The sequence below is a fragment of the Campylobacter sp. RKI_CA19_01128 genome (assembly GCF_025771175.1).
Classification (GTDB): Bacteria; Campylobacterota; Campylobacteria; order Campylobacterales; family Campylobacteraceae; genus Campylobacter_D.
Window position 1 is genome coordinate 113,008 of record NZ_JAKMPU010000001.1, and the last position, 57,671, is coordinate 170,678.

At 29.7% G+C, this 57,671-nt stretch carries 56 protein-coding genes, 1 tRNA gene and 2 pseudogenes (2 of these 59 only partly in view); 50 read left to right on the forward strand and 9 right to left on the reverse strand.

Annotated features, from left to right (window positions below; all coding sequences use genetic code 11):
* Together murD and mraY are read right to left on the reverse strand one after the other, a co-directional pair.
* Positions 1–173 carry the 5' end (the start) of a UDP-N-acetylmuramoyl-L-alanine--D-glutamate ligase gene (murD, locus tag L8U98_RS00650; protein WP_263724678.1) on the reverse strand. It extends 1,027 nt beyond the left edge of the window, so only the first 173 of its 1,200 coding nucleotides appear in the window; the start codon lies at positions 171–173; its stop codon lies off the left edge, out of view.
* Entirely contained in the window at positions 173–1,231 is a 1,059-nt protein-coding gene (gene mraY / locus L8U98_RS00655; protein ID WP_133319598.1) for a phospho-N-acetylmuramoyl-pentapeptide-transferase, read from the reverse strand. The genes murD and mraY overlap by 1 nt, the downstream gene beginning before the upstream one ends.
* Positions 1,232–1,309: 78 nt before the next feature.
* Here mraY and gpmI point away from each other — a divergent pair, with 78 nt between their 5' ends.
* Together gpmI and fabG are read left to right on the forward strand one after the other, a co-directional pair.
* The gene (gene gpmI / locus L8U98_RS00660; protein WP_263724677.1) at positions 1,310–2,788 is read left to right on the forward strand and encodes a 2,3-bisphosphoglycerate-independent phosphoglycerate mutase; all 1,479 of its coding nucleotides are present in this window, start codon (positions 1,310–1,312) and stop codon (positions 2,786–2,788) included.
* A gap of 14 nt (positions 2,789–2,802) precedes the next feature.
* Positions 2,803–3,546, forward strand: coding sequence for a 3-oxoacyl-ACP reductase FabG (gene fabG, locus L8U98_RS00665; protein ID WP_257941857.1), 744 nt, complete (start codon positions 2,803–2,805; stop codon positions 3,544–3,546).
* 8 nt (positions 3,547–3,554) lie between these two features.
* Here the strand turns inward: fabG and acpS are convergent, their stop codons facing one another.
* The 3 genes from acpS to L8U98_RS00680 form a co-directional block, all read right to left on the reverse strand.
* Positions 3,555–3,911 (reverse strand): holo-ACP synthase, encoded by a 357-nt coding sequence (gene acpS, locus L8U98_RS00670; RefSeq protein WP_263724675.1) that lies wholly within the window; start codon positions 3,909–3,911, stop codon positions 3,555–3,557.
* A complete protein-coding gene (fliL, locus tag L8U98_RS00675) occupies positions 3,911–4,456 on the reverse strand; it encodes a flagellar basal body-associated protein FliL (RefSeq protein ID WP_404842191.1) in 546 nt (181 codons plus the stop codon). The genes acpS and fliL overlap by 1 nt, the downstream gene beginning before the upstream one ends.
* Before the next feature lie 64 nt (positions 4,457–4,520).
* Positions 4,521–5,159, reverse strand: a complete 639-nt coding sequence (locus L8U98_RS00680; RefSeq protein ID WP_257403836.1) for a transcriptional regulator — start codon at positions 5,157–5,159, stop codon at positions 4,521–4,523.
* A gap of 245 nt (positions 5,160–5,404) precedes the next feature.
* Here L8U98_RS00680 and L8U98_RS00685 point away from each other — a divergent pair, with 245 nt between their 5' ends.
* From L8U98_RS00685 to L8U98_RS00700, 4 genes are read left to right on the forward strand one after another with little or no spacing between them, the layout of a single operon-like run.
* Positions 5,405–6,829: a catalase gene (locus L8U98_RS00685; RefSeq protein ID WP_263724674.1), complete on the forward strand. Its 1,425-nt coding sequence runs from the start codon at positions 5,405–5,407 to the stop codon at positions 6,827–6,829.
* Between the two features lie 52 nt (positions 6,830–6,881).
* Positions 6,882–7,352: an ankyrin repeat domain-containing protein gene (locus L8U98_RS00690; protein ID WP_263658635.1), complete on the forward strand. Its 471-nt coding sequence runs from the start codon at positions 6,882–6,884 to the stop codon at positions 7,350–7,352.
* Positions 7,353–7,412: 60 nt separating this feature from the next.
* Complete coding sequence (gene argH / locus L8U98_RS00695; protein ID WP_263724673.1) at positions 7,413–8,816, forward strand: argininosuccinate lyase; 1,404 nt, start codon at positions 7,413–7,415, stop codon at positions 8,814–8,816.
* A complete protein-coding gene (locus L8U98_RS00700; RefSeq protein ID WP_263724672.1) occupies positions 8,816–10,147 on the forward strand; it encodes an anaerobic C4-dicarboxylate transporter family protein in 1,332 nt (443 codons plus the stop codon). Before argH ends, L8U98_RS00700 begins: the two co-directional genes overlap by 1 nt.
* Position 10,148: 1 nt before the next feature.
* Here L8U98_RS00700 and L8U98_RS00705 read toward each other — a convergent pair whose 3' ends face one another.
* Positions 10,149–10,823 (reverse strand): YheO-like PAS sensor domain-containing protein, encoded by a 675-nt coding sequence (locus tag L8U98_RS00705; RefSeq protein ID WP_039617503.1) that lies wholly within the window; start codon positions 10,821–10,823, stop codon positions 10,149–10,151.
* A 137-nt stretch (positions 10,824–10,960) separates the two neighbouring features.
* Between L8U98_RS00705 and L8U98_RS00710 the strand changes: the two genes are divergently transcribed.
* The 7 genes from L8U98_RS00710 to feoB all read left to right on the forward strand — a co-directional run bounded on the left by L8U98_RS00710 (position 10,961) and on the right by feoB (position 19,009).
* Entirely contained in the window at positions 10,961–11,323 is a 363-nt protein-coding gene (locus L8U98_RS00710; protein ID WP_044598311.1) for a Rid family detoxifying hydrolase, read from the forward strand.
* Between the two features lie 3 nt (positions 11,324–11,326).
* Complete coding sequence (dcuC, locus tag L8U98_RS00715; RefSeq protein ID WP_263724671.1) at positions 11,327–12,766, forward strand: C4-dicarboxylate transporter DcuC; 1,440 nt, start codon at positions 11,327–11,329, stop codon at positions 12,764–12,766.
* 13 nt (positions 12,767–12,779) lie between these two features.
* Entirely contained in the window at positions 12,780–13,949 is a 1,170-nt protein-coding gene (locus tag L8U98_RS00720) for a trans-sulfuration enzyme family protein (protein WP_263724670.1), read from the forward strand.
* A 3-nt stretch (positions 13,950–13,952) separates the two neighbouring features.
* Positions 13,953–15,317: an adenylosuccinate lyase gene (gene purB / locus L8U98_RS00725; protein ID WP_263724669.1), complete on the forward strand. Its 1,365-nt coding sequence runs from the start codon at positions 13,953–13,955 to the stop codon at positions 15,315–15,317.
* A 6-nt stretch (positions 15,318–15,323) separates the two neighbouring features.
* On the forward strand, positions 15,324–16,664 hold the full coding sequence (locus tag L8U98_RS00730; RefSeq protein WP_263724668.1) for an MmgE/PrpD family protein: 1,341 nt from the start codon (positions 15,324–15,326) through the stop codon (positions 16,662–16,664).
* Positions 16,665–16,757: 93 nt separating this feature from the next.
* Positions 16,758–16,985 carry a FeoA family protein gene (locus L8U98_RS00735; protein WP_039625344.1) on the forward strand — a complete coding sequence of 76 codons (228 nt, stop codon included), beginning with the start codon at positions 16,758–16,760 and terminating at the stop codon, positions 16,983–16,985.
* Positions 16,985–19,009 carry a ferrous iron transport protein B gene (gene feoB, locus L8U98_RS00740; RefSeq protein WP_263724667.1) on the forward strand — a complete coding sequence of 675 codons (2,025 nt, stop codon included), beginning with the start codon at positions 16,985–16,987 and terminating at the stop codon, positions 19,007–19,009. The genes L8U98_RS00735 and feoB overlap by 1 nt, the downstream gene beginning before the upstream one ends.
* A 15-nt stretch (positions 19,010–19,024) precedes the next feature.
* Here the strand turns inward: feoB and tenA are convergent, their stop codons facing one another.
* The gene (gene tenA / locus L8U98_RS00745; protein ID WP_263724666.1) at positions 19,025–19,690 is read right to left on the reverse strand and encodes a thiaminase II; all 666 of its coding nucleotides are present in this window, start codon (positions 19,688–19,690) and stop codon (positions 19,025–19,027) included.
* A gap of 145 nt (positions 19,691–19,835) precedes the next feature.
* On the opposite strand from tenA, the gene acpP reads away from it, so the two are divergent.
* The 4 genes from acpP to L8U98_RS00765 all read left to right on the forward strand — a co-directional run bounded on the left by acpP (position 19,836) and on the right by L8U98_RS00765 (position 22,391).
* A complete protein-coding gene (gene acpP / locus L8U98_RS00750; RefSeq protein WP_039617517.1) occupies positions 19,836–20,069 on the forward strand; it encodes an acyl carrier protein in 234 nt (77 codons plus the stop codon).
* Between the two features lie 26 nt (positions 20,070–20,095).
* Positions 20,096–21,310, forward strand: coding sequence for a beta-ketoacyl-ACP synthase II (locus tag L8U98_RS00755; protein ID WP_263724665.1), 1,215 nt, complete (start codon positions 20,096–20,098; stop codon positions 21,308–21,310).
* A gap of 1 nt (position 21,311) precedes the next feature.
* On the forward strand, positions 21,312–22,247 hold the full coding sequence (locus L8U98_RS00760; protein ID WP_173787044.1) for an acetyl-CoA carboxylase carboxyltransferase subunit alpha: 936 nt from the start codon (positions 21,312–21,314) through the stop codon (positions 22,245–22,247).
* A 68-nt stretch (positions 22,248–22,315) separates the two neighbouring features.
* Positions 22,316–22,391, forward strand: a tRNA-Phe gene (locus L8U98_RS00765).
* Between the two features lie 2 nt (positions 22,392–22,393).
* On the opposite strand, the gene L8U98_RS00770 is transcribed toward L8U98_RS00765, so the two are convergent.
* On the reverse strand, positions 22,394–23,191 hold the full coding sequence (locus L8U98_RS00770) for a ferritin-like domain-containing protein (protein ID WP_263724664.1): 798 nt from the start codon (positions 23,189–23,191) through the stop codon (positions 22,394–22,396).
* A gap of 82 nt (positions 23,192–23,273) precedes the next feature.
* Between L8U98_RS00770 and L8U98_RS00775 the strand changes: the two genes are divergently transcribed.
* The 33 genes and pseudogenes from L8U98_RS00775 (at position 23,274) to L8U98_RS00935 (ending at position 56,961) form a co-directional block, all read left to right on the forward strand.
* Entirely contained in the window at positions 23,274–24,050 is a 777-nt protein-coding gene (locus tag L8U98_RS00775) for an ABC transporter permease (protein WP_263724663.1), read from the forward strand.
* Complete coding sequence (locus L8U98_RS00780) at positions 24,047–24,718, forward strand: ABC transporter ATP-binding protein (protein WP_257938575.1); 672 nt, start codon at positions 24,047–24,049, stop codon at positions 24,716–24,718. Before L8U98_RS00775 ends, L8U98_RS00780 begins: the two co-directional genes overlap by 4 nt.
* Positions 24,708–25,823: a capsule biosynthesis protein gene (locus L8U98_RS00785; RefSeq protein WP_263724662.1), complete on the forward strand. Its 1,116-nt coding sequence runs from the start codon at positions 24,708–24,710 to the stop codon at positions 25,821–25,823. Before L8U98_RS00780 ends, L8U98_RS00785 begins: the two co-directional genes overlap by 11 nt.
* Positions 25,823–27,481: a polysaccharide biosynthesis/export family protein gene (locus tag L8U98_RS00790; RefSeq protein ID WP_263724661.1), complete on the forward strand. Its 1,659-nt coding sequence runs from the start codon at positions 25,823–25,825 to the stop codon at positions 27,479–27,481. The genes L8U98_RS00785 and L8U98_RS00790 overlap by 1 nt, the downstream gene beginning before the upstream one ends.
* Before the next feature lie 17 nt (positions 27,482–27,498).
* Positions 27,499–28,446 carry a KpsF/GutQ family sugar-phosphate isomerase gene (locus tag L8U98_RS00795; RefSeq protein WP_263724742.1) on the forward strand — a complete coding sequence of 316 codons (948 nt, stop codon included), beginning with the start codon at positions 27,499–27,501 and terminating at the stop codon, positions 28,444–28,446.
* A gap of 24 nt (positions 28,447–28,470) precedes the next feature.
* The gene (gene rfbA / locus L8U98_RS00800) at positions 28,471–29,358 is read left to right on the forward strand and encodes a glucose-1-phosphate thymidylyltransferase RfbA (protein WP_263724660.1); all 888 of its coding nucleotides are present in this window, start codon (positions 28,471–28,473) and stop codon (positions 29,356–29,358) included.
* Between the two features lie 6 nt (positions 29,359–29,364).
* A complete protein-coding gene (gene rfbC / locus L8U98_RS00805; RefSeq protein ID WP_263724659.1) occupies positions 29,365–29,940 on the forward strand; it encodes a dTDP-4-dehydrorhamnose 3,5-epimerase in 576 nt (191 codons plus the stop codon).
* A 141-nt stretch (positions 29,941–30,081) separates the two neighbouring features.
* Positions 30,082–30,813 carry a dTDP-4-dehydrorhamnose reductase gene (rfbD, locus tag L8U98_RS00810; RefSeq protein ID WP_263737838.1) on the forward strand — a complete coding sequence of 244 codons (732 nt, stop codon included), beginning with the start codon at positions 30,082–30,084 and terminating at the stop codon, positions 30,811–30,813.
* The gene (gene rfbB / locus L8U98_RS00815; RefSeq protein ID WP_263724657.1) at positions 30,810–31,817 is read left to right on the forward strand and encodes a dTDP-glucose 4,6-dehydratase; all 1,008 of its coding nucleotides are present in this window, start codon (positions 30,810–30,812) and stop codon (positions 31,815–31,817) included. The genes rfbD and rfbB overlap by 4 nt, the downstream gene beginning before the upstream one ends.
* Positions 31,810–32,736 carry a glycosyltransferase family 2 protein gene (locus L8U98_RS00820; protein ID WP_263724656.1) on the forward strand — a complete coding sequence of 309 codons (927 nt, stop codon included), beginning with the start codon at positions 31,810–31,812 and terminating at the stop codon, positions 32,734–32,736. Before rfbB ends, L8U98_RS00820 begins: the two co-directional genes overlap by 8 nt.
* Positions 32,729–33,175 (forward strand): sugar 3,4-ketoisomerase, encoded by a 447-nt coding sequence (locus tag L8U98_RS00825; RefSeq protein ID WP_263724655.1) that lies wholly within the window; start codon positions 32,729–32,731, stop codon positions 33,173–33,175. The genes L8U98_RS00820 and L8U98_RS00825 overlap by 8 nt, the downstream gene beginning before the upstream one ends.
* Positions 33,141–33,497, forward strand: a complete 357-nt coding sequence (locus L8U98_RS00830) for a sugar 3,4-ketoisomerase (protein WP_263724654.1) — start codon at positions 33,141–33,143, stop codon at positions 33,495–33,497. The genes L8U98_RS00825 and L8U98_RS00830 overlap by 35 nt, the downstream gene beginning before the upstream one ends.
* Positions 33,484–35,067, forward strand: coding sequence for an HAD-IIIC family phosphatase (locus L8U98_RS00835; RefSeq protein ID WP_263724653.1), 1,584 nt, complete (start codon positions 33,484–33,486; stop codon positions 35,065–35,067). Before L8U98_RS00830 ends, L8U98_RS00835 begins: the two co-directional genes overlap by 14 nt.
* 1 nt (position 35,068) lies before the next feature.
* The gene (locus L8U98_RS00840; protein WP_263724652.1) at positions 35,069–35,290 is read left to right on the forward strand and encodes an acyl carrier protein; all 222 of its coding nucleotides are present in this window, start codon (positions 35,069–35,071) and stop codon (positions 35,288–35,290) included.
* Positions 35,287–36,267: a GNAT family N-acetyltransferase gene (locus L8U98_RS00845; RefSeq protein WP_263724651.1), complete on the forward strand. Its 981-nt coding sequence runs from the start codon at positions 35,287–35,289 to the stop codon at positions 36,265–36,267. The genes L8U98_RS00840 and L8U98_RS00845 overlap by 4 nt, the downstream gene beginning before the upstream one ends.
* Complete coding sequence (locus tag L8U98_RS00850; RefSeq protein ID WP_263724650.1) at positions 36,264–37,628, forward strand: hypothetical protein; 1,365 nt, start codon at positions 36,264–36,266, stop codon at positions 37,626–37,628. The genes L8U98_RS00845 and L8U98_RS00850 overlap by 4 nt, the downstream gene beginning before the upstream one ends.
* Positions 37,625–38,716, forward strand: a complete 1,092-nt coding sequence (locus L8U98_RS00855; protein ID WP_263724649.1) for a DegT/DnrJ/EryC1/StrS family aminotransferase — start codon at positions 37,625–37,627, stop codon at positions 38,714–38,716. The genes L8U98_RS00850 and L8U98_RS00855 overlap by 4 nt, the downstream gene beginning before the upstream one ends.
* Positions 38,709–39,509, forward strand: coding sequence for a glycosyltransferase (locus tag L8U98_RS00860; protein WP_263724648.1), 801 nt, complete (start codon positions 38,709–38,711; stop codon positions 39,507–39,509). Before L8U98_RS00855 ends, L8U98_RS00860 begins: the two co-directional genes overlap by 8 nt.
* A gap of 15 nt (positions 39,510–39,524) precedes the next feature.
* Complete coding sequence (locus L8U98_RS00865) at positions 39,525–41,096, forward strand: hypothetical protein (protein WP_263724647.1); 1,572 nt, start codon at positions 39,525–39,527, stop codon at positions 41,094–41,096.
* A pseudogene (cysQ, locus tag L8U98_RS00870) lies at positions 41,089–41,831 on the forward strand (3'(2'),5'-bisphosphate nucleotidase CysQ). Before L8U98_RS00865 ends, cysQ begins: the two are co-directional and overlap by 8 nt.
* A gap of 2 nt (positions 41,832–41,833) precedes the next feature.
* Positions 41,834–42,727, forward strand: coding sequence for a sulfate adenylyltransferase subunit CysD (gene cysD, locus L8U98_RS00875; RefSeq protein ID WP_263724646.1), 894 nt, complete (start codon positions 41,834–41,836; stop codon positions 42,725–42,727).
* Entirely contained in the window at positions 42,727–44,151 is a 1,425-nt protein-coding gene (cysN, locus tag L8U98_RS00880) for a sulfate adenylyltransferase subunit CysN (protein WP_263724645.1), read from the forward strand. The genes cysD and cysN overlap by 1 nt, the downstream gene beginning before the upstream one ends.
* Positions 44,148–45,863, forward strand: a complete 1,716-nt coding sequence (locus tag L8U98_RS00885) for an SLC13 family permease (protein WP_263724644.1) — start codon at positions 44,148–44,150, stop codon at positions 45,861–45,863. The genes cysN and L8U98_RS00885 overlap by 4 nt, the downstream gene beginning before the upstream one ends.
* 8 nt (positions 45,864–45,871) lie before the next feature.
* Positions 45,872–46,453: an adenylyl-sulfate kinase gene (cysC, locus tag L8U98_RS00890; RefSeq protein WP_263724643.1), complete on the forward strand. Its 582-nt coding sequence runs from the start codon at positions 45,872–45,874 to the stop codon at positions 46,451–46,453.
* Between the two features lie 20 nt (positions 46,454–46,473).
* Complete coding sequence (locus L8U98_RS00895; protein WP_263737835.1) at positions 46,474–48,231, forward strand: DUF2972 domain-containing protein; 1,758 nt, start codon at positions 46,474–46,476, stop codon at positions 48,229–48,231.
* A 53-nt stretch (positions 48,232–48,284) separates the two neighbouring features.
* Positions 48,285–49,052 carry a class I SAM-dependent methyltransferase gene (locus L8U98_RS00900; protein ID WP_263724641.1) on the forward strand — a complete coding sequence of 256 codons (768 nt, stop codon included), beginning with the start codon at positions 48,285–48,287 and terminating at the stop codon, positions 49,050–49,052.
* A gap of 55 nt (positions 49,053–49,107) precedes the next feature.
* Positions 49,108–49,635: pseudogene (locus L8U98_RS00905) on the forward strand (hypothetical protein).
* 27 nt (positions 49,636–49,662) lie between these two features.
* Positions 49,663–50,190: an adenylyl-sulfate kinase gene (locus tag L8U98_RS00910; protein ID WP_263724640.1), complete on the forward strand. Its 528-nt coding sequence runs from the start codon at positions 49,663–49,665 to the stop codon at positions 50,188–50,190.
* Between the two features lie 9 nt (positions 50,191–50,199).
* Complete coding sequence (aepX, locus tag L8U98_RS00915; protein WP_263724639.1) at positions 50,200–51,522, forward strand: phosphoenolpyruvate mutase; 1,323 nt, start codon at positions 50,200–50,202, stop codon at positions 51,520–51,522.
* The gene (aepY, locus tag L8U98_RS00920) at positions 51,522–52,700 is read left to right on the forward strand and encodes a phosphonopyruvate decarboxylase (protein WP_263724638.1); all 1,179 of its coding nucleotides are present in this window, start codon (positions 51,522–51,524) and stop codon (positions 52,698–52,700) included. Before aepX ends, aepY begins: the two co-directional genes overlap by 1 nt.
* 9 nt (positions 52,701–52,709) lie before the next feature.
* The gene (locus tag L8U98_RS00925; RefSeq protein ID WP_263724637.1) at positions 52,710–53,756 is read left to right on the forward strand and encodes a phosphonoacetaldehyde reductase; all 1,047 of its coding nucleotides are present in this window, start codon (positions 52,710–52,712) and stop codon (positions 53,754–53,756) included.
* Positions 53,757–53,758: 2 nt separating this feature from the next.
* A complete protein-coding gene (locus tag L8U98_RS00930; RefSeq protein WP_263724636.1) occupies positions 53,759–55,786 on the forward strand; it encodes a capsular polysaccharide biosynthesis protein in 2,028 nt (675 codons plus the stop codon).
* A complete protein-coding gene (locus tag L8U98_RS00935; protein ID WP_263724635.1) occupies positions 55,783–56,961 on the forward strand; it encodes a capsule biosynthesis protein in 1,179 nt (392 codons plus the stop codon). The genes L8U98_RS00930 and L8U98_RS00935 overlap by 4 nt, the downstream gene beginning before the upstream one ends.
* On the opposite strand, the gene L8U98_RS00940 is transcribed toward L8U98_RS00935, so the two are convergent.
* Positions 56,958–57,671, reverse strand: partial view of an SGNH/GDSL hydrolase family protein gene (locus L8U98_RS00940; RefSeq protein WP_263724634.1) — the 3' portion only. Its footprint extends 795 nt past the window's final position; only the last 714 of its 1,509 coding nucleotides appear in the window; the start codon falls outside the window, past its right edge; its stop codon occupies positions 56,958–56,960. The genes L8U98_RS00935 and L8U98_RS00940 overlap by 4 nt on opposite strands.

A 57,671-nucleotide genomic window follows, 5' to 3' on the forward strand; every position in this document is an offset into this window, starting at 1 on the left:
CTTGGAATTTCTAAGTCACTTTTTAAAGGATCAAATTCACAAGGTGGTAAAAGTGTATTGTTAAATTCATCCTTACTTATACTTGTAAAATGATCATCATAAATATCGCAATTTCCAAAACGCTGTGCAAAAGCTTTAGTTGTTTTTCCGTATCCAAAAAGTGAAATTTTCATTATCTTAACTTTATACTAATTAATGCAATAATATTTGCAAGTAAGGCTATCATCCAAAAACGCACAATGATTTTATTTTCCACCCAACCTATTTTTTCAAAATGATGATGAATGGGTGCCATTTTAAAAACTCTTTTGTTAAAAATTTTAAAACTTCCTACTTGTAAAATCACTGAAATAGTTTCTAAAACAAATACAAAACCTATAAGCAAAAGCAAAATTTCATTTTTACTTACTATACCAAGATAGCCTAAAAATGCCCCTATGCTTAAACTCCCACTATCTCCCATAAAAACTTGTGCAGGATAGCAGTTATACCACAAAAATCCCATAAGCGCACCAACTAAAGCCGCGCTTATTACCACAAGTTCTCCTAGGCCTTGAATTTTAGGTAAAAATAAATAAGAGCTATAAATAGCATTTCCGCTTAAATACAAAAAAGCACCAAGGCTTAAAAGAGAAAATATAGAAGGCACAGTTGCAAGCCCATCAAGTCCATCGGTTAAATTCACAGCATTAGAACTTGATACAATGACTAAAATCCATAAAAACAACATAAACATACCACCATCAAAAATAGCATGTTTGTAAAAAGGTAAATAAAATTCAGTATTTATATCAAATAAATATAATAATCCAACACAAATAAAAGCAGCACTAAATTGTCCTAGAAGCTTCATTTTTGGGCTTAGCCCTGCGTGATTGTCTTTTTTTAAAATCTTACCCAAATCATCTACTAAGCCTATAGTGCAAAATAATACCAAACATAATAATCCAACAATTACAAAACTATTATTTAAATCAGCACTTAAAACACTTGCTATGATAGTAGCAAAGATAAAAACAAGCCCACCCATGGTAGGGGTGTGAGATTTAGCTTGGTGTGATTGTGGAGCGTATTCATAAATAGGTTGATTTGCTTTTTTATTTTGAGCCCATTTGATAAATTTTGGCATTAAATACAAACTCAAAAACAAAGCGATAAAAAATGCAAAACCAGCACGCACGCTAATATAAGAAAAAAACATATAATTTGTATATTCTGTAAGATAAAGCAAAATTTTAACCTTGTATTTGTTTTTTAAAAGCATAATTTTAGTAAAATCACATAAATAAATTATAAAAAAGAGTAAAAAATGAGTCAAAAATGTATTTTGATAATCACAGATGGTATAGGACATAATACAAATTCAAACTATAATGCTTTTTTTCATGCTAAAAAGCCAACTTATGATAAGCTTTTTGAAAATACCCCTAATGTTTTGATAAAAACAAGCGGTTTAGCAGTTGGCCTACCTGAAGGTCAAATGGGTAATAGCGAAGTAGGGCATATGTGTATAGGTAGTGGACGCATAATCTATCAAAATTTAGTCAAGATAAATAAAGCCATAGAATATGACACTTTAAAAGATAATAAGGCTTTGAAAGATTTATTGCAAAAATGCAAAAGAGTGCATATTATAGGGCTTTATAGTGATGGTGGGGTGCATTCTATGCATACACATTTTAATGCGCTTTTAAAAATTTGTAAGCAAGAAAATAAAGAAGTTTTTGCGCATGCAATTAGTGATGGTAGGGATTGCCCTCCAAATTCAGGTTTAGAATTTATAAAATCTTTACAAGAATTTTGCGAAAAAGAAGGGGTTAACTTTGCTTCTTTATCGGGAAGATTTTATGCTATGGATAGAGATAAGCGTTATGATAGGGTTAAGTCTTATTATGATGCTTTATTTGCTAAGGCACCAAAGTGTGATGATTTTGTGCAATTTATACAAAAAAGCTATGATGAAAATATTACAGATGAGTTTTTAACCCCAGTTATTAGTCAAAACTTTGATGGAATTAAGGCTGAAGATGGTGTGATTTTTATCAATTTTAGAAATGATAGAATGCGTCAATTAGTTGCCTCTTTAACCCAAGAAAGTTTTAATGAATTTCCAAAAGAAGTACTTGTAAAAAATGCTATTACTATGAGTTTGTATGATGAGAGTTTTAAACTGCCTGTGATGTTTGAAAAAGAAGAATTAAATAATACCTTAGCTTCTGTGATAGCTAATGCAAATTTAAGCCAACTTCACACAGCTGAAACAGAAAAATACGCTCATGTAACCTTTTTCTTTAATGGGGGAAAAGAAGAATTAGAGTGTAATGAAACAAGAGTTTTAATCCCAAGTCCTAAGGTAAAAACATACGATGAAAAACCTCAAATGAGCGCTAAAGAAGTCGCAGATGAAGTGATTAAGGGTATAGAAAATGGTATGGATTTTATCGTAGTAAATTTTGCAAATGGTGATATGGTAGGACATACGGGTGATTTTGAAGCTGCAGTTAGTGCGGTTGAATGTGTGGATGAGTGTTTGGGTAGGGTTATTGCTAAAGCAAGAGAGCATGATTATGCTTTTATTATTACTTCAGATCACGGAAATTGTGAAGCAATGAGGGATGAAAATGAAAATATGCTCACTAACCACACAACCTTTGATGTTTTTGCTTTTGTAGAAGCTAAAGGAGTAGAAAAGCTTAAAGAAGGCATGGGGCTTAGTAATATAGCACCAAGCGTGCTTAAAATTTTAAACTTACCTATCCCAAAAGAAATGGATGAGGCTTTATTTTAATTTAAAGGAGAACAATGAAATTTAGTGGAAAAAATGTTTTAATAACAGGTGCAAGTAAAGGTATAGGTGCAGCAATAGCTAAAGAATTAGCAAGTCATGGTTTAAAAGTTTGGATTAATTATAGAAGTAAACCTGAACTTGCTGATGCGTTAAAAGAAGAGATAGAAAAAAGTGGTGGCACTGCAGCTGTGATTAAATTTGATGCAAGTGTTGAAGAAGAATTTACAAGCGCTATTGCAACTATAGTAGAAAGTGATGGTGAGCTTAGTTACTTAGTTAATAATGCAGGTATTACTAATGATAAACTAGCGCTTAGAATGAGCATGGATGATTTTTCTTCAGTGATTAATGCTAATTTAAATTCAAGCTTTTTAGGTTGTAGAGAGGCATTAAAAACTATGAGTAAAAAGCGTTTTGGCGCGGTTGTAAATATCGCTTCTATAGTTGGAGAAATGGGAAATGCAGGCCAAACTAATTATAGTGCTAGCAAAGGCGGTATGATAGCACTAACAAAATCTTTTGCTAAAGAAGGCGCAGCAAGAAATATAAGATATAACTGTATTACCCCAGGTTTCATAAAAAGTGATATGACTGAAGTTTTAAGTGATGAAATAAAACAAAATTATATTAATAATATCCCTTTAAAGCGTTTTGCAGATGCAAGCGAGGTAGCTCAAGCTGTGGCGTTTTTATTAAGCGATCATTCTTCTTATATCACAGGAGAAATTTTAAAAGTCAACGGTGGGCTTTATATGTAAGCAAGGTTTTAACCTTGCTTGGTTTCTATAGTCACTACTGCTACAGCAAAACCCCCATCATGTGCTACGCTTACACTTGCTGATTTGATTTTAAATTCTTGCATGACTTTTTGAGAAAAACTAATATGTGGAGCATTTTTATCATCTTTAGAGATGATGATGTCAAAAAAAGAACATTCTTTAGAAATTCCAACCCCCAAAGCCTTAGAAGCAGCTTCTTTAATAGCCCAAAATCCTGCTAGAGTGTTGGTATTTTTTATATAACTTTGCTCTTGCTTGGATAAAAATTTATCCAAGAAAAGCGTTTTATGTCTTTCATAAATTTTTTCTATGCGAGAGCATACGACTATGTCACAGCCTATCATTAAGATACTACAAAGTCAGTAAAATAAATATTTTTGATAAAACCATCAGTTAAAACCTCATTGATTTTACCAGTTAATTCATCTTTTAATCTTTCTTTACCCTTTGTGGTGCTTACTTCTTCAAAGGTTTTTGAAGTTAAAGTTCTAATGATAATATCTCTAATAATAGCAACTTTTTTATCAAGTTCTGGGGTTAGGGTTTCAACATTTTGTTCAAGTTGAATGGTGCATTTTACATATCTTGATCCACCATCACTTAATAAATTTAGTGTAAAAGGTGCTAAAGGATACATCACCCCAATATTTGCATAATCACTCCCTCTAGCTGCTACTGCATTTGTTTTCTTAGGAGCTTGTGCAACTTGTGCGCTTTCTTCAGCTTGTGGAGCAGGATTTTCTTCAGAACCACCGCTAAACATTAAATAAGCAATCGCTCCTACAATCACAAGTAAAAATACAAATAAAAATACAACGATAATAATTACTAAAGTATTGCCACCTTTTTTCTTTGATTCGCCTTGTTCATCCATCATATCATCAGCCATATTTTTCCTTTTATTAAATTTAAAGTGTTATTGTATCAAAAATTACAATTTTTTTAAATTATGATTATTTAATCTTTTGTAAATGTCTATAAACACTAGGTTCAGAAATACCTAAAAGTTCAGCAACCTTAGGAATAACACCTTTTACATTAAACACACCTTTTTCATATAAACTAGCTATCATTTTTTGCTTTTCTTTTGGTTTTAAGCTTTTATTTTTAAAACTTTCTATATCCATACCCGAAATATCTTCGACAATTTCTTCTAAATCAAGTTTAATATATTCTTTATTTTCTTGCTCAGGGTTTTCATAAGCATTATCATAAATATTTCCAAGATTTAAAATTTCATCAGAGATTTTTTTAAACGCTGAGGTATCATGATTAATACAAAGCAAACCTTCGAGTTTTTCATCTTTTTTAATAAAAAAAGTAGAGCCTGACATTGCTTGTGAGCTTTTAGCTGAAGTTTTATAATGTGTTATATAATCACGCTCTAAATAGATTTTATTTTTAATCATTTCAATGGCAAAACCAGTTAGAGGTGAGTTTATAGTTCTTTTGCTAATATGGTTATTAGCAATTTCTGCTATATTGGCTCCATCTTCGCTTACATCGTGCAAGACTATTTCATAATTTCTACCCAAGGCTTCTGCAAGAAATTTAACTAATTTAATATAATAAGTTCTTGTTTCTTTATCCATAAGCTCTCCTTTTTTTTATTAATTTTGTAGTAAAAATATTTAAAATAAGAATGCTTATTCTTATTTTTTAACAATTTTATTACAAAATAAAAATATTTATGCTTAAAAAAAGATTATTTTTTTAAAAATAAGAATTTTATAATCATTTTTTAAATAATGATAATTTTTATCGTTTAATTTTATTTTAATAATATAGGAATATAATTTATCAAATAATAAAAATTATTATTTAAAAAGGAGACACAATGAAAAAACTAACAAATGATTTTGGAAATATCATAGCTGATAATCAAAATTCACTAAGTGCGGGTGCTAAAGGTCCACTTTTAATGCAAGATTATATTTTGCTTGAAAAACTTGCTCATCAAAATAGAGAAAGAATTCCAGAAAGAACAGTACATGCAAAAGGAAGTGGTGCTTATGGAGAACTTAAAATTACTAAAGATATTTCTCAATATACTAAAGCAAAAGTTTTACAGCTTGGAGAAAATACACCTTTATTTATAAGATTTTCAACCGTTGCAGGTGAAGCAGGTGCAGCTGATGCTGAAAGAGATGTAAGAGGTTTTGCGATTAAATTTTATACCAAAGAAGGAAATTGGGATTTAGTAGGTAATAATACTCCGACATTTTTTATAAGAGATGCGTATAAATTTCCTGATTTTATCCATACTCAAAAAAGAGATCCAAGAACTCATTTAAGAAGTAATAATGCTGCATGGGATTTTTGGAGCCTTTGTCCTGAAAGCTTACATCAAGTTACTATTTTAATGAGCGATAGGGGAATTCCTGCAAGTTATCGTCATATGCATGGTTTTGGAAGTCACACTTATAGTTTAATTAATGATAAAAATGAAAGATTTTGGGTGAAATTTCATTTTAAAACCAAGCAAGGTATTAAAAATTTAACTAACGAAGAAGCGGCGAATTTAATAGCAAATGATAGAGAAAGTCATCAAAGAGATTTATATGAGGCTATTGAAAAAGGAGATTTTCCAAAATGGACTTTCCAAATTCAAGTTTTAAAAGAAGATGAAGCAGAAAAACTATGGTTTAATCCTTTTGATTTAACTAAAGTTTGGCCACATAGCATTGCACCTTTGATTGAAGTGGGTGAGATGGTATTAAATAAAAATGTACAAAATTATTTCAACGAAGTAGAACAAGCTGCATTTAGCCCAAGCAATATCATTCCTGGTATTGGTTTTAGTCTTGATAAAATGTTGCAAGCTAGAATCTTTTCTTATCCTGATGCACACAGATATCGCATAGGAACAAATTATCATTTATTGCCAGTTAATCGTGCAAAAAGTGAAGTAAATACTTATAATGTAGCAGGTGCTATGAATTTTGACACTTATAAAAATGGCGCAGCTTACTATGAACCAAATAGTTATGATGATAGTCCAAAAGAAGATAAAAGCTATCTTGAGCCTGACTTAGCACTTGAAGGTAGTGCGCAAAGATATACTCCACTTGATGATGATTTTTACACCCAACCAAGAGCCTTGTTTGATATAATGAACCAAGATCAAAAAGAGCAATTATTTAAAAATATTGCTACTTCTATGAGCGGGGTTGATGAAAAAATTATTGCTAGAGCATTAAGTCATTTTGAAAAAATTTCAAGTGAATATGCAAATGGCGTTAAAAAAGCTTTGAAAATGTAATTTTTACTTGCCACTTTAAAAGTGGCAAACTAAAGATTATAAAAGGAAAAATATGTTTAGCAATGAAGAAGAAAAAAGAATTCAAGAACTTTGTACTATGGCTTTTGATTACGCAAGAAAAAATGATTTGCAAAATTTAAAGATTATGATAGAAGCAGGTTTGAGTGTGAATTTAAAAAATCACAAAGGCGATAGTCTCTTAATGCTTGCAAGTTATCACAATGCTTATGAATGTGCTAAGTTTTTACTAGAAAATAATGCTAGAGTAGATGAGAAAAATGACAGAGGGCAAACTCCATTAGCAGGGGTGTGTTTTAAAGGGTATTTACCTATGTGTAAGCTTTTGGTAGAATATGGGGCAAATATTGATGAAAACAACGGTCTTGGTATGACACCTTTTACTTTTGCACTAATGTTTGGACATAGAGATATAGTAGAGTTTTTAACAAAGCATTCTAAAAAAAGTTTTCTTAAAAAAATAGCTTTTGCTGTGTTAAAAATTTTTAAAAGAAAGAAAAGTTAAACTCTTTGAAAAAATAAAAATTATAAAATTATCCTTTTATTTGTAAATAGAAGGATAAATATGTCACAAAAAGCAGAGAAATTATGGGGTGGACGTTTCGATTTACCTACAAATAAATTAGTTGAAGAATACACCGCTTCATTATTAGTTGAGCCAAGACTTGCTTCTTTTGATATACAAGGAAGTATAATTCATTGTACTATGCTTGCAAAACAAGGTATTATAAAAGAAGATGAAGCAAAAACTATCATCAAGGGTTTAGAACAAGTTAGAGAAGAAATTCAAAATGGAACCTTTGTTTTTGATATAGCTGATGAGGATATTCATATGGCTGTAGAAAAAAGAATGACACAAATTGTAGGTCCAGTAGGTGGAAAGCTTCATACTGCAAGAAGTAGAAATGATCAAACTACGCTTGATTCAAAAATGCATATGAGAGCCGTTATAAAAGAAATTTTAAATCAAATTATTGCTTTGCAAGAAGAAATTATAAATCAAGCTCAAAAAAATATCAAAGCTATTATGCCAGGTTATACACATTTACAAACCGGTCAACCGGTGCTTTTTTCACATTGGATCATGGCGTATTTTTGGATGTTAAGTAGGGATTATTCTCGTTTTGAAGATTTATATAAAAGAATGGATGAGTGTCCTTTAGGAGCAGCTGCGCTTGGTGGAACCACATTTAATATAGACAGACATTTTTGTGCCAAAGAATTAGGTTTTGCAAAACCAACAGAAAATAGCATTGATAGCGTTAGTGATAGAGATCATATGGTTGAATTTACTTCTGTGGCTGCAATGTGCTTTATGCATCTTAGTCGTTTTTGTGAAGAGCTTATACTTTTTTCAAGTCAAGATTTTAAATTTATAGAATTAAGTGACGATTTTTGCACAGGCTCAAGCATAATGCCTCAAAAGAAAAATCCTGATGTAGCTGAAAAAATGCGTGGTAAGACAGGTAGAATGTATGGTAATGTTATGGCAATGCTAACTATTATGAAAGGTATTCCACTAGCTTATAATACTGATATGAGTGAAGATAAGGCTCAAGTTTATGATTCTATGGATACTTTAATGGCAAGTTTGAAAATCATAACTCCTATGATAGAAAAAATGCAAGTAAATGCTAATAATACAAGAGCAGCTGCTGCAAAAGGCTTTTCAAATGCTACGGATATGGCTGATTATTTAGTAAGAAAAAATATACCATTTAGAGAAGCTCATAGTATAGTTGGCGGGGCTGTGAATTATTGTATTAAACATGGAAAAATGCTTGAAGAACTTAGCATGGAGGAATTTCATCAATTTAATGAAAATATCCAAGAAGATATTTATGAGGCAATTGCTTTAGAAACTTGTATAGACGCAAGAGTATCTTATGGTGGTACAGGAACTAAAGTAGTATTAGAGCAAATTAAACATGCAAAAGAGCTTTTGGAGCAATATAAGGCACAAGATTAATGGATGTTATTTTTATATTAGAATTTTTCATCATTTTTTCTATGATAGCCATAGGTGGTAGATATGGTGGTATAGGACTTGGGGTTGCAGGTGGGCTTGGTATGTGCATTTTGGTTTTGGTCTTTGGTATGCAACCAGCTTCACTTCCTGTGAGTGTTGTGTTTATTATACTTGCTGTGATTACTTGTGTGAGTGTTTTGCAAAGCGCAGGTGGGCTTGATTTACTAGTAAAAATAGCAGAGAAAATTCTAAAGAAAAAACCTCAAGCTATTGTTTTTATGGGACCTTTGATTAGCTCTGCTTTTACGATTTTTTGTGGTACCACTTATGTGGCTTTTTCTATTTATCCAGTGATTGCTGAAGTGGCAGCTGATGCTAAAATTCGTCCCGAAAGAGCGCTTTCAGTTTCAGTTGTAGCAGCAGGCATTGGTGTTATAGCTTCACCTATGAGTGCAGCTACTGCTGCTATGGTGGCTGTTTTAGCTTTTAGTGGTACAACAATAATGCAAATTCTAATAGTAAGTTTACCAGCCTTTTTTATAGGTGTGTTTCTTGCTTGTTTGAGTGTTTTAAAAAGAGGAAAAGAGCTTGAGCAAGATGAGGAATTTCAAAAAAGAGTAAGAGCGGGAGAATATCATTTTTTAAGTGAAGATTTGCAAAACAAAGACAGCGAACATGATCCTATGGCTAAAAGGTCTTTGTATATTTTTGCTTTAGGGATTTTAACTATTATTTTCTTTGGAACTTTTACAAATTTATTGCCTCATTATGAGCTTGCAAATGGTAAAATAGAAAGACTTTCTACTCCAAATTTAATCCAAATGATCATGCTTGCAACGGCTTGTTTGATTATGCTTTTTGCTAAAGTTCCTGCTAATAAGCTTGGTGAAGCTTCGGTATTTAGATCAGGACTTATAGGAGTTGTAGGGGTTTTTGGTATAGCTTGGATGACAGGAACATTTTTTGAAGCTTATAAGCCTTTATTTAGTGATTCTTTATCGCATATTGTAGAGGATTATCCGTATTTATTTGGGGTGGCTTTATTTGCCTTTTCTATGGTGATTTTTTCTCCTTCAGCAACAGTGGCTGCTTTGATGCCTTTGGGTGTGAGTTTGGGAATTCCTCCTCAAATTCTTATTGTGCTTTATCCTTGTGTGAGCGGAGATTTTATAGTCCCAGGAGCTAATCAAATAGCATGTGTAGCTTTTGATAGAACAGGCACAACAAAAATAGGTAAATTTGTGATCAATCACTCTTATTTAAGACCAGGTTTTGTTTTGATTATTAGTGCAACTATTGCAGGTTATTTCATCTCTAAGCTTGTATTTTAGCTTAGAGATTGTTTTTAAGTTTTTGTAAATACCTATAAACACTAGGTTCTGATATATTAAGTGACTTAGCAACTATAGGTATGCTTCCTTTAATGTTAAAAATTCCTTTTGAATGAAGCTTTTTAATAATTTCATCTTTTTGCTCAGTGCTTAAGCTATATCCTGAATTTAAATATTTTAAGTCTATGTTTTCAGCTAAAATATCTTCTATAGAATGACTAAGTGTTTCTATATTACTCACATTATGCAAATTTACATTGTTTTGATTATGAATATCTAACAAATCACTAAAATCATTGATTTTTTCAAGTTCTATGATTTTACTAATAGCATTTCTAAGCTCTGTGGTATCGTGATTTATACATAAAATTCCCACGATTTTATTTTGATTTTTAATGAAAAAAGTTGATCCAGTAACAATCTTAGACTTTCCAACCTTTGCTTTATAATCACATAAAAAATCTTTATTTAAATACTCTTTTTCTTGTACAAGCTCACTTGCAAAAGAGGTTAGTGGAGAATTAATGGTTCTTCCACTAATGTGGTTATTTGCAATGGCTGCAATATATGAACCCTCAGGTGCAATCACATGAAAAACTATTTCATATTGATCCCCAAGCACCTGTCCTAAAAATTGAGTGAGTTTGATAAATAATTCTTTTTGTTGCTCATCCATGATCTAGACCTTTTTGTTGTTTTTTGTTATTTTACATAATATTTTCATCAAAGTTGTTAATAATTATAACAATAAAAAAAATTATTATTATGATGATAATATTATATTATGATTTCATTTAAACACAAGGAGTATACATGGCAAATTATCCAAAAGCTATAGGACCATATTCAGCTTATAGAGAAGCTAATGGTTTGTTATTTATTTCAGGACAACTTCCTATTAATCCACAAAGTGGAAACATAGAAAGTGAAGATGTAAAAGAACAAACAAGACAATCATTGTTAAATATCAAGGCTATATTAGAAGAAAATAATCTTTATTTTAATAATGTAGTTAAAACGACTTGCTTTTTAGCAAATATTGATGATTTTTTAGCTTTCAATGAGGTTTATTCTGAATTTTTCGCAGCTCCATATCCTGCAAGAAGTGCTTTTGCGGTAAAAGATCTTCCTAAAGGAGCAAAAGTGGAGATAGAGGTTATTGCTCATAAAGGATAGAGCATGTTGGGTTTATTTTTTGCAGGATGTTCTGTATTTTTACTTGTATTTATGCTCTATAAAAAAATCAACGCCCATATGGCGTTGCTTTTAAGTGGTTTATTCTTGCTAGCTTTAGCAGGAATTTTTGGACTTTCTCCTATCATTAGTGAAAAGCAATCTTTGCATTTAGGATTTTTTGATATTTTCCAAGTTGTTAATACAAATATGTCAAGCACTCTAGCAGGGCTTGGGCTTACTTTAATGTGTATAGCAGGATTTTCTGCTTATATGGATCATGTGGGCGCAAGTTATGCTTTATTTAAAGTGTTTGAAAGACCTTTAAAGGCAGTAAAATCACCTTATGTTCTATTGCTAGTTTCATATTTTGTAATCCAGTTTTTAGTGCTTTTTATACCTTCACATGCAGGTTTGGCGCTTTTGCTTATGGTTACAATGTATCCTATTTTAGTGCGCTCAGGCGTTTCTAAGCTTTCTGCGCTTTCAATTATCGCTATTTGTCAATACATTGACCATGGCCCAGGCAGTGGTAATGTGATTATGGCCTCAGAAAAAGCCAAAATTGACCCTGCAATTTATTTTGTTCATTACCAACTCCCTACAACTGTACCTATTATTATTGCTGTGGGTATTGCGATTTATTTTTGCTCAAAATATTTTGATAAAAAAGAAAATTTTGTTTTTAATCGTGATGAGATAGAAAAAGAGTTATCAGAAAATGATAGCAAAAAAGAAGAGGTGAAAAAACCACCTAGAATCTATGCGATTTTACCTATTATACCTTTAGTGTTAATTTTGGGTTTTAGTAGTGTTTTAGATAGCATTATGGTATTAATGGGATTTACTACTATGGAAGATGTTAAAGCAGCTTCATCTACTGCAATTAGAATGAATGTGCCAGTTGCTATGATGATTTCAACTTTTATAGCAATTATTTTTGAAATCATTCGTTATAAAAGTTTAATTGATACTTTAAATTCTATCATGGTATTTTTCAAAGGTATGGGACATTTGTTTGTAATTACAGTTTCTTTGATCGTTTGTGGCCAAGTTTTTGCAAGTGGCCTTTTATCGGTTGGTTTTGTAGATACTTTAATAGATTTTGCAAAAGATGCAGGTTTTGGAGTGCTTGCTATTATTATAGCAGTTTCTATTTTACTTGCTGTGTGCGCATTTTTAATGGGTTCAGGAAATGCAGCATTTTTCTCTTTTGCGCCACTTATCCCAAATATAGCAAAATCTTTTGGAGTTGAAACTATAACTATGATAGCACCTATCCAAATCATGACAGGTTTTGGTAGATGTGTTTCGCCTATCGCACCTGCTATTTTGGCAATTTCAGCTATGGCTAAAGTAAATCCATTACAAGTTGTAAAAAGAACAGCCATTCCTATGCTTGTAGCTGCTATTGTTAATGTGATTATGACTTATATTTATCTATAAAAAGGAGTACAAAATGAATAACAAAACTAAATTAATCCACCTAGGAAGAGGCGATCAAAACGCCGAAGTAAGATCAGTTAATCCAACCTTAATGCGTGCATCAACTATACTTTTTAAAGATCATGCAACTTGGCAAAAATACCGCGAGCTAAGAAAAACAGATCGTGTTTTAAGTTATGGTGCTAGAGGAACAGCAACTAATTTTGAACTTGAAAAACTAATTTGTGCGCTTGAAGGAGGCCATAGAGCGCAACTTTTCCCAACAGGACTTGCAGCGCTAGCTATGGTGCTTTTAAATTATGCTAGCAAAGATGCTCATTTTTTAATCACTGATGCTATTTATGGACCTGTTAGAACAATTTGTGATTTATTTTTAACTAAAATGGGTGTAGAAATTGACTTTTTAAAAGCTGATGCTTCCGATGTAGAAGAAAAAATTAAACCAAACACAAAATTAATCCTTTGTGAAAGCCCAGGTTCTATACTTTATGAAATCATAGATTTGCCAAAACTTTGTGAAATTGCACACAAACATAACATACCAGTAGCGATTGATAATACTTATTCAAGTGGGTATTTTTTAAATCCGCTTGAGCTTGGAGTAGATATTTCAGTAATTGCAGCGACTAAGTACTTAAGTGGGCATTCAGATGTTACTATGGGTATAGTAGTAATTAATGAAAAAGAATGGAAAAATTTTGACAAATTACCAGAAGCTTTAGGATTTACTACAAGTCCTGATGATGCTTATTTGGTGCTTCGTGGTATGAGAACTTTAGATGTAAGAATGAAAGCTCATGAAAAAAGTGCAGATGAGGTAGTAGAGTTTTTACAAAGTAGAAAAGAAGTTAAAATAATTTTTTATCCAAAATTAAAAACTCATCCAAACCACGAAGTTTTTATGCGCGATCATAAAGGTGCTAATGGTATGGTAACGATTGAATTTGCAGATGGTATTTCAAAAGAACAAGCCATTGAGTTTGTAGATAATTTAGAGTATTTTTCAATCGGTGCAAGCTGGGGTGGATATGAGAGTTTAGCTACTGTTACTACTCCACCAAGAACGGCAACAGATTGGAGTGCTAGAGGGCCTTTTGTGAGATTTCATATAGGTCTTGAAGATAGTAAGGATTTGATTGCTGATTTAAAACAAGCATTTGAAAAAATAAATTTTAAAGGATAAAACATGGGTGTGAGTGTATTTGATATGAGGTTGCTTCAAGATTCTTGGAGTACCCCTGCAATGAGAGCTATTTTTAGTGAAGAAAATAGAATTCAAAAATGGCTTGATGTAGAAGCTGCCCTAGCAAAAGCTCAAGCAAAACTTGGCATTATCCCTAATGAAGCAGCTATAGAAATAGCTAAAAAAGCGCATTATAAATTTATGGATATGGATTTTATTTTTGCTGAGTTTAAAAAGACCAAACACCCTTTAGTACCTACTGTGCGTGGTTTAGAAAAAGCTTGTGAAAATGGTCTTGGTGAATATGTACATTTTGGTGTAACAACACAAGATATCATTGACACAGGCTTAGTTTTACAATTTAAAGAAGCTATGGCTTTAATCAAGCAAGATTTAAAAGATATAGCTAAAAATTTAGCAAAAATCGCAAAAGAGCATAAAAACACTGCGATGATGGGAAGAACCTTAGCTTTACAAGCTTTACCTATAACTTTTGGACACAAAGTTGCAATTTGGCTTAGTGAGCTTAATCGCCATTATGAAAGAATTATCGAACTTGAAAAAAGATTATATGTAGGATTAATCGTAGGTGCAGTGGGAACTAAAGCAAGTTTAAGTGACAAGGCTAATGAAGTAGAAAAACTTACTTTAGAAAGCTTAGGTTTAGAAGTTCCTGATATCTCATGGCAACCAGCAAGAGATCGTTTCATTGAGCTTGGCTATGTTTTAGGTAATATCAATGCAACCTTTAACAAAATCGCACATCAACTTTTAATCTTAGCTCATAATGAAATTGATGAAATTGCTGAGCCTTTTGGAAAAGGTCAAGTAGGAAGTTCTACTATGCCTCATAAAAGAAATCCTGCAGTAAGTGAAAACGCAGTGACTGTGAGTAATGCCCTAAGAGCTAATATTGCAATTTTAAGCGATATAGAAAGACATGAGCATGAAAGAGATGGCCAAGTTTGGAAAATGGAATGGAAGCTTTTGCCAGAAGCGTTTTTAATGCTTTCAGTGGTATTAGCAAATATGAAATTTGTCTTTGATGATTTAGAAGTTAAAAAAGACAAAATGCTAAAAAATCTTGATACGCTTAATGGTTTTGTACTAGCAGAACGCGTGATGTTTGCTTTGAGTGATCGTTATGGTAAGCAACATGCACATGAAATTGTTTATGAAAATGCCATGAGAGGCATAGAAAATCATAAAACTTTCAAAGAAGTTTTACTTGAAGATGAGCGTGTGAGTAAGGTTTTAAGTGAAAAAGATATTGATGTTTTAATGGATGCTACAACTTATGTAGGTTATGCACCAAAATTAGTTGATGAGTTCTTAGAAAAAATTGCTAATGCACCAATTCTAAAGTAGGAAAAAATGTATTTAAGTGAAAAACTAGCCGAATTTATCGTAAATTTAGACTATGAAGCTATTCCTAGTAAAGTAAAGCAAAGGGCAAAAGAGCTTATGCTTGATGCACTAGGAACAGCCCTAGCTGCTAAAAATGAAGCTTGTGTTTTAAATGCAACTAAGGCTTTTGAAGCTTTAAGCGTAAATCCTAGTAAAAAAATTTGGAGCGGGGATAAAAAGCTTGATGTAATTTATGCTGCGATGGTAAATGCTATTGCAGCGCATGCCCTTGATTTTGATGATACTCATACTGAAGCTATTTTGCACGCTAGTGCTATTTTAACTCCGCTTTGTTTAACTTATGGATTTAGCGTAAGTAAAGATGGGAAAAAAGTTTTAAAAGCTTTTATAGTTGGTTGGGAAATTGCTGCTAGAGTGGGTATAGCAAGCAAAGGAAGTTTCCATAAACGCGGCTTTCATACTACAGCTATAGCAGGAATTTTTGGTAGTGTAGCTGCAAGTTGTGTTTTGCTTGATTTAAACAAAGAACAAATCATTAATGCTCTAGGTTTAGCAGGAAGTTTTGCAAGTGGGGTAAATGAGTTTTTATCTAATGGTTCTAATTCTAAAGTTTTACACATAGCTAATGCTTTGAAAAATGGAATTTTAGTAGCAAATTTCGTAAAAGCTAATATGAGTGGTCCTTTGAGTATATTTGAAGGAAGGGATAATATTTTTAGAACTTTTGGCTTAGAAGATGAGTGTGATAAAAATGAACTTTGTAAGGGCTTGAATGAAATTTGGCAAGTAATGCAAGTTTCGTTAAAACCTTATCCAAGTTGTCATTTTGCACATGGGCTTATTGATTGTGCTATGAGCTTAAGGAATGATGGCTTAAAAGCACAAGATATCAAAAGTTTGCATTGTTTTGTAGATGAGGTGCCAATTTCATTTATCTGTGATCCAATAGAAGCAAAATATACTCCACAAAGTGCTTATGCTGCCAAATTTTCCATGCCTTTTTTAATGGCTTTGGCATTTTTTGATGGTAAGATCACTTTAAAATCTTATGAAAATTTAAATAGAGCTGAACTAATAGAATTTGCTAAAAAAATTAGCTATGAAAAGAAAAAATCTAGTGGTTTCCCTAAATACTTTCCAGGACATTTAGAAGCTGTTTTAAATGATGGAAGAGTAATTAAAAAAGATGTACTGATTAATAAAGGAAATTTTGATAATCCTTTAAGTTTTGATGAATTAAAAGATAAATTTCTTTCTAATGCTAGCATAGCACTTTCTTTAGAAAAGGCTGAGGAATTAGTCAAAAAGCTTCAAAATTTAGAAAATCTAAATGATTTTGATTTCTAGCAATCTCATTTTTTGAGATTGCTTATTATTTTAAAAAATAAATTAATTTAATTTTTTATATAATGTTTTATCTTAGTTTTTGTAAGGAAAAACATGACTTTAGATACATTAAAAGATAATGAAGAAGCTATTATAGTAGGTTTTGAAGCAGATAAACAACTCCAAGCAAGACTTTTTAGTTTTGGTTTTGCAAAAAACAAAAAAGTTAAAAAAATTCGCTCTTCTATAGCAAATTCTACTATCATGGTAGAACTTGATACAACTTGCGTGATTTTACGCTCAAGTGAAGCAAAAATAATACAAATTTCAAAAGAGTTTTAATGAAAAAAATCATCATTGCTTTAGTAGGTCAGCCAAATGTTGGTAAAAGTTTATTAATTAACGCACTTTGTAAAGCTAATATGAAAGTTGGAAATTTTAGCGGTGTTACGGTTGAAAAGGCTGAGGCTAGATTAATTTATAAAAATTATGAGTTTAAATTTATAGATTTACCAGGAACTTATGCATTAGATGGTTATAGCGAAGAAGAAAAAATTACAAAAGAATTTTTAAAAAAAGGTGAATTTGATCTTGTAGTAAATGTGCTTGATTCTACAAATTTAGAGCGTAATTTGATTTTGAGTGCATCTTTAATAGAAGCTAAAATCAAAATGATTATGGCTTTAAATATGCAAGATGAAGCTAAAAATGAAGGTTTTAGTATAGATTTTAAAATTTTATCCCAACTTCTAAATACACCTTGTCTTGGCGTGTGTGCTAAAACTAAAGAAAATCTAAATGCACTTTTGGATTTAATCATTTCAACTCATGAAGCTAAATTTGAAGTCAAAGAGCGTGTTTATAGTGATATTATAGAAGAAGAACTTGCAAAAATAAGTGAATTTTTAAATCAAAATGAAATTACATATTTAGATTTTTCTACAAAAGATTTAGCACTTGCTTTGCTTAAAAATGAAGCTAATATAGTCATTTCATACACTTTGAGAAAAATACTTGATGAAGCTTTAGAAAAAATTTATATGGCATATCATAGCAAAGATATAGAAAGTATTTTTAAAGAAGAACTAATTGCTTTTGCAAATGGTATATGTGCTAAGGTTTTAAGTAAGGGTGCTAAGTATAAAAATCATACCAAAGAAATAGATTCTATTTTAATCAATAAATTTTTAGGAATTCCTATATTTTTGTTTTTTATGTGGGCTTTATTTCAACTAACCTTTACTTTGGGTCAAATCCCTATGGATTATATAGAAATGTTTTTTACTAACTTAGGTGATATGGTAAAAAATAATATTAGCAATGAATTTATCGCTTCAGCCTTAGCTGATGGTGTTTTAGGTGGGGTTGGTGCGGTTATAACTTTTTTACCAAATATTATGATTTTATTTTTTGGTATAGCCTTGCTTGAAACAACTGGATATATGGCTAGGGTTGCATTTTTATTAGATGGAATTTTATACAAATTTGGCTTACATGGTAAAAGTTTCATCCCTTTAATCACGGGTTTTGGTTGCTCAGTGCCTGCATTTATGGCTACAAGAACTTTAAAAAATAAAAAAGATAGACTATTAACTCTTTTTATTATTAATTTTATGAGTTGTGGCGCAAGACTTCCTGTATATGTGCTTTTTGTTGGAGTGTTTTTTCCTGCTGATGTGGCGGGAAATTATCTTTTTGGGATTTATATTTTGGGCGCGTTTTTGGGTTTGATTGCAGCTAAGATTTTAAGAATGAGTGCCTTTAGAGGACAAGATGAACCATTCGTAATGGAAATGCCAAAATATAGAATGCCAAATTGGAATTTGGTATGGTTTATGGTGTTTAATAAAGCCAAAATGTATTTAAAAAAAGCAGGAACATTTATTTTGATAGCTTCTTTGCTTATTTGGTTTGCGAGTAATTTTCCTGCACAAGAAAATAATACTCAAGATGCCTTAACTCAAGAACTTCAGATAGAGAATAGTTATCTTGGACAATTTGGTAAAGCAATAGAACCTATTTTTGCACCACTTGGCTTTGATTGGAAGCTTAGTGTATCTTTGGTAAGTGGTTTAGCTGCTAAAGAAGTGATGATTTCTACTATGGGTGTGCTTTATTCTTTAGGTGATGAAGTTGATGAAACAAGTTTAAATTTACAAGAAGCTATAAAAGAAAACATCCCTTTTAATACAGCAGTAGCTTTTATACTTTTTGTTATGATTTATAATCCTTGTTTTGCAGCAACTATAGTTTTTGCTAAAGAAGCGGGAAATAAAAAATATGCATGGTATCTTTTTATATTTACATCTTTATGTGCGTATTTGGTTGCTTTTGTAGGGATTAATATTGCTAAATTGATAATTTAATCATCTTTATGATGATTAAATTTCCATTTTTTGCTTTAAAGAGTGTTGCCAAAAGGCTGTTTCAAGCCTTATGGTAGTATAAAAAATTTCGTTTAACTTTTTAAATTTTTCTTCGCTAATACTATTTGCATAAGAATTAAAAAAGTCTTTAAATTCTTTAATTTCATCTTGAAATTCTTTACCCGCATAAGTTAAAATCCACTCTTTGTAAGGATGATTTTCTAAACTTTTTTCATCAAGTCCTTTATAAATTTCTTCTCCTATGTATGCATAACCTATAGCACAAGCACTCAAAGCACATAGCATATCTAAATAATCTCCATTTTGCCCCACACTTAGTAAATATCTTGTATAAGCAATATTAGTTAAACTTTCATCTTTATAGTCCAGTTTTTCTACATCAATACCTAGCTTTAAAATACTTCTATGAAGTTCTAATTCTCCTTCTAAAGTGTAGTTTTGATTTTTAATGGCAAATTGAATTTCTTTAGCATTATTTGCATTTAAAGCAAGCAGGGCATAGCATTTTGCGTAATTGTTTAAAAAGATATAATCTTGTTTTAGATAAAATAAAAATACATCTTTTTCTAAAGTGCCATTTTGAAGTTTTTTTACAAATTCATGATGGATGTATTGATCCCAAGTTTTTTTATTTTCTTTTATAAGTCTATCTAAAAGCATTAATTTCCTTTGTTAAAAATTAAGCTTTTATTTAAACACAGATAATTAAATTTTTCGTAATAATCTTTAATTTTTAACTTTTTAAACAAGAAATTTATTTTTTTATTGTAAAATGTGGTTTAATTTTTTAAACTAGGAGATAAAAATGGCAATTTTTGATGATGTAAAAAAAGTAGTTGTTGAGCAACTTAGTGTTGATGAAGATGCAGTTAAAATGGAATCTAAAATTATTGAAGATTTAGGTGCAGATTCTTTAGATGTTGTTGAATTAGTTATGGCTTTAGAAGAAAAATTTGATGTAGAAATTCCAGACAGCGATGCTGAAAAACTAGTAAAAATCGAAGATGTTGTTAATTATATAGAAAATCTTCAAAAATAATTTTAATTTTTAATAAGGAGTGCGGTTTGAAACGCGTTGTAGTAACAGGTATAGGAATGATCAATGCCCTTGGCTTAGACAAAGATAGCTCATTTAAAGCAATTTGTGATGGTAAAAGTGGCGTTGATAAAATCACTCTTTTTGATACCACTGATTTTCCAGTGCAAATTGCTGCTGAAGTGAAAAATTTTGACCCTTTAAGTGTCTGTGATGCTAAAGAGGTTAAAAAAATAGATCGTTTTATACAACTTGGTATTAAAGCAGCAAGAGAAGCTATGGAAGATGCTAAATTTGATGAAACTTTAAATAAAGAAGAATTTGGTGTAGTTTCGGCAGCTGGTATAGGTGGTTTACCAAATATAGAAAAAAATTCCGTTACTTGCGCACAGCGTGGACCACGTAAAATTACTCCTTTTTTCATACCATCAGCTTTGGTTAATATGCTTGGTGGGATTATTTCAATCGAGCATGGATTGCAAGGACCAAATATCTCATGCGTAACTGCTTGTGCAGCAGGAACCCATGCCATAGGCGAAGCTTATAAAAGCATAGCTTTAGGTAGTGCAGATAAAATGCTTGTAGTAGGCGCTGAAGCAGCCATTTGTGCTGTGGGTATAGGTGGCTTTGCTGCTATGAAAGCTCTTTCTACTAGAAATGATGATCCAGCTAAGGCTTCAAGACCATTTGACAAAGAAAGAGATGGTTTTGTGATGGGTGAGGGTGCTGGTGCTTTAGTGTTTGAAGAGTATGAGGCTGCTAAAAAGCGTGGAGCTAAAATTTATGCTGAGTTAGTAGGTTTTGGCGAAAGTGCGGACGCACATCATATTACTTCGCCTACTTTAGAAGGGCCATTGCGTGCTATGAAAAAAGCTTTAAAAATGGCAGGAAATCCAAAAGTAGATTATATTAATGCGCACGGAACTTCTACTCCGGTAAATGATAAAAATGAAACAGCAGCTATTAAAGAGCTTTTCAAAGATCAAATTCCTTTAGTTAGTTCTACAAAAGGTCAAACGGGGCATTGCTTAGGTGCTGCTGGTGCTATTGAAGCTGTTATTTCTTTAATGGCGCTTGATCAAGGTATATTACCGCCAACTATCAATCAAATCGTAGCAGATGAAAACTGTGATCTTGACTATATACCGAATACTGCAAGAAAAAGCGAAGTAAATGTTGTAATGAGCAATTCTTTTGGTTTTGGTGGAACAAATGGTTGTGTGATTTTCAAAAAAGTAGATTAATATGGCTTCTTATTTAGATTTTGAAAAAAATATCCAGCAAATTGATGAAGATTTAGCAAATGCTAAAATCAAAGGCGATGATGAAGCAGTAAAAATTTTAGAAAAAAACCTTGAAAAAGAAACTCAAAAAGTTTATAAAAATTTAAGCGATTACCAACGCTTGCAGCTTGCAAGACATCCTGATCGTCCTTATGCGCTTGATTATATTCAAGCTATATTAAGCGATGCTTATGAAATTCATGGCGATCGTGCTTTTAGAGATGATCCTGCTATTGTGTGTTATGCGGGTTATATAGGTGGTAAAAAAGTTATTGTTATAGGTGAGCAAAAAGGTAGAGGTACTAAAGATAAACTTCATAGAAATTTTGGTATGCCTCATCCTGAAGGTTATAGAAAAGCTCTAAGAGTGGCAAAAATGGCTGAAAAATTTGACATACCGGTGTTATTTTTAGTAGATACTCCAGGTGCTTACCCAGGAGTGGGTGCTGAAGAGCGTGGTCAAAGTGAGGCTATAGCTAGAAATTTATATGAGTTAAGCGCCCTTAAAACAATCACTATAGCAGTAGTTATAGGTGAAGGTGGAAGTGGTGGTGCTTTAGCCATAGGAGTAGCTGATAAACTTGCTATGATGAAAAATTCAGTTTTTTCTGTGATTTCACCTGAGGGTTGTGCTGCTATTTTATGGAATGATCCATCAAAAAGTGAAGCTGCTACTAAAGCCATGAAAGTAACTGCTGATGATTTAAAAACTCAAGGTTTAATAGATGATGTCATCGAAGAGCCAATGAGTGGAGCTCATAGAGATAAAGAAAATGCGATTAAAAATTTAAGTGATTATGTCTTAAAAGCTATAGAAGAATTAGAACAATACGATAAACGCGAATTAGCTGCATTAAGAATGCAAAAAATCTTTAAATTTGGAGCTTTTGCTGAATGATTTGCATTTTTATGCAAATTTCAACTTTTTTTAAAAAAACTATTGTATAATTACAACTTCAATTCAGTGGTTGGATAGCTCAGTCGGTAGAGCAGCAGACTGAAAATCTGCGTGTCGGCAGTTCGATTCTGCCTCTAACCACCATTTTATTCTTTATTATAAAATTCATCTAACTCTTGAAGTTCATTTTCATTAAATCCTGCTTGTATTCTAGCTATTTTGTTATATACTTTTCCTAAAAGATTAAATTCTTTATATTTGGCGCAAAGATCAAGGTAGTTATCATTTTCTTTTTTTGCATAATTCCACCAAAAATCTCCTTTATTTACATGTTTAATTTCATCATTTAATATAATGGTAAAAATTTCACTAAATAAACTTTTTATAGGATGATTAGTGGTGTTTAATTTTTCCAAAACAAAAGGATTGGCATCAAGTCCTTTTGCTTCAAGTCCTCTATGCACTATGCCCATTCTATGAGCAAGATTATCTTTGGTTAAGAATAAGGCTTTTTCAAGATTATCATGTGCATGGAAATCTCCATATTTAAAACCAAGTTCATTTAAAGTTTTTTCTAAAAGTAAAAAATGCTTAATTTCTTCATCAGCCACCTCAAGCCAATCTTGATAAAATTTCAATGGCAAGTTTTTAAATCTATAACTAGCATCCAAGGCTAAGTTTATAGCACTATATTCTATATGTGCAACTGAATGTAATATTTTTGCTAAAGATAAAGTGCTATTTGCTTCTTTTGGACGCCTTATTTTCATGGGATGAAGGATTTTAACTTTTGAGTTTTCACAAATGATCGCCTCATGGGAATGATTAAAGTCATACAAATTAGCTTTAAAATTTTCATAAAATTCATTAAATAATTCAATCTTTTTAAAAATATCTTTGTGATATAAAATTTTTTCTAATTCCTCAAAGAAATTTCTTTTCATTTTTAAACCTTGTTAAATATTATATAAGATAAAAAAGTATAATATAAGAATTTTGAAAATTTAAATAAGGTTTGCTAAAAATATGTTTAATGTCATACATGCTCTTTTTTTTAGAGAGTTAAAGACAAGATTTGGTATTAATAAATATTTGGGCTATTTTTGGGTGATTGGAGAGCCTATGATGGTGGTTTTGGCAATCACTTCTATTATAACAGCTATTAGAGAATTCTATCATCAAATCATGCCTGAAGGTGTTTCTATCTTTTTATTTTTAGCAGTAGGAATTATACCTTTTTTTATGTTTAGAAGTATCATTAATCAACTTTTACATGGTATTGGGGCTAATTTAGCTCTTTTTTCTTATAAACCTATTCGCCCTATACATGTATTTATTGCAAGAGCATTGCTTGAGTTTTGTATTTATTTTACTATTTTTATTTGTGTGATGTTTTTGGCAGGTTGGTTTTTACATATGCAAGTTATACCTAAGCATTTTTTAGAAGCGATGTTTTCATTCTTTTTGCTTGTAGTATTTGGCTTTGCTATAGGGATGTGTTTTGCTATAGCAGGACATTTTGCAGAGCCTTTAAAAATGGCTTTAAGTTATTTAAATATAGTTTTATACTGGACAGCTTTGGTAGTATTTCCTATATGGATAGTTCCAAAACCTATTTTAGACATTTTATATTATAATCCACTTTTGCATATTATGGAGCTTTTAAAATATAATTTTTTTCAAAATTATCCATTGCTTGATGATTATAATTACTACTATCCTATTGCATGTTTAAGTGTGATTTTGTTTTTGGGATTATTTTTTTATTATTTTACTAGAGAAAAGTTGATAGTGGTACAATGATAAAATTAGTTAATTTAACCAAATCTTTTCCTTTGCGTAATGGTGGAAGGCATTATGTTTTTAAAAACTTAAGTTTTGAATTCCCTGAAAATTGCAGTATAGGTTTAATGGGACGCAATGGTGCTGGAAAATCTACTTTAATGAAACTTTTAAGTGGCTCATTGCTTCCTGATAGAGGCAAAATTATCACTAATAAAAAATTATCTTGGCCTCTAGGCTTAGCAGGTGCGTTTCAACACAGACTTTCAGCAAGGGACAATGCACGTTTTGTGGCTAGAGTATATGGTTATAAAGGAAAGGCTTTAGAAGAGAAGATTAAATTTGTTGAAGATTTTGCTGAGCTTGGTAAATTTTTTGATGAGCCTATGAATACTTACTCAGCAGGTATGAGTGCTAGAATATCTTTTGGTTTAAGCATGGCATTTGATTTTGATTATTATTTGATTGATGAAGCAGGTGCCGTGGGAGATCCTAAATTTAGAGAAAAAAGCTCTAAAATCTATAAAGAAAAATTAAGTCAGTCAAAAGTTATCATGGTTTCGCATAATGTAGCTGAAATTAAACAATGGTGTGATAAAATTATATTTATGCAAGATGGACAAGCTACTATATATAATGATGTAGATGAGGGCATAGCGGTGTATCAAGGAAAAATAAATGCAAAATGATTTATTAAAAAAGTTTAAAAATTTAAAGATACTTAACTCTTTTAAAATAGTATTGATTTTAACAGCATTTGTTGTATTTTATTATATTTTTATAGCAGCAAATCGCTATGTGAGTGAAAGTGTTTTAAGTGTGAAATCAACCACAGGAGATAGCGGAGCTATCACCGGAATTGCTGCATTTTTGACTAATAATTCTTTTTCGAGCGAGGATATAACTTTCTTAAAATCTTATATTCATTCTTTAGATATGCTAAATATCTTAGAAGAAAAAATTCAAATTCGTGAATTATATCAAAAACAAAAACTTGATTTTTTTTATAGTATTTCTTCATCTGCTAATCAGGAAGAGTTTTTAAAGTATTATCAAAACCGTGTTAAGATTACTCAAGAAAACTCAGCTAATGGGCTTTTACGTGTAGAAGTTGAAGGTTTTGATCCACAAAGTGCACATTTGATAGCTTCAACTATAGTTAAAGAAAGCGAAAAATTTATCAATGAAATTTCACACAAAGCCGCAAGAGATCAAATGCAATTTGCTGAAGAAGAGCTTTTGCAGTTTAAAAAAAGATACCAAAAGGCTAAAGATGAGCTTTTAGCTTTTCAAAATAAATATGGGGTATTTGATCCACTTAAACAAGCAGAAGGCACTCTAAAACTCATTGCTGAACTTGAATCAAAAATAGCAGCTAAAGAAGCTGAGCTTTTAATGATGCAAAGTTATATTAATGATAATGCACCGCAAATTGTCACAATAAAAAGTGAAATCACAGCTTTGAAAAAACAACTTCAAAAAGAAAAATCTAAAGTTTCATCCCCAAAATCCTCTCAAAAGCTTAATGATCTTGCAGCTAAATTCCAAGATCTAACCATAGAAGCAGGTTTTGCAGAAAGTGCTTATACAGCTGCATTAAAAGCTTATGAGAGTGCTAGGATAGAGGCTTTAAGAAAGATAAAGCAGGTAGTTATAGTGCAAAGTCCAAGTTTACCTCAAAGTGCTAAATACCCAGAAGCTTTGTATAATATACTCACGGCTTTTATGATTTTATCTTTGATTTATGGAATTGTTAAATTTATTAAAATGATTATAGAGGAGCATAGATACTAATGAAAAAGATATTTTTATTTTTACTTTTACCTTTGTTTTTATTTTCAGCGGTAGATGTTTCTCAAATTGCGAAAATTCAAAATCAACCATTAGCTCCATCTTTAGAGCCACAAATTATAAATTATGATAACAACCAAAGTGATTTTAATCAAACTCAAACTCCAATTACTAAAGTATTTGGTGCACATTTATTTAATGGTAATTTTACTAAATTTACCCAACATGTTTATAATCCTGACTATAAACTAGCAGTAGGCGATAGGATTAATGTAAAAATTTGGGGTGCGGTAGAGTTTATACAAACTTTAACAGTAGATTCTCAAGGAAATATTTTCATACCAAAAGTAGGTGCTATTAATCTTTTGGGTGTGAAAAATAGTGCTTTGGTGCAAGTCATTACAAAAGCTATTAATAAAATTTATAAAAGCAATGTCTATGTATATGCAGATATGGATATTTATCAAAATGTATCGGTATTTGTTACAGGAAATGTAAATCAACCTGGTCTTTATCAAGGATTAAGTTCAGATTCTATTATACAGTATTTAGATAAAGCAAGTGGAATTAATTTAGAATATGGTAGTTTTAGAGATATTCAAATTTTAAGAGATAATAAAGTCATTAAAAAAGTAGATTTATATGATTTTTTACTTAAAGGTCAGCTTGATCTTTTTCCTTTTAGAATGGGTGATGTGATTTTAGTGGGTAGTGTACAAAAGTATGTTTTTGTAGAAGGAGATGTGCAAAAACCTTTTAGATTTGAGCTCAGTAATGATATTTTAAATTTAGAAGATATAGCCAAAGTTGCGGGAGCTAAGCCTATAGTAACTAATGCTGTGGTAAAAAGTTATAGAGATGATCATAAATTACATGTGGATGCTTACAGTAAAAAGCAATTTTTAGGCGTGAAATTATACAATGGCGATGAGATAGAGTTTAGACCTGATTATACTGCGCAAAATATTAGCATTAGCATAGAAGGTGAGCATAGTGGTTTGCACTCGGTGGTGATAAAAAAAGGCACAACTTTAGCTGAACTTGCTAAAATGATTACAGTTAATGATCAATCAAACATCAATGCCTTACAGGTTTTTAGAAAAAGTGTAGCAGCTACTCAAAAACAACTTATAGAAGCTCAGCTTAAAGAGCTTGAAACACTAGCTCTAACAAGTTCTTCAGTTAATGCTGAGCAAGCTAGCATTAGAGCTACTCAAGCTAAGACGATTTTAGAATTTATTGCACGTGCAAAACAAGCTCAGCCAAAAGGACAAATCGTTATAGATAATGTCAAAGCGTATAATTCTATAGTATTAGAAGAAGGTGATGTAGTAAATGTACCTAGTAAAAATAATCTTGTTTTAGTTCAAGGTGAAGTTTCTATACCAGGTGCATTTGTATATATGGATAAAGAAAAATTAAGATATTATATCAACTTAGCAGGTGGTTTTAGCGATAGAGCAGATATATCAAGAGTTTTGGTAATCAATGCTAATGGTAAAGCAACTAAATATAGTGGTAGAAGTTCAGCGGATATCAAAGCAGGAGATTCTATTTTAGTTTTACCAAAAGTAGATAGTCAAAATTTACAAGTCTTTAGCATGCTAACACAAATTTTATACCAAATAGCTATTGCAACTAATGTAGTGTTAAATATATAGGAATTTAGATGAGTCAAATAAATGCGATTAAAATAGCCAAAGAAGTTTTTGAGATAGAATCAAAAACAATTTTAGATTTACGTGATAATTTAGATGAAGGTTTTAATAAAGCCATTGAGCTGATTTTATCTATCAAAGGCAGATGTGTAGTAAGTGGCATGGGTAAGTCAGGCCATATAGGAGCTAAGATAGCTGCGACCTTAGCTAGCACAGGTACTCCAAGCTTTTTTATGCACCCAGGTGAAGCTTTGCATGGAGATCTTGGTATGCTTACAAGTGAGGATATGCTTTTGGCTATTTCAAATTCAGGAGAAACTGAAGAGGTTTTAAAACTCATACCAGTGATTAAAAAAAGAAAAATTCCTTTAATTGTCATGGCGGGCAATCAAAACTCTACCCTAGCTAAACAAGCAGATATTTTTATAAACATAGCGGTAAAAAAAGAAGCTTGCCCGCTTCAATTAGCTCCAACTTCTTCTACCACGGCTACTTTAGCGATGGGTGATGCTATAGCGGTAGCTTTAATGAGGGCAAGGAATTTTAGACTTGATGATTTTGCTTTATTTCATCCAGGGGGAAGCTTGGGTAGAAAGCTTTTAACTAGAGTAGGTGATTTGATGGTGTCAAATAATCTACCTATAGTAAGTCCTGAGAGTGAATTTAATGAGCTAGTTGATGTGATGACTAGTGGTAAATTAGGACTTTGTATAGTACTTGAGAATGAAAAACTAGTTGGAATCATCACAGATGGTGATTTAAGAAGAGCATTAAGAGCAAATGATAAGCCAAGATTTGATTTTAAAGCTAAAGAAATCATGAGTGAGAGTCCAAAAACCATAGAAGCAAGTGCTATGGCAAGTGAAGCAGAAGAGTTGATGCTAAAACATAAGATCAAAGAAATTGTTGTTACGCAAAATGAAAAAATAGCAGGTGTTATACAACTTTATGCGATAGGAAATGTGTAAGTAGTTTTTATATAAGGAGTTGCGATGAAGGGCATAATTTTAGCAGGTGGAAGTGGCACTAGGCTCTATCCAATAACAAAAGGCACTAGTAAACAATTGTTGCCAATTTATGATAAACCTATGATTTATTATCCATTATCGATTTTGATGCTGTCTGGAATAAAAGAAATTTTAATTATATCCACACCTAAAGATTTGCCAAGATTCCAAGAATTACTAGGAGATGGGTGCGAGTTGGGAATTACATTGTGTTATAAGGAACAGCCAAGTCCTGATGGCTTGGCGCAAGCTTTTTTGTTAGGTGAAGAATTTATAGGCAATGATGATGTTTGTTTGATACTAGGTGATAATATTTTTTATGGTCAAGGATTATCATATTTGCTGGTAGACAGTGTAGAAAGAGCAAAAAATAATTCTAAGGCTACTGTTTTTGGCTACTATGTTAACGATCCTGAAAGATATGGTGTTGTAGAATTTGATCAACAAGGTAGAGTGATTAGTATAGAGGAGAAACCAGAAAAACCAAAAAGTAATTATGCGGTTACAGGGTTATATTTTTATCCTAATGATGTTGTATCAAAAGCAAAGCTGGTAAAGCCATCAAACAGAGGTGAATTAGAAATTACTTCTTTAAATCAAATATATCTTGAAGAAGAAAGATTAAATGTTGAGATTATGGGGAGAGGTTATACATGGTTTGATACAGGTACGCATGATTCTCTATTGGATGCTAATATTTACGTGCAGACATTAGAAAAAAGACAGGCTTTAAAAATAGCATGTTTAGAAGAAATAGCTTATAATAAAGGATATATCACCAAAAAGCAATTGCTAAAGCTAGCAAAACCTTTATTAAAAAATCAATATGGTCAATATCTATCAAAAATATCAGAGAATATTTATTTTAAATGAGTTTTGATGCAAATAATTAATACGAATTTTAATGATGTTAAGCTAATAAAGAAAGAATTGTTTTTTGATAACAGGGGATATTTTACAGAAGTTTTTCACCAAAAAAAAATTACAGAGAAAATATGTAAAAATATAGATTTTGTTCAAGAAAACGAAAGTTGCTCAAAAAAAAATACCATAAGAGGTTTGCATTACCAAATACACCCTTTTGCGCAAACTAAATTAATAAATGTTATTAGCGGTAGAATTTTAGATGTGATTGTAGATTTACGCAAGGATAGTCCAACTTTTTTAGAACATATCAAGATTACAGTAAGGGCTGAAGATAATATATTGTTATTTGTTCCTCGTGGATTTGCGCATGGTTTTATAGCATTAGAGGATTTTACAAAAGTTTCTTATATGGTTGATAATTTTTATAATCCAAAGAGTGAAAGAGGTATATTGTATAATGATCCACAGTTAAAAATTGATTGGGGTGTAAATGATTCCGAAGTTTTAATTTCTGATAAAGATCTGTATTTGCCTACACTTGAGCAAATTCAAGATTTTTTTGATTATAACGTGGATTATTATGAGTAGAAGCATTGCTATCTTGGGATCTAATGGTCAATTAGGAAAGACTTTTCAGGAATTATTTAGCTTGTATAAAAAAAAATATAGTATGTTTTTTTTGATAAAACACAAATAAATATACAAGATAAAAATTTACTAGAGTATTTTATTGATAAATATAAGTTTGATTATATAATTAATTGTGCTGCATATACTGATGTAAATTTAGCGGAAGTCAAACAGAAAGAAGCTTATATGCTTAATTATAATAGTGTTGAAAATATAGCAGATTTGGCTAAAAAATATAATTTAACTTTTATTCATATTTCTACTGATTATGTTTTTGATGGAAAAAGTTGTATTCCTTATAAAGAAGACGATAAGACTGAACCTTTGAATATTTATGGTAAGTCAAAGTTAAGAGGTGAGCAAGTGATTGTAGATATTAGCCCGAAAAATACAATTGTCATAAGAACATCATGGCTATACAGTAATTATAAAAGAAATTTTGTCCATACTATAAGAAATCTTGGCAAAAAAAAAGAAGAGATTAATGTTGTCTATGATCAGATAGGGACACCTACATATGCCAGAGATTTAGCTGAAGTAATTTTAAATATTTTACCATATATACAAAATGATAAACCAGAAATTTATCATTATTCTAACGAGGGTATTGCTAGTTGGTATGATTTTGCAAAAGAGATAATGAAGTTATCGCAATTAGATTGCAATATCAAACCTATAGAAAGTAAAGATTTTTTGGCATTAGCTTTAAGACCTTCTTATAGTGTGTTAAATAAACAGAAAATTAAAGAAAAATTTCATATTGAAATTCCACATTGGAAAGATAGTTTGGAAAAATGCATAAGTATATTGCAGAAGGATGATATTTTATGAAAAATTTATTACTTACAGGAACAGCAGGTTTTATTGGTTCGAATTTTGTGTCGTATTTTTTAGAGAAATACAAGGATTATATTTTAATTAATCTTGATCTTTTAACGTATGCAGGTAAATTGGAAAATTTAAAGGAGTGTCAAAATAATCCTAGATTTAAATTTATAAGAGGAGATATTTGTAATCAAGAGCTGGTTCAATTTCTTTTTGAAGAATATAACATCCAAGGTGTTATTCACTTTGCTGCAGAATCGCATGTTGATAATTCTATTAAAAATCCTGAAATTTTTATTCAAACAAATATAAATGGAACATTCAATCTGCTAAATATAGCATATAAACATTGGATGGAGAAGCCATTTGTATATAAAGATAAATATCAAAATTGTAGATTCCATCATATAAGCACAGATGAGGTTTATGGGACTTTAGGGGAATGCGGTTTTTTTACAGAAAATACTCCTTATGCTCCAAATTCACCTTATTCTGCTAGCAAGGCTAGTTCTGATATGCTTGTAAGATCTTATCATGAAACCTATGGATTAAATACTATTATTACTAATTGTTCTAATAATTATGGACCAAAACAGCATGATGAAAAATTAATACCTACAATCATACGAAATGCATTGGCGGGTAATAAAATCCCAATTTATGGAGATGGGAAAAATATTCGAGATTGGTTGTATGTTTTGGATCATTGCAAAGGTATTGATCTTGCTTTTCATGGTGGAAGATCAGGTCATACTTATAATATTGGTGGTAGAAATGAGAGGACAAATCTACAGATTGCTTATAAAGTATGCGAATTATTAGATCAATATAGACCAAAAAATATTAGCTATAAAACACAAATTACCTTTGTGGAAGATAGGGCAGGACATGATAGACGCTATGCTATTGATGCTAGTAAAATTGAAAAGCAACTTGGTTGGAAAGCCGATGAGAATTTTGATACAGGTATAGTAAAAACAGTAGAGTGGTATTTAAAAAAATATGAATAATACAGTTGCGGTTTTGCTTGCCACATATAATGGTGAGAAATATTTAAAAGAGCAAATTGACTCGATTTTAAATCAAACTTATAAAGATATTAAGATTTATATAGGTGATGATTGTTCAAAAGATAGCACTATTGATATTATTAGAACTTATAAGGATTTATATCCCGATAAGATTATATATTATCAGAATAACACAAATATGGGCTTTATTAAGAATTTTGAAAAGCTTCTTCAATGTTGTAGTGAGAATTATATGGCCTTCAGCGATCAGGATGATATCTGGCTGCCTAATAAATTAGAAGAACAAATGAAAGAAATAGCCAAAATGGAAGAAAAATGTAATTTACCAATAATGTGTCATAGTGATTTGATCATGATAGATGAGGATAAAAAAATTCTATATAAATCTTTTTTTAAATTTAAACAATACAAAATAAATTTAAAAAAAGATTTGGGTCATATACTTGGACCTTGTGGAGTGATGGGTAATACTATGATGATAAATAAGGTGTTAAAAGAGAAAATATTGCCATTTCCAAAAAATATCAATTTTCATGATTATTATATAGCTATTATGTGTGAACTTTTTGGAAAACGAATAACATTAAGCGAATCTTTTGTTTTATACAGAATTCACCAAAATAACACAAGTAATTCAAGATTAAATATTAAAAAGAAGAAAAATACAACTTTACCTTATCTTGAGCGAGATCTTGATTGGCTAGATAATATTAAACAGGATTTAAAAAAAAATGATCTGTTGATTGTAAATAAATTTCAATGTTATATTCAAAATCCAAAAAAATTATATCATTATTTAGAATTACTTAGATATAATCTAGTAAAGAGAAATGATATTTACCGATTGAAGTTATTTTTTAGATTTTTGTATAACATATATTGGAAGACTAATGGATGAATTTTATAAAATAATAAACTTTAATGCCATAGGAAATCAAAATGATGGGTTTTTGGTGGCTTTAGAGAGTAATAAAAACATACCTTTTGAAATAAAAAGGGTTTATTATATATGGGGTAATCAGCAAGATAAGATAAGAGGAAAGCATGCACATAAAGATTTAGAGCAAATTGTGGTGTGTGTAAAGGGTAGTTGCGATTTTATTTTGGATAATGGTATTATTCAAAAGCATATTCATCTAAATCAACCTAGTCAAGGGCTTTATATAGGTAATAATATTTGGAGAGAGTTTACCAACTTCTCGAAAGACTGCGTTATAATGGTGATCGCTTCTAAATATTATGATATTGATGATTATGATACGGATTACTTGGAATTTAAAAGTAGGTTAAATAGTAATATACTTGCCACAACTGGGGGGGGGGATTTTAAAAACTAGCATTGATTTTCCTATAAAAAGAATTTTTTATATATATGGAAATATAAAAGAATCAAGAGGAAATCACGCTAATATTTTTTCAAAATTTATAATGTTTCCTGTTGTAGGTTCATGTAGAGTAAATATTGAAAGCAAAAATAAAAAACAGAATTTTTTACTTAATAAAAAATCTCTACTTTTTGTAAATAATATGACTTGGAAAAGAATGTATGATTTTGAAAAACAAACAGTATTAATGGTTTTATCGGATTCGTATTATATGCCTGGTGAGTATATTTATGATTATAGTGAATTTAAAAAGGTGAGTAATGGATATATTTGAGATACAAAATTTTGTTTTTTCGGAAAATTCTAGAGCAGATTTGTCTAGTTTTGAAAATACATTGAAAAAAGAATATAAGATATTTGTTTATCGAAATCATTCTTTTGAAGTTCTTGAAAGCGTAATTCAGCCTTATTTGTTTTATTCTAAAATAAATGCGGAATTTGTCTATAGTAGCTACGATGATTCTTTTTCTTTTAATGAAATAGATTATAAATCAGATATGTTAATTTTTTGGGTTGATTTAAGCCGATACGAGGAAAATGCTGAAAATTTTATTTTACAAAGGTTGGAAGTTTTACAGAAGCAGTATTATAAGCCAGTTTTACTTGTTTCTACTGTATCTTCTGAGCTATTTAAAAATAAGATGTTTTATTATTGCTCTTTGGAAGATATCAAAGATAACCTAGGAAATAAATTTTTTAATAAAAGATTGGAGAAATTTACTGGAACATCTTTAAGTGATAAAGCGTGCATGGAGATTGCAAAAAAAATGGGTTTAAGCTATATTCCAGCCTTATTAAAACCAAATTTGAAAGCAATAATTGTAGATTTAGATAATACGCTGTATCAAGGTGTGTTGGGTGAAGATGGTATAAACGGAGTTATATTGACCTCTGGTCACCATAGATTGCAAGAAGCACTAAAAAAGAAAAAAGAAGAGGGCTATTTTTTATCAATTGCATCTAAAAATAATTTAGATGATGTTAAAAAATTATTTGTATCAAGAAAAGATTTTCCTTTACAGCTTGATGATTTTTCTTATATTATGGCCAATTGGGATTGTAAGTCAAAGTCTATTCAAAAAATAGTTTCTAAGCTTAATATAAATGTAGATAGTGTATTGTTTATTGATGATAATCCTGGCGAAATTTTATCTGTTTTATCTGTATTTAATACGTGTAATTTTATTTTAGCTTTGAGTGATGCAAACAAAACATATGATATTTTAACAAATTATCCTAGATTATTAAAATTACGTAGTAATATTGAGGATTCTGTTAGACAGAAAGATACATTGGCTAATGAGGTGCGTGAGCAAATAAAAAACACTATGTCCAATGAAGACTATTTAAAAAGTCTTGATATCTTAATAACTTATAATTTTGATAATTATAATCAAATTTCAAGAATTTCAGAACTTGCGAATAAGACAAATCAATTTATCTTTAATTATATGCGTTATAGTGAAAGTGAAATTTTAAATAGAATGGAGAATAATAGTTATATAGTTGCAAGTATTGAGCTGGAGGATAGACTATCAAATAGTGGAATTATAGGTGTTTGTGTGGGATATATAAAAGATGAAGTATTGATATTAGAAGAATGTTTTGTTAGTTGTAGGGCGCTAGGAAGAGGATTGGATGATTTAATAATTTTAGGCTGTGTAGAAAAAATGTTAAAAAAAGCGAATGTATCTAGACTAAAAGTTCTTTTTAGAAAAGGAGAAAGAAATTTGCCAGCAGAAAAATTTGCTAAAGATAAATTCCGGGATTATCTTGTAAAATCACGTATTTTTAACTATACTAACACAAATGATTTTATTAAAACTATAATAAAAGGAAATTGATATGGATCAAGCATTAGAAATAATTTCGAAAATTTCAAAAATATCCAAAGAAGAGTTAATCAAGAATGCAAATAATCCAATGCAATGGAGTTCTTTTACTCATATTGAAATTGTTATGGCTTTAGAGGAAGAATTTGGATGTATGTTTGATGAGAATGAAATTATTGAGATGAAAACTTTAAATAAAATATTTCATTTTTTAGAAAAAAAGATTGCTAGATGAAAAAAAACATTATACAAGAAGGATTAAATTATAGATTAAGAATGGTTAATACTGACGATGCGGACTTTATTATTCATATTCGGACAGAAGATTTAGAGAGAACTCGTTATGTTCACCCAATATCCTGCGATATTCAAAAACAAAAAGAATGGATTAAGCAGTATATGGAAAAAGATAACGATTACTATTTTGTAATTGAAAATAAAATAAATGGAAATCTAGAAGGATTGATATCTATTTATAATATTGAGCATTCAAAAGCTGAATGGGGTAGATGGATTTTACAAAAAGGATCGCTAGCTTCATTTGAAAGCATATTATTAATATTTGAAGTTGCTTTTCAAAAGTTAAATTTGAATGAAATTTATTGCAGAACAATTGCTGATAATAAGCCTGTAGTTGAGTTTCATGAGTTAATTCAAGAAAAATTTAGGTCTAAGCTGAATAATTTTTTTACATTAGATGATAAAATATTTGATGCGATTGAGCACTATACAGACTATGAACATTATGTGTGTGTAATAAAACCTTTATTGGAAAATAAAGTTTTTAGGATTTTTTCTAGAAATTTAAAAAAAGAACTTGGACTATTTGAGTTTCATCATATAGGGGTTGCTTGTGATGATATTGAAAAAGAATTTTTCAGTTATAAATTTCTTGGTTATTTTAAGGAGGGCAATCCTTTTGTTGATGTAAATCAAGGAATAAGAGGGCAATTTATCATTGCAACAAATCAACCAAGGTTAGAACTTTTGGAAAATTTATCAAATTCAAACACTTTGAATCATTGGATTGATAATGGCATTAAAATGTATCACTTTGGTTATATTGTTGAGGATATAGAAAAAGCTCAAAAAATTTTTAAACAGTTAGGGGCAAAGCTTATTTCTCCGTTAAAGTATTCAGAATATTTTAAAAAAAGAATATGTTTTTTAGTTTTAAAAAATAGTTTCATTATGGAGTTGATAGAACGATGAAAAAAATAGATAAAATTTTATTTTATTTTCCTTGGAATGAGATATCTGGTGGTCCATTTTATATGGCGCAACTAGCAAATAATCTTTCTGAAAAAAAAAATTACACTGTGTATTATGTTGATTATGCAAATAGTGGAACTGGTATTACTTTAAATAAAAAAATTAATCGTCTTATATATAATGATAACGAGAGTTTTATTTTTGATAATTTTCCTGTGGTTTGCATTATGCCTGTGTATTTGCCTCATTCAATTCCAAAATTACATAAAAATTCTAAGTTTCTATTTGTTAATTGGCACAATTGTTGTACAATGGTTTTGCAATCAAAATATCATTTAAACAATGATTCTTTGTTAAAAATGCTGTATTATTTTGAGAATACTAAAAGTGTTGTTTATTGCGATTACGCCCATTTTTTGGAAGTTAAAAAGTATATAAAAAATCCAAAAGAAAGATATCTTCCAGTTGTAATAAATAAAAATGAGGAATATTTTTCATCAAAGGGTGATAATGTTCTTGCATCTCAAGTTAACATAGCTATTTTAGGAAGAATATGTCGTGATAAAATTTATAGTATATTTAATATATTGGATAATTTAGAAAAATTAAACTATATTTTACCAATTAATATCCATATAATAGGAGATGGTAATGAAAAATTATTTTTAAATAAATATATAAAAAAATATAATAATATTAATATTATACAACATGGTGTATTGATTGGTAAAGAAAGAGATTTATTTTTAATCAAAAATATAGATGTGTTATTTGGTATGGGAACATCAATATTGGAGGGAGCTAAATTAAAAATTCCTTGTGTTGTAACTCCTCATCAATTAACTTTCTTTAAGAATGATAAATTTGTCTATTTGCACGAATGTAGAAAGTATTGTTTGGGGTGGTTTAATGAGCAATTAGATGATTTGGGGTTTAATACTATAACGATTAAAGATATTTTAGATGATATATATATTAAAAAAAAGAAGAAGGTGTTGGGAGAAAAAGCTTTTGATCATTTACAGAATAATCATTTTGAGAATATAAAAATGCTAGAAGAGCATGTTGAGAAATCAACTTCTTATTTTTATGATTTTGAGAAGATGAATATTTTTAGTAAGGAAAAAAAAGTTAAGATATTTAATTTCTGTATATTTTCTTATTCTATATTTTTAAACAGTGTAAAATATAAATTATTTGGTAAAATAGAATTATGTAAAACAATAAAATCAGAGTTAAGTATTACAGATATGTATGTTTTGTATTTTCCTTTAATTAGGATAAGAAAAACAACCAATGTTTATCGTATAGATTTATTATTTATAATAAAAATTTATAATTTTTTAAAAGGAAAAAAATGATTAAATTTTTAGATTTATATAAAATTAATGATAGATTTCAAGAAAAAATTAATCATGAGATTAAAGAAGTTTTAGATAGTGGCTGGTATATTCATGGCAAAAAAAATGAAGAGTTTGCAAAAAATTATGCCGATTATTGTGGTGTAAAATATTGTTTAGGTGTAGCAAATGGATTAGATGGGCTTAGAATTATGTTAAAAGCTTCCGGATTAAAACAAGATGATGAGGTTATAGTGCCAGCCAATACTTATATTGCTACAATTTTGGCTATAAGCGATAATGGTTATAAACCTATATTAGTAGAACCTGATATAGAGACTTACAATATTGATCCAAAATTAATTGAAGATAAAATTACGCCAAAAACAAGGGCTATTATGGCTGTTCATTTATACGGACAAGCTGCGCCTATGGAAGAAATTTACACCATTGCAAAAAAATACAACTTAATAGTATTTGAAGATGCAGCGCAAGCTCACGGTGCAACATTAAACGGGAAAAAAGTTGGCAGCCTTTCAAAGGCTGCGGCTTTTTCATTTTATCCCGGAAAAAATTTAGGTTGTTTGGGGGATGGTGGTTGTATCATAACCAATGATGAGGAGTTGTATTGTAAAATGCAAGCATTGTCAAACTATGGTTCACATAAAAAATATCATAATATCTATAAAGGTTTTAATTCTAGACTTGATGAAATTCAAGCAGCGATTTTAAATGTCAAACTTGCTTTTTTGGATCAAGACAATCAAGAGCGTAGAAAAATAGCAAGGCGGTATTTAAATGGTATTAAAAACCCGATGGTTGTTTTACCACGAATGCAAGATGAGATGTCTCATGTGTGGCATTTGTTTGTTGTTCGTGTAAAAAATAGAGATAAATTTCAAGCTTATTTGAGCAAAAATAAAATTGAAAGTATTATTCATTATCCAATACCACCTCATAAACAAGAAGCTTACAAAGAGTGGAATCATTTATCTTTTCCTATAACTGAGCAAATTCATAATGAGGTGTTAAGTTTACCTATATCTCCTATTATGGAAGAATGGGAGGTTTCTAAAGTTATCGAGGTGGTTAACCAGTACGATGAGTAGATCTTTACCTTTGATTTCTATATTAATTCCTGCTTATAATCATCAAAATTATATTCAAGAATGTATAGAATCAGTTATATGTCAAGACTATGGCAATTTAGAATTAATTATTTTAGATGATGGGTCTTCTGACTTAACTTGGCTTAAAATAATCGAATTGGAAAAAAAATGTAGAGTGAGATTTTCTAATTTTAATTCAATGACAAGACAAAACAAAGGTATTTATGAAACATTGAATGAGTTGATTGAATTGTCAAATGGCGAATATATTTATTTATTGGCTTCTGATGATAGGATTCAAAATGAAAAAGCAATAAGCACATTATATCAAATAATATCACGTGATGATAAAATAGTGTTGGTTGTTGGGGATAGTGAAATTATAGATTGCAATTCTAATCGCATAGCTTGGGATATTAAGCAAAATATTGTTAAATTTAATGAAGGGTACAATACTTTCTGGGAGTATTTTTGCTATAAACACCCTAGGGTGAAAGAAATTTCAAAAGATATGAAAAATTTTGGAAGTTATCGAACCCTCATAAAAGGTAATTATATTCCAAATGGTTATTTAATTCGTGCAGAAAAATTAAAAAAAATAGAAAAATTTACAGCAAAAGCACCTATGGAAGATTGGTTTATACATTTGCAACTTTCCAAATTGGGTAAATATAAATTTACTAATGAAATTTTATTTTCTTATCGTTGGCATGATACAAATACTATAAGAAATAAAAAATTAAATAGAATAAAAAATTTTTTAACAAAATTTTATTTTTCTATTAGAACATAGAATAGGGTTTGTGTTATGAAGGCTATTGTACATATTGGCAATATGAAAACTGGAACAACATCTATACAAGATTTTTTATACAAAAACAACGATTATTTAAAGCTTCACGGTTATTATTATCCTCGAACGACTCAGATATATGATCATCAACATGGTGATATTGTTTATATGCTAATGGAATGTCATAAGAATCATATTGAACAAAATTATGAAAAATATTTTTTAACAACAAAATTTAATAAAGTATTTTCAGAGCTAAAAAATGAAATAGTATTAAATAGTCGTTATATTCAGTTGTTTTCATCTGAAGGTTTTTTTTGTGAATCATATAACTTAAGTTTTGTAAAATCAATTTATAATTTTTTCAAAGAATTGGGCTTTATAGATATTGATATAATATGTTATATAAAATCTCAAGATTTATTATTAAAATCACTTGCATCACAAGATGTTAAAGGATTTCATGGATTTCTTTCTTATTTATATGAACCACAAGATCATCCACTTAAGCATTTATTCGATTATAAAAAAATTTTGCAATTTTATATTGATATTTTTTCTAAAGATAATATTTACGTTCGTTTGTTTGACAAAGCAGAATTTTATATGAATGATTTGTTTCGTGATTTTTTTATGCTTTTAAATATACCATGGTCTGATAATTTATTAATTCCAAAATATAAAAATTGTAGCTTAAATTTATTGGGTTTTAAATTGTTGGATAAAATTAATAAATATGATATTTTTTTTATAAAAAACAGATTTGAGGATATTATATATTTTGTTGATAAATATTTTACCGAAAAAGGTGAACTCGAATTTAAACCACCGAAAAAGATTATTGGTGTATATATAGATTATTTTGAAGAATCAAATGAATGGGTAAGGAAGGAATTCTTTCCTCGCAAAGAAAGATTGTTTCCTAAAAAGGATTTGACTAATTATAAAGAAAATTACGAACTCAAAGAAATGAAACCAGAGTATTGGGATAAAATAGCTGAATTTATAGCTGATATTATTAAAACTAAAAACCAAAGTATTGTAGATAAGGAGCATATTATCCAAAACTTAAATAATACTCTTAATAAAACCATAAAAGAAAAAGACGATATTATAAATTCCAATATAAATCATATTAATCAATTGCAAAGTGGTATACAAGAAAAACTAACTCAACTCAATCAAACCCAATCAAAACTATCTTTCCAAACTAAACACAGTACAGCCAAAGCAAGAATCCAAAACCAACTCTCTTATAAACTAGGTCAAGCTATGATAATAAATTCTAAATCTATACTTGGTTATATAAGAATGCCTTTTGTATTATCCTATATAAAAGATAAACATAAACAAGAACAAAAAATCCATCAAGAAAAAATAAAAAAAGATCCTTCTTTAAAACTACCTCCATTAGAAGATTATCCTGATTATAAAGAAGCCTTAAAAGAAAAAGAATGTTTAACTTATAAAGTAGGAGAAGCTCTTATAAAAGCTAATAAAACTTGGTATAAGGGTGGATATATCAAGTTACTATTTGAAATTAGGAAGTTGAAAAGGGAATTTAAAGAAAAGGTTAATCATGTTTAGTCAGATTAACTTAAAAGACATAACTTTCATAGCCATAAAAGCAGGTAAAAGAGTCTTAGAAATTTATAATAAAGATTTTAAAATTTCTTATAAAGATGATAATTCACCTTTAAGTGAAGCAGATATCATCTCAAATGAGATTATTTGTAAAGAGCTTGCTAAATTTAACATCTCTATACTTTCAGAAGAAAATAAAGCTATACCTTATGAACAAAGAAAAAATTGGGAATATTTTTGGTGTATAGATCCAATCGATGGTACTAAAGAATTTATTAACAAAAATGGAGAATTTACTATAAATATAGCTTTGATTTGTAAAGATATTCCGGTTTTAGGTGTAGTTTATGCTCCAGCATTGGATCTGCTATATAGTGCTAAAAAAGGTGAAGGTGCTTTTAGAAATGGTGTAAGCTACCTTTACAAAGAAATGATGATTTTTATAAAATTGTAGCTAGTAAATCACACTTAAATGAGCAAACAAAAGATTTTATAGATAGTATTCAAGCAACTAAGCAAAAAGAATTTATTTCTATGGGAAGTTCTTTAAAGCTATGTTTGGTAGCTAGTAATGAAGCAGATATTTACCCAAGATTAGCTCCTACTATGGAGTGGGATGTAGCTGCTGCTGATGCTATAGTCAGAGAGGTTGGGAAAATGACTTATGATTTTTATACCAAAAAACCTTTAGTGTATAATAAAGAAAATTTATTAAATCCATATTTTATAGTAGAGTAAAAATGACCCATTTAGAATATTTAGAATCAGAGTCTATTCATATTATCCGTGAAGTGATGGCTGAGTTTGAAAAACCAGCTATGCTTTATAGTATAGGTAAAGATAGCTCAGTTATGCTTCATCTTTTACAAAAAGCATTTTATCCAAGCTTGCCTCCGCTTCCTTTAGTGCATGTAGATACTACATGGAAATTTAAAGAGATGATAGAATTTAGAGACAGACGCGCCAAAGAGCTTGGTATGGAGCTTATAGTCTATCAAAACCCTAAAATCAAAGAATTAAATCTTTCTCCATTTACGCATGGTTCATCTATGCATACAGATATTGCTAAAACACAAGGTTTAAAACAAATGCTTGATTTATATCAGTTTGATGCAGTATTTGGTGGTGCAAGAAGAGATGAAGAGAAATCGCGTGCAAAGGAAAGAATTTATTCTTTTCGTGATGAAAATCACTCATGGGATCCGAAAAATCAACGCCCAGAATTATGGGATATTTACAATGGTCGTCATAAAAAAGGCGAATCCATAAGAGTTTTCCCGCTGAGTAATTGGACTGAGCTTGATATATGGCAGTATATTTATAAAGAAAATATTCCTTTGCCAAGTCTTTATTTTGCTAAAAAACGACCGGTGGTAGAGTACATGGGAGCTAAAATTTTAGTTGATGATGAGCGTATGCCAAAAGAACTTGCTAAAAACGCTAAAGAAGAATTGGTTCGTTTTAGAACTCTAGGTTGCTACCCGCTAACAGGAGCCATAAACTCAAGTGCTAGCAATGTTTTAGAAATCATCGAAGAGCTTTTGCTTTCTAAAACAAGTGAAAGACAAGGTAGGCTTATAGACACTGATGAAGAAGCAAGTATGGAAAAAAAGAAAAAAGAGGGGTATTTTTAATGAAAACAAATGTAGAAAAATACCTAAAAGAACATGAAAATAAAGAGCTTTGCAGATTTATCACTTGTGGTAGTGTAGATGATGGTAAATCTACCCTTATAGGTAGAATGCTTTATGATGCAAAAATGCTTTTTGAAGATCAAATTTTATCTTTAGAAAAAGATAGTAAAAAGCTTGGTAATGCAGGAGAAAAGCTTGATTTTGCGCTTTTAGTAGATGGTCTTGCAAGCGAGAGAGAGCAAGGTATAACCATAGATGCAGCATATAGATTTTTCACAAGTGAAAAAAGAAAATTCATCATAGCAGATACCCCAGGCCATGAGCAATACACTAGAAACATGGCAACAGGTGCTAGTACAGCTGATATTGCCATCATACTTGTAGATGCAAGAAAAAGGGTTTTAACTCAAACCAAAAGACATTCTTATATAGCGAGTTTGCTTGGTATAAGACAATTTATTATTGCTGTGAATAAAATGGATTTGATTGATTATAATCAAGAAATTTTTAATATAATCTGCAAAAATTATCAAGAAATTCTACCATACTTAAAAAATCATGAGTGTATTAAAACCCATTTTGTTCCTATATGTGCATTAGATGGAGACAATATAGCTTCTAAAAGCATTAATATGTCTTGGTATAGTGGAAAAACCTTATCTGAGCTTTTAGATACTTTGCCTATTGCTACTAGTTTAAGTGATGAGTTTATCATGAGTGTGCAATATGTTAATCGCCCTCATTTAAATTTTAGAGGTTTTTGTGGAAATATTGCTAGTGGTAGTATAAATACCAAAGATGAAGTTGTGATTTTACCTTCTTTAAAAACAAGTAAAGTAAAACAAATCATCACACCTAGTATTAAAAACTTGAATGTACCCGATAAAAATGAAAAAATTCAAAGTGCTAAAAATGCTAGCTTTCCAAGTGCTATAACTTTAACTTTAGAAGATGAGATAGACATTTCAAGAGGCGATGTAATAGCTTCTAAAAATCATAGTATAGAAATTTCAAATTCTTTTAAAGCTATGGTAATATGGATGAGTGAGGTTAAGTTTAATTTAAATGAAAACTATCTTATCAAAATAGCAAATTTAACTACTAATGTAGTATTTGAAAAAATTGATTTTAAAAAAGACATTAATACTTTCAAAGAATTTCAAAGCGATGAATTAAAACTCAATGATATTGCTAAATGCACCTTAAAGCTTAATAAAAAAATAGCCCTTAAAGCTTACAAGGACAATAAAACTTTAGGAAGTTTTATCATCATAGATAAATACTCTAATGAAACCTTAGCAGCGGGTATGGTAGAAGAAATTTTAGCAAGCGAAGAAAAGAGTAGAATTTACACTCAAGCAGAAATAGAACTTAATGCTTACATTAGAAAAAACTATCCTGAATGGAAATGTAAAAAAATATGAAAATTATTGTCGCATCAAGTATTTTAATCTTGCTTATTTTGTTAATTAGTAATAAAATTAAACCTTTTATTTTATTTGGTAGTGTAGCTGTGCTTTATTATCTTTTGGGGTATTTAAATTTAAATACTTGGCTTAGCTCTTATACGAGCGAATCTTTGATAGTGCTTATTTTGCTTTTGTTAGTTTCACTAGCTATAGAAAAAAGCGTTGTGATAAGTTGGTGTTCTAAATTCATCATAGGTAAAAATTATCATCTATCACTTTTAAAACTTGGAGTTGTTACAGCTAGTATTTCAGCTTTTTTAAATAATACTGCAGTAGTGGCGAGTTTTATGAGTATTATAAAAAATAACAAATTTCAAGCTCCTTCTAAACTACTCATCCCTCTTTCATATTTTTCCATAGTTGGTGGAACTATGACTTTGATAGGCACTTCAACTAATTTGATAGTCAATTCTTTTGTAGTGCAAAATGGTTTGGAAAGTTTAAAGATTTTTGATTTTTTTGCGGTGGGTTTTTGTATAAGTGTTGGAGTGCTTATAGTGCTTTTGATTTTTAACTTTTTATTGCCTGAGTATAAAGAAAAAGAAAATGCCATTAATAAGTATTTAATCAATGCTAAGGTTTTAAAAAATAGCTCATTAGTGGGAAAAACTATACAAGAAAATGGCTTAAGAAATTTAGAGTTTTTGTTTTTACTTGAAATTCAAAGAAAAGATGAGCTTATCGCCCCTGTTAGTCACAATGAGCTTATTAAAGAAGGAGATGAGTTAATTTTTAGTGGAGATATTACACATTTAGAGGCTTTGAAAAAATTTGATGGCTTGCAAATTGGCTCACAAGATTTAAAACTAGAAACATTGAATTTAATAGATGTTGTTATAAATTCTGAGTCAAATTTGATAGGAAAAAGCGTTAAAGAAGCAAATTTTAGAGCTAAATTTGATGCAGGGATTGTAGCCTTAAAAAGAGGCTCAAAAAATATTTCAAAAATTGGCCAAAGTTTATTACAAGCTGGAGATAGGCTTATTTTAAGTGTAGGTAAGGACTTTCACTCAAGAGATAATATTAATAAAAACTTTTACATTATCTCAAATATTATGCAAAATCAAAAGTTAAGTAATATTCAAAGTTTTATAGTGATTTTTGCGTTTTTAGTCATCATTGCTTTATCTGCTTTGGAGTTAGTGTCTTTGCTTAAAGCGTTGCTAGTGTTTCTAGCTTGCTTGTTTATATTCAAAATCATAAGTTTTGATGAAGTAAAAAGACGCTTTCCTTTGGAAATTTTTATCATAGTAGGATCTTCTTTAGCCATTACTAAAGTTTTAGTTGATAGTGGTTTAGCTAAAGATTTGGCTGAATTTGTTATAGGAACTTTTGGAGTGTATGGATTATATGGTAGTTTTGTGGGAATTTATCTTCTAACTTTGCTTTTAACTGAAATCATTACCAATAACGCTGCTGCAGCTTTGGCTTTTCCTATTGCTTATAGTACTGCTTTAGCGCTTGAAGTTAATCCAACTCCGTTTATATTAGCGGTTGCTTACGGGGCAAGTTGTGCTTTTTTAATGCCACATGGTTATCAAACTCACTTGATGGTAGGTTCAATTTGTGGGTATAAAACTACTGATTTTATAAAAATAGGATGGATAGTTTCTTTGACTTATTCAGCTATTGTTTTAACTATAACTCCGGTATTTTTTAGTTTTTAAGGAAAAAAATGAGTAAAAATTTAACTTGGCATACAAGTAGCATTACAAAAACTCAAAGAGCTAAACTTAAAAATCAAAAACCATGTGTTTTATGGTTTAGTGGGCTTAGTGGTAGTGGTAAATCTACTTTGGCAAATGCGGTTGAAAAAAAACTTTTTGAGCAAGGTTTTCATACTTATCTTTTAGATGGAGATAATGTACGTCATGGACTTAATAAAGATTTGGGTTTTGATGAGGCTTCAAGAGTAGAAAACATAAGACGCATAGGAGAAGTATGCAAGCTTTTTATAGATGCTGGTATGATAGTACTTTGCGCTTTTATATCACCTTTTGAAAAAGATAGAAAACTTATAAAAGATCTTTTAGATGAGGATGAATATATAGAAATATTTGTTGATACACCTTTGGAAATTTGTGAAAAAAGAGATCCAAAAGGACTTTATAAAAAAGCAAGAAATGGAGAAATTAAAAATTTTACAGGTATAGATAGTCCTTATGAAAAACCTAAAAACCCGCATATACACATAATAAAAGAAGATCTTAATGAGAATGTGGATATGATTTTGAGAATATACTTAATGTCGCATTAACAAGAAGGAGATAAGTTAACATGAAAAATAGTGCAATAAAAAGAACAAAAAATAGTTTAACTTATAAAATAGGTTATGAAATTATACAGTGTTATAAAAAAAAAACATGGGTAAAATTGATTTTTAAATTGCTTAAATTGAAAAAAGAATATAAAAAGAGAATGCAATTTTATCATCAAGCAATTGAAATTTACCCAGATTTAAAGTTTAATCCATTAAATAAATGCCCTGATTATAAAGAGAGCTTGATTTTAAAATTTCATCTATCCTATTTAATAGGTGAAGTTATTTTAAATTCATATAAAAAATTTCAATTTTTACATTTTTATCGTAATATGCAGAGGGCGAAAGAGCAGTATAGACTTTTTATGGAATACAGGAAATATATTTGTTTTGATAAAATTAATTTTCACTGTATAGAAAATAAGGATGTTTTTTTTAATAAAATTAATAAAGTTAATAAAATAATTAATAGAGTTAATAGCTACTTATATCTAAAAGAATTAATTTATTTGAATATAGATTTTTTTATAGAAAATATAGAGGAAATTGAAGGATGGATCTTTTCAGATAAATTTTATAATGACTACTGGAGTATTAACTATCAGTATCCACCATTGTTAAATCCAGATTATGTTGATTATTGCAATATCTCAGAGACAATAGCTTGGAATATTAATTTACCTCTTCCTAATAAGTATAGTATTGTTTTTATATATAGTCATGGAACTGGTGCAACAAACACTCTAAATTATTTTATGTCTAGTGATTTGTTTTTAATTGATTCCTTTTTAATGGGCGAAGGAGATATACGCTATTATGAAATTTATCGAAGATTGGTGTATTTTAATAAAAAATCAATTATAGCACTGAGTGATACTATTTATAGTAATTTGGCGTTAAGAGAGAAATTTTTATCACTATTAATGAATCATGTTTATAAAAAATATTTATTATGTCAAGTTAGAGATCCTTTGGAATTAGTAAAACAAGCGTGTTCAAGAATCTCAAAAAATACAAAACAACATTTAAATTTAGTAAAAAAAAGAAAGTTTACGTTAAGTGACTCTTTTGAAGATGTTTTTGTTTCAGTTCAAGAATCTTTTTTTAATTCAAAGATTGTAATAATGCAGTATCCAACTATATTTATTTATCATTGTTTATTTAAACACTTAAAGTCAAGTGCCTTGGAAATACTATTTGTTGATTTAAAAGATATTCATAATTTAAATGTTATAAATAAATTAAAGTACTTATCTCAAAAAACAAAATATAAAGAACCAGATAACATTGAAAAAATTTTTCAAACAAATCGTTATCATGGAGAAGCTCATTTATTTTTACCTGTGACTTTGATAGTGGAATTAGATGGTTTTCAGATTAATATTCATTTTTTAGAACATTTTGATGTTTTTGTAAGCGTAAATTTTTTAGACTTAAATGTAGAAATTTTTAATGATTGGAATAAAGCTTTTGGTATATATATTGATAGTAAAGATTATGAGTTATTGAAAAGCAAACGCATTTTTCAAAATGTTGTTAATTGCTTGATGGATATAAGAAAAAAATTGCTTGCAAGGTTAAGTGATGAAAAAAATAATACCCTAAATATAGATCATGTTTTTAAATTTTTATATTCTAATAAAACTGAAAGAATAAAACTGATGAATATAATTAAATTAGAAATTAAAGAATATGAAACATTATGTTCAAGTATTATTGATTCATGGAAATACTATCAAAAATTCAAAAAAATTTGTAATATATTGGATAAATAATCAGAAAATATTGTATAATATATAAACAAATTTAATGATTAAGGAGATGAGTTATGAAACAGGGTGATTTTACAAATTTAGCAAAGCATTATCATAATAGACCTGCGTATAATACTATGTTGATATCAAAACTTATTAAATGTATTAACGATCAAAACAAAGAACAAATTAATGTTGTGGAAGTAGGTGCTGGGACTGGAAAGCTTACTAAAATACTAGCAGAAGAATTTAAACTAAATATTGATACTGTTGAGCCAAATGATAATATGCGCGAAGAGGGTATAAAATTTACTCAAAATTGCCAGAATGTTACTTGGCATAAAGGTAGCGGAGAAGCGACAAGTATGCCTAGTGATTATGCTGATTGGGTTATTATGGCTAGTTCTTTTCATTGGACTGATCCTAACAAATCTTTACCTGAATTTGCAAGAGTGCTTCATGGAGGGGGGTATTTCACAGCAGTATGGAATCCACGCCATATAGTTGAAGGTTCTATATTTCATGAAATCGAAGAAGAAATTAAGCATATTGTACCAGAACTTACGCGTGTAAGTAGTGGTTTGCAAAATGTTAAAAATTGGGATGAAATTCTTGTTTCGACAGGGGATTTCAAAGATTGTTTTTTTATGGAATGTGATCATTATGAGTTTATGGATAAACAAAGATATCTTGGAGCTTGGTATTCTGTAAATGATATTCAAGCACAAGCTGGTAAAGCTAGATGGGAAGAAATTTTAAAAATGATAGAAAATAAAATTTCTTCTATGGATGTTATAAAAATTCCTTACAAAATTCGTGCATGGACGGTGCGTAAGGCTTAAAAAATATTATCCTTTAGCTTTTTTGCTTGTGACTTTTAAGCTAAAGGAAAATAATATGGAAAAAATCGTAGAACAAATATGGGATTATACAAAGCATGCAAAATTTTATTCTTATAGACCAAATTATGCGTCACTTAGTATAGATATGTTGGTAGAACTTGCTAAAAGAACTAGTCAAGATTCGAAGATAAAGGTTGTAGACATGGGGGCTGGGGCAGGAAATTTGAGTATAATGTTAGCTGAGCGTGATTGTGAAGTTGTTGCAGTTGAACCAAATGATGCTATAATAGAGTTTGTTCCAAATTATACTCGTGGAACTACACGTGAAGATCAAAGACCTGTTATAGAAAAGCGTAAAGATTTGTTTGATAATATCATTTATACTGAGGAGGATTTTTATTTTCATCAGAGTATAGAAAATTATATAAATGCTTGGAGAAGTGTTAAAAATAGATATTGAGATGTCGATACTAAAGATGGTGCAGAGCTTTCTATGAAAATTATGAATAGTATTCAGGAAAGACTACCTAAAGAATTTGATATTAAATGCACAACGAGAACTTGGAGTGTTAAGAAAATTTAGCTTGATGTAAAAAAGGACATAATGTAGATGAAAAAAGGAAAGGTTATTTGGATTTCTGGCTTAGCAGGTGCTGGTAAAACTACTATTAGTAAAGCTTTATATGATAAGATAAAGAAAAAATACCAGCATACGGTTTTGCTTGATGGCGATATAATTAGAGATATCTTACAAGAATATGGGTATTCAAGAGAAGAAAGATTATTGTCTGCTAAAAAAATTTCTGCACTATGTTCCTTTTTGGCAAATAATGGTATTATAGTTATATGTGCTACTATATCCTTATTTGAAGAAGTATATACATTAAATAGAAAAAACATTAAAAATTATTTTGAAGTATTTGTGGAATGCTCAATGGAAGAATTAATTAGAAGAGATCAAAAAAATCTATATACCGATGCTTTAAGTGGAAAGATAAATAATGTTGTAGGAGTTGACATAGATTATATAAAACCTCAGCCACATTATGTCTTGGATAACAATTCACGTGATAATTTAGAAAAAAAAATTGAACAACTTTATGAAGAGATAGAGTTGTTTTTTGATAAATTAAGGTAAGGATTTTTCATGGATAAACCAGTAGTTTATATTGCAATGTCGGCCGATTTGATTCATCCAGGTCATATTAACATTATGAAAATCGCTAAAGAGTATTCTAATAAAATTGATGGTAGAGTTGTTCTCGGTTTATTAACTGATGAGGCTATAGCTTCTTACAAAAGATTGCCATATATGAATTTTGAACAAAGAAAAGTCGTAATTGAAAGTATGGAGTTTATTGATGAGGTCATTCCACAGACAACTCTTAGTTATCGTGATAATATAATAAAACTAAAACCAAGATATGTTATACATGGAACTGATTGGCTTGAGGGACCACAAAAAAATGAAAGAGACAATGTAATTAAATTACTTAAAGAATTAAATTGTGGAGAATTAATAGAACCTGAATACACAAAAGGTATTAGTTCGACTCAGTTAAATGAAAATGCAAGAAGCATCGGTATTACTACAAATGCGAGATTATCACTTTTAAAAAGATTAATTAAAGCAAAAAAACCTTTAAGGATTTTAGAATCTCATTCAGCGTTATCAGCATTAATAGCACAAAATGCTTTTGTTGAGAAAAATAGTAAAAAGATAGAATTTGATGGTTTTTGGTCTAGTTCGTTAACTGATTCTACTAGTAGAGGAAAACCAGATATAGAAGCTATTAGTTTAACCAGTCGTTTAAATACTATAAACGATATCTTTGAAGTGACCAATAAACCTCTTATATATGATGCTGATACAGGTGGAAAAGTAGAACATTTTGTTTTTACTGTCAAGACCTTAGAAAGATTAGGAGTCTCTGCTGTAGTTATAGAAGATAAAATTGGTCTTAAGAAAAATTCTTTATTAGGGAATGATGTAACTCAGTTTCAAGATGATATTGATAATTTTTGTTTGAAGATAAATACCGCAAAGAAAAATCAAGTCACTGATGATTTTATGATTATAGCTAGGATAGAATCTTTAATCTTGGAAAAAGGTATGCAGGATGCTTTAAATAGAGCATTTGCTTATGTGAAAGCAGGTGCTGATGGTATAATGATTCATTCTAGATTAAAAAATCCTGATGAAATTATAGAATTTACTCAAGCTTTTAGAAATCAAGATAAGCATACGCCTATTGTGGTTGTTCCTACTAGCTTTAATCAAATAACAGCAGAAGAATTAGGTTCATACGGTATAAATATAGTAATTTATGCAAATCACTTACTAAGAGCATCATTTATTGCAATGGAAGATGTTGCCAAAGGAATATTAGAAAATGATAGAAGTTATGAGTGTGAAGATAAATGTATGAAAATAAATGATATATTAAATCTTATTCCTGGAACTGTTTGATGCTTGATATAGATATATTTTTTAAAGAACTTGATAAGATAGGTTGTGAATTATTTTCTGGAGTTCCTTGTTCTTATTTATCTTCCATGATTAATTACACCATTAATAATAATAAGTTTTTAATGTCTAATAATGAAGGAGACGCTGTGGCTATAGCCACTGGTGTAAGTTTATCTTATATGGAAAAAGATGTAAAAAAATTTGGTGTTGTATTAATGCAAAATAGTGGTTTAAGTAATGCCTTATCTCCGCTAACATCTCTCAATTTTACTTTTAAAATTCCTATATTGGGGTTTGTTTCTTTACGTGGAGAACGAGATGAATATGGAAATAATACAGATGAACCACAACATGAACTTTTAGGTGAGATAACGGATAAATTATTAAAATTGTGTCAGATAGAATATGATATTTTGAGCTCTGATGCAGATATTGCATTAGAGCAAATACAAAAAGCTTTTGTTGCTTTACAACAGCGTAAGACATTTTTCTTTATTGTGAAAAATAATACTTTTTCTAAACATGGTTTAAAAAAGCAATCTTTTAATAATCTTAATAGAGAATTTGAAATTTATTGTGAGAAAGATTATCTAACACCAGTTATGTCTAGATATCAAGTTTTATCCATTTTAAATGATTTTAATAATTCAAATTGTCTTTTATTAGCAACTACAGGAAAAACTGGTAGAGAGCTGTATAAAATTCATGATCATAATAACTATTTGTATATGGTTGGATCTATGGGGTGTGTGAGTTCCTTGGGACTCGGATTATCTTTAAATACTTGCAAAAAAGTTATTAGTATAGATGGTGATTCTGCTTTGTTGATGCGTCTAGGTGTATTAAGTACAAACTCGTATTATTCTAAATTGGCAAATAAGGGAAATTTTTGTCATATATTATTAGATAATGAGAGTCATGATAGTACTGGTGGACAATTAAATTTATCTCCATATATTGATTTTGTAAGTATTGCAAAAGCATGTTTTTATGAAAAAATATTTGCCGTTAATACTGTTGATGGTTTTAAAAAAGCTCTTGATTTTTTTGTAAATCAGGAAAAATGCGGATCTGTTTTTATTTATGTCAAAATATTAAAAGGAAGCGCGGATGACTTACCACGTCCTAAAATTACACCAAAGGAAGTTGCAAAAAGAATTGCTCAATTTTTAAAATAGGAATTTGTTATGTTTTATTATAATCCTGTGAAGATTAATTTTGATATTGATTATATAAAAGTATGTGAACTAGTTCAAACAAACTCAATTTTGTTGGTTACATCTAAAAGTTTTTATACGAATGGTGTTATTGATTCTATTGCATCTAAGCTGAGTTCTAAGATAAAGAATGTTGTGTATGATATACGCTCAAATCCTGATATCAATTTTACTAAGAGTCTGAAACAAAATGATGATTATGAAGAAATAATAGCATTAGGGGGAGGCAGTGTTTTAGATACTGCTAAGTATTTAGCAGTAAAAGGTGCAATCAACGAAGATTTAAAAAATAATACTTTGAATCCGAGTGACCAAGCTCAATTTGTTCCTATATATGCCATCCCTACTACTTCTGGAACAAGCAGTGAGCTGACAAAATGGGCTACATTATGGGATTATAAGAATAATATGAAAATGTCTTTGATGCATGAAAAATTATATTCAAAGCATGCTATTTATGATATCAATTTAACATTAAGTTTATCTAGACAATTAACTATATATACAGCTCTAGATGTATTTTCTCATTCTATAGAATCTATTTGGAATAAAAATGAAAATTATATTTCTACAAATTATGCTTTGCAATCTATGGATTTGATATTGCATTATTTGCCTAAGTTGGTAGATGATCTACAAAATACAACATATAGAAAATATATTACTTTAGCTAGTGTTTATGCTGGATTAGCATTTTCTAATACGCAAACTGCTTTAGCTCATGCATTGAGTTATCCTATAACTATGAAATATGGTTTAGCTCACGGTTTGGCTTGTAGTTTTACCATACCTATATTAATAGAATGTATAAATGATAAGCATGTTAGTTCAATTTTAATACCTTATAAAGATAAAATTAATTCTTTGTTTAAAAAATTAAATATTTCAAATAATTTAGCAGATTACGGGATTGATAGAGAATTTATAGATGAAATTTTTTTAAATCTTAATTCAAGAGCTAAAAATGGAGTTTTTGATTTAGATGCAACGAAGAAAAAAATTTTATATTCACTTTAATTGTGATGTTTTATACCACTTCAAAAAAACTTATTGATAATGTTAAAAATTTTTATTCTATTTCATTATTTAGTTTCTTAAAAGGTGCTAATAAAAATAGTGTTTTTATAGGCTGGGGTCGTAAAAAATCTGGATTTAAAGCTGTAGAATTAGCCAAAAAATATGATGTAAAATTTTTGCTTTTAGAAGATGGTTTTTTGCGCTCATTGAATTTGGGTATAGAAAATAGTTCAAGTTTTTCTATCGTCAAAGATGATATAGGAATTTACTATGATGCAACCACACCATCTAAACTTGAAAAGATTTTAAATACTTATGAGTTTAGTACCGAAGAACTAGAGCAAGCAAAAAAGGCCATAGAACTCATAAAAAAAGAAAAACTTAGTAAGTATAATAATAATCTTTGCGTGCCAAAAGATCTTTTTAACACTAACGAAGAACGTGTATTAATCATCACTCAAGTAGCAAACGATACTTCTCTTAAATTTGGCTTAGCTGGTAGTTTTTCAACTCAAGATATAATAAATGATGTTATCAATGAAAATCCAAATGCAAAAATTTATATAAAAATTCATCCTGATGTATTAAGTGGTAAAAAACAAAGTGATTTTAATGCACAAAATTTACCAAGTAAATGCGTAATTATAAAAGAAAATTATAATCCCATAGAATTACTAAGTCATTTTAAAAAAGTTTATACTAAGACTTCTGGTATGGGTTTTGAAGCTTTGATGCTAGGAAGCGAATGTGTTTGTTATGGTATGCCTTTTTATGCTGGCTGGGGTTTAACCCAAGATAAGTTAGAGTGTAAAAGAAGGCTTAAAAAAAGAAGTTTAGAAGAGGTTTTTTATGCTACTTATATTTTATATAGTGAGTATTTTAATCCTTACTTAAATCAAAAAAGTGATATTTTTGATACTATTCATACCTTAACAAAGTATAAAAAGATAGAACATGCTAATTCAAATACTTTGTATTTTTTAGGTTTTACTTTGTGGAAGCGTTGGTTTATGAAGCCATTTTTTAAAGCCAAAAATAATAAAATTATTTTTTTAAACTCACTTGATGAGCTTTATAAAGCGAATTTAAATCCTGAGGATAAAATTTTCATTTGGGGTAAAAAGTATGATAAGGCTTTATTGGCTAAAGATTTTAATAATGAGATTTTCTTAGTAGAAGATGGCTTTTTACGCTCTGTTTTTTTAGGTTCAGATCTCACACGCCCTTTTTCTTTGATAGTAGATAGCAAAGGCTTGTATGTTGATCCAAGTAAACCAAGTGATTTAGAAGATATTCTGCAAAATCACATTTTCGATGAAAGCTTAAAACAAAGAGCTAAAAAACTCATCATCACTATCACACAAAATAAATTTTCAAAGTACAATGGCCTAAAGCATGAAAAGCTAAATTTTAATACCAATAAAAAAATCATCTTAATCCCAGCTCAAGTAGAAGATGATGCTTCTATGATCTTAGGTGGTGCAGGTTTTGACACCTTAAAACTTTTACAAAGTGTAAGAAAATCCAATGAAAATGCCTTTATAGTTTTTAAACCTCACCCTGATGTTTTAAGCGGTAACCGCAAAGGTTTAAAAGATAAAAGTATTATTTTAAAATATTGCGATGAGATTATAGAAAATGTCAGCATAGATAGCGCTATCAATGCATGTGATGAAATACATACTATAACCTCTACAAGTGGTTTTGATACTCTTTTACGTGGTAAAAAAGTAGTGGTGTATGGCAAGCCTTTTTATGCGGGTTGGGGTTTGACAAACGATTTGCATGAAATTCCAAGACGCACAAGAGTGCTTAGTTTAGAAGAGCTTGTTGCTGGCGTTTTGATCCTTTATCCAAGATATATCCATCCAAAAAGTAAAAATTTATGTGAAGTTGAGCTTGCATTAGATATAATGTTAAAAATGCAAAAAGATTATTTTTCTAAATTTTATTTGCGTTGGTTTATGGATATAAGAATTTATATATTAAGAAAAATAAGAAGATTGATAGAATTTATTTTGATTAGATGAATTTAAGTAAGAAGTTAAAAAAATTTTCTGGTAAAAATGTTTTATTGCTCCAAGGACCTGTGGGAGGATTTTTTCGTAAAATTGCTACAAAAATTCCGCAAGCTAAAGTTTATAAAGTAAATTTTAATGGTGGAGATTTTTTCTTTTATCCTTTTAAAAGTATTAATTATACTAAAGGTTTAGCTGAACTTGAAGACTTTTATAAAAAGCTTTTTGAAGAAAAACAAATTCAAGTTGTCTTGATGTATAATGATTGTAGAAAAGTGCATGAGATAGCCATTAGTATTGCTAAACAAATGGGTATTGAAATATGGATTTTTGAAGAAGGCTATATAAGACCAAATTTTATTACTTTTGAAAAAGATGGAGTGAATGCAAACTCGACTCTACCAAGAGAAAAAGAATTCTATCTAAGTCAGAAAAAAATTGATAAAGATTTTAAATTTAAAACCTTCTCAAGCACTTTTAGAAATATGGCCTTTTTTTCATTTTTATACTGGCTTTTTGCTTTTTTATTTTCTTGGTATTTTAATAATTCTTTACACCATAGAAGTTTAAAATTATTTGACTTTTTACCTTGGCTTTGCTCAGTATATAGAAAAAACAAATACAAAATCACAGAAAAAAGTTTAAATGAAAAAATTCTTTCTCTAAAACAAAAGTATTTTTTAGCTATTTTGCAAGTGCATAATGATACTCAACTCTCCCATCATTATAAAAAAACTACAGAAAAATTTATAGAGGAAGTGATCATCTCTTTTGCTAATCATGCTAAAGCAAAGTCTTATCTAGTTTTTAAACATCATCCTATGGATCGTGGCTATAGGGACTATGCTAAGCTTATAGAAGATTTGAGCTTAAAATATAATGTCGAGGGTAGAATTTTATATGTACATGACTTACACTTACCTACGCTCTTAATTAATGCAAGAGGGACTATAGTCATAAATAGCACAGTAGGACTTTCTGCTTTATATCACAATAGTCCTTTAAAGGTTATGGGAAAAGCTTTTTATGATATTGAAGGTTTGACTTATCAAAAAAGCTTGCATACTTTTTGGAAAGAATGCAGAGCATGTAAACCTGATGTGGTTTTACATGCTAAATTTAGAAATTATGTGATATATAAAACCCAAGTTAATGGGAATTTTTTCAAAAATATTAGTTTAGATTAAATTTTCTTTTTATAATTTTTTGCAATCTTTTTTAGTTTAAAAGGTAAGTTTAAATAGCCTATTTTAAAAGGGGTTCTTGAAGCTTGTAAAAGTGCATTACCTAAAAGATAGGGCAAGTGTGTTTTGGCTATTTGAGCGTGTTTATAGTCTGCATAAGCTTTTAGTGGTGGTAGATTTTTTTGATCTTTTTGATTTTTAAAATGCTCTTTTTTGACTTTTCTTAATTCAAAAGGTATTTTAAAGTATCCTAAAAAGCTTTTGCTATTTTTCATGATAGTTTCCCCAAGCTTATAGCTTAGTCTTTCTTTTATCCTTAAACTAGCTCCATAAAGTTTATTGTTTTGATGGATGAATATCTCATATTCATTTTTTAAGCCTTTGTGATTTAAAAAACGCAAAAGATTATGATTTTGACCTTGTAAAAAAGTTTGCATATCAAGTTTTTTTAGTTCATAGTGTTCTAACACTAATTCTTTATAAAATGCTATAGGTGGTATTAAAGAATCATGGGTATTTACAAGATAATTTTTATATTCAATCTTTTTATCATTATCATTTTCTAAAAGTAAAATTCCTATTAAGTCTACATAATCAAGCCTTGGTGTTTTTTCATTTGCTATGCTTAAGCCCGAACTTTCCTCACTTTGCTTGATAATTTGCATATTAACATACAAAAAGGTTTGCTTATCACAAATTGCTTTTTCATTTTG

Coding starts and splice junctions, on each gene's coding strand:
- L8U98_RS00935 (WP_263724635.1), top strand. CDS start 55,783: ATGAATTTAAGTAAGAAGTTAAAAAAATTTTCTGGTAAAAATGTTTTA.
- L8U98_RS00720 (WP_263724670.1), top strand. CDS start 12,780: ATGAATAACAAAACTAAATTAATCCACCTAGGAAGAGGCGATCAAAAC.
- L8U98_RS00895 (WP_263737835.1), top strand. CDS start 46,474: ATGAAAAATAGTGCAATAAAAAGAACAAAAAATAGTTTAACTTATAAA.
- L8U98_RS00690 (WP_263658635.1), top strand. CDS start 6,882: ATGTTTAGCAATGAAGAAGAAAAAAGAATTCAAGAACTTTGTACTATG.
- cysD (WP_263724646.1), top strand. CDS start 41,834: ATGACCCATTTAGAATATTTAGAATCAGAGTCTATTCATATTATCCGT.
- L8U98_RS00735 (WP_039625344.1), top strand. CDS start 16,758: ATGACTTTAGATACATTAAAAGATAATGAAGAAGCTATTATAGTAGGT.
- rfbC (WP_263724659.1), top strand. CDS start 29,365: ATGCAAATAATTAATACGAATTTTAATGATGTTAAGCTAATAAAGAAA.
- L8U98_RS00840 (WP_263724652.1), top strand. CDS start 35,069: ATGGATCAAGCATTAGAAATAATTTCGAAAATTTCAAAAATATCCAAA.
- L8U98_RS00780 (WP_257938575.1), top strand. CDS start 24,047: ATGATAAAATTAGTTAATTTAACCAAATCTTTTCCTTTGCGTAATGGT.
- aepY (WP_263724638.1), top strand. CDS start 51,522: ATGCTTGATATAGATATATTTTTTAAAGAACTTGATAAGATAGGTTGT.
- L8U98_RS00730 (WP_263724668.1), top strand. CDS start 15,324: ATGTATTTAAGTGAAAAACTAGCCGAATTTATCGTAAATTTAGACTAT.
- argH (WP_263724673.1), top strand. CDS start 7,413: ATGTCACAAAAAGCAGAGAAATTATGGGGTGGACGTTTCGATTTACCT.
- L8U98_RS00790 (WP_263724661.1), top strand. CDS start 25,823: ATGAAAAAGATATTTTTATTTTTACTTTTACCTTTGTTTTTATTTTCA.
- fabG (WP_257941857.1), top strand. CDS start 2,803: ATGAAATTTAGTGGAAAAAATGTTTTAATAACAGGTGCAAGTAAAGGT.
- L8U98_RS00705 (WP_039617503.1), bottom strand. CDS start 10,823: ATGGATGAGCAACAAAAAGAATTATTTATCAAACTCACTCAATTTTTA.
- L8U98_RS00785 (WP_263724662.1), top strand. CDS start 24,708: ATGCAAAATGATTTATTAAAAAAGTTTAAAAATTTAAAGATACTTAAC.
- L8U98_RS00845 (WP_263724651.1), top strand. CDS start 35,287: ATGAAAAAAAACATTATACAAGAAGGATTAAATTATAGATTAAGAATG.
- L8U98_RS00865 (WP_263724647.1), top strand. CDS start 39,525: ATGAAGGCTATTGTACATATTGGCAATATGAAAACTGGAACAACATCT.
- aepX (WP_263724639.1), top strand. CDS start 50,200: ATGGATAAACCAGTAGTTTATATTGCAATGTCGGCCGATTTGATTCAT.
- L8U98_RS00710 (WP_044598311.1), top strand. CDS start 10,961: ATGGCAAATTATCCAAAAGCTATAGGACCATATTCAGCTTATAGAGAA.
- L8U98_RS00700 (WP_263724672.1), top strand. CDS start 8,816: ATGGATGTTATTTTTATATTAGAATTTTTCATCATTTTTTCTATGATA.
- L8U98_RS00835 (WP_263724653.1), top strand. CDS start 33,484: ATGGATATATTTGAGATACAAAATTTTGTTTTTTCGGAAAATTCTAGA.
- L8U98_RS00825 (WP_263724655.1), top strand. CDS start 32,729: ATGGATGAATTTTATAAAATAATAAACTTTAATGCCATAGGAAATCAA.
- L8U98_RS00775 (WP_263724663.1), top strand. CDS start 23,274: ATGTTTAATGTCATACATGCTCTTTTTTTTAGAGAGTTAAAGACAAGA.
- L8U98_RS00820 (WP_263724656.1), top strand. CDS start 31,810: ATGAATAATACAGTTGCGGTTTTGCTTGCCACATATAATGGTGAGAAA.
- cysC (WP_263724643.1), top strand. CDS start 45,872: ATGAGTAAAAATTTAACTTGGCATACAAGTAGCATTACAAAAACTCAA.
- fliL (WP_404842191.1), bottom strand. CDS start 4,456: ATGGCTGATGATATGATGGATGAACAAGGCGAATCAAAGAAAAAAGGT.
- L8U98_RS00680 (WP_257403836.1), bottom strand. CDS start 5,159: ATGGATAAAGAAACAAGAACTTATTATATTAAATTAGTTAAATTTCTT.
- L8U98_RS00850 (WP_263724650.1), top strand. CDS start 36,264: ATGAAAAAAATAGATAAAATTTTATTTTATTTTCCTTGGAATGAGATA.
- acpS (WP_263724675.1), bottom strand. CDS start 3,911: ATGATAGGCTGTGACATAGTCGTATGCTCTCGCATAGAAAAAATTTAT.
- dcuC (WP_263724671.1), top strand. CDS start 11,327: ATGTTGGGTTTATTTTTTGCAGGATGTTCTGTATTTTTACTTGTATTT.
- feoB (WP_263724667.1), top strand. CDS start 16,985: ATGAAAAAAATCATCATTGCTTTAGTAGGTCAGCCAAATGTTGGTAAA.
- rfbA (WP_263724660.1), top strand. CDS start 28,471: ATGAAGGGCATAATTTTAGCAGGTGGAAGTGGCACTAGGCTCTATCCA.
- L8U98_RS00885 (WP_263724644.1), top strand. CDS start 44,148: ATGAAAATTATTGTCGCATCAAGTATTTTAATCTTGCTTATTTTGTTA.
- cysN (WP_263724645.1), top strand. CDS start 42,727: ATGAAAACAAATGTAGAAAAATACCTAAAAGAACATGAAAATAAAGAG.
- gpmI (WP_263724677.1), top strand. CDS start 1,310: ATGAGTCAAAAATGTATTTTGATAATCACAGATGGTATAGGACATAAT.
- L8U98_RS00855 (WP_263724649.1), top strand. CDS start 37,625: ATGATTAAATTTTTAGATTTATATAAAATTAATGATAGATTTCAAGAA.
- L8U98_RS00910 (WP_263724640.1), top strand. CDS start 49,663: ATGAAAAAAGGAAAGGTTATTTGGATTTCTGGCTTAGCAGGTGCTGGT.
- L8U98_RS00760 (WP_173787044.1), top strand. CDS start 21,312: ATGGCTTCTTATTTAGATTTTGAAAAAAATATCCAGCAAATTGATGAA.
- L8U98_RS00770 (WP_263724664.1), bottom strand. CDS start 23,191: ATGAAAAGAAATTTCTTTGAGGAATTAGAAAAAATTTTATATCACAAA.
- L8U98_RS00925 (WP_263724637.1), top strand. CDS start 52,710: ATGTTTTATTATAATCCTGTGAAGATTAATTTTGATATTGATTATATA.
- L8U98_RS00685 (WP_263724674.1), top strand. CDS start 5,405: ATGAAAAAACTAACAAATGATTTTGGAAATATCATAGCTGATAATCAA.
- L8U98_RS00860 (WP_263724648.1), top strand. CDS start 38,709: ATGAGTAGATCTTTACCTTTGATTTCTATATTAATTCCTGCTTATAAT.
- purB (WP_263724669.1), top strand. CDS start 13,953: ATGGGTGTGAGTGTATTTGATATGAGGTTGCTTCAAGATTCTTGGAGT.
- tenA (WP_263724666.1), bottom strand. CDS start 19,690: ATGCTTTTAGATAGACTTATAAAAGAAAATAAAAAAACTTGGGATCAA.
- rfbB (WP_263724657.1), top strand. CDS start 30,810: ATGAAAAATTTATTACTTACAGGAACAGCAGGTTTTATTGGTTCGAAT.
- acpP (WP_039617517.1), top strand. CDS start 19,836: ATGGCAATTTTTGATGATGTAAAAAAAGTAGTTGTTGAGCAACTTAGT.
- L8U98_RS00900 (WP_263724641.1), top strand. CDS start 48,285: ATGAAACAGGGTGATTTTACAAATTTAGCAAAGCATTATCATAATAGA.